Source organism: Simplicispira metamorpha (genome assembly GCF_004341365.1).
GTDB classification, from domain to species: Bacteria; Pseudomonadota; Gammaproteobacteria; order Burkholderiales; family Burkholderiaceae_C; genus Simplicispira; species Simplicispira metamorpha.
The window spans coordinates 56,919-112,834 of record NZ_SLXH01000002.1; the positions used below are offsets into that span (position 1 = coordinate 56,919).

Here is a 55,916-nt window from a genome sequence, read left to right on the forward strand (position 1 = left end):
CGATCAGGGCCTCCAGCGGGTCTACCGGGGCGGCGGGGTACAAGTCCAGCACCAGCCGGTGCCCGTAGGCAGCAATCGGCGGCAGCGTGAACACCTGTGGCAGCGCTGCCTGTTTCAGGTCCAGCACCAGGCGCACCACGCCGGGCGTGTTCTGGCCGACGCGGATGCCCGCGATGTTGGGGTCGTCCGAGCGCACCTTGGCCACCAGCTCGCGCAGGGCGGGGTTGAGGTCGATGCCCTCGATGTCCACTGCCAGGCGCGGCGGCGTGGTGACAAAAAACTGCTTGGCCGAGAGCTTGGTGTCGGACTCGATGGTCACGCGCGAATACTCGGGCGCAGGCCAGACGCGCACGGCCAGGATGTTGGCGCCGCGCGCCAGTTGGGCTGCGCCCAGCAGCAGCACCAGCGTGCCGCCTTGCAGCAGGGTGCGCCGCGCGGCGCAGGGCACGGTGTGTGCGGCGCCCGGTGGGGGAGCGGCATGGCTCATGCGTTCATTCCTTGTAAAAGGCCGCAGCCCAAGGGGGTGTGTGCGTGCAGCACGGCACGGCGCTGGTGGTCGTCAATTGCTTCAATAGTAATAGCTATGTCCGCAGGCGGGATAAGCCCTACAGCCTTTTCAGGCCATTCGGCCAGCTTCAGGCCCGGGGCGGCAAAGATGTCGCGAAAGCCCGCGTCCTCCCACTCGCGCGGGTCATCGAAGCGGTAAAAATCAAAGTGCCAGATGGCCAGGCCCGGTGCCTCGTGCGGCTCCACCACAGCGTAGGTCGGGCTTTTGATGCGGCCTTGAACGCCCAGCGCGCGCAGCAGGTGGCGCACCAGCGTGGTTTTGCCCGCACCCAGGTCGCCGTGCAGGGTGATGAAAGCGTTGGCCAGCAGCGGCTGCGCGGCCAGCTGGCGGGCCAACGCGGCGGTGTCGTCTTCGTTGTGCCAAGTGCAGTGGCGCAGCTCCATGGGCGAGGGGCTTTCTACAATCGGGCGATGGTGGTGTGCAGCAGTCAACTCGTTCCTCAAATTCAGCAGTGGGCGCGCGAACTGGGATTTTCCCAAATCGGCGTGGCCGGGGTGGATTTGTCCGACGCCGAGCCCGGATTGGTGCAGTGGCTGGCCCAGGGGTTCCATGGCGATATGGCTTATATGGCCGCGCACGGTTTGAAGCGCGCGCGGCCCGCCGAGCTGGTGCCCGGCACCGTCAGCGTGATTACGGCGCGCATGGATTATTTGCCCCGCGCCACCCCGGACGGCTGGCAGGCGCTGGAGTTTGCGCGCTTGCACGATCCGGCGCAAGGCGCTGTCTCGCTCTATGCCCGGGGGCGTGACTACCACAAGGTGCTGCGTACGCGGCTGCAAAAGCTGGCCGAGCGCATTGCGCAGGCCGTGGGGCCGCTGGGCCACCGGGCGTTCACCGACTCGGCGCCGGTGCTGGAGGCCGAGCTGGCCAGCCGCAGCGGCCAGGGCTGGCGTGGCAAGCACACGCTGGTGCTCAACCGCGATGCGGGCTCGATGTTTTTTCTGGGCGAAATCTATATCGACCTGGCCCTGCCCGCCAGCGCGCCGGTGAGCGCGCACTGCGGCCAGTGCCGCGCCTGCCTGGACGTGTGCCCCACGCAAGCCATCGTGGCGCCCTACCGGCTGGATGCACGCCGTTGCATCTCTTACCTGACCATCGAGCATGCCGGGCCGATTCCGCTGGACTTGCGCCCGCTGCTGGGCAACCGCATTTACGGCTGTGACGATTGCCAGCTGGCCTGCCCCTGGAACAAGTTTGCCCAGACCAGCACCTTGCCCGACTTTGACGCGCGTGCCGGTTTGTCGGGCCAGCAACTGGTGCATTTGTTTGCCTGGGACGAGGCCACCTTTTTGCGCCTGACCGAAGGCGGCCCCATCCGCCGCATTGGCCACGAGCGCTGGCTGCGCAACGTGGCCGTGGCGCTGGGCAACGCGCTGCGCGCTGCGGGTGAGGCGGGCGCTGCGGGTGCGGACGCTGGCGCGCTGCGGGCCGCATTGCAGTCGCGCGCGCAGCACGACAGCGCCCTGGTGCGCGAACATGTGGCCTGGGCGCTGGCGCAAGCCCATTGAAGGTCAAAAGCGGCTCTAACCCAACAGGAGTGCGCGCAAGCAGCTATCAAAATAATAGTTATTCCTGCGCCGCTGAAGGCGCTGCTGCCACCCTTCAGCGCGCCAGCTGGGTCTGGATTTCGCGGGCGATGCCCTCCAGCGGCACGAAGCGGCCCACGGCACCGCGCTTGTGCGCCTCTTTGGGCATGCCATAGACCACGCAGCTTTTTTCGTCCTGGGCCAGCGTCTGGGCACCGGCCTTGCGCATCTCCAAGAGGCCCACGGCACCGTCGTCGCCCATGCCGGTCATGATGACGCCCAGGGCGTTGGCACCGGCGCATTTGGCCACCGAGCGAAACAGCACATCCACCGAGGGCCGGTGGCGGTTGACCAGCGGGCCATCGACCACCTCGACAAAATACTGCGCGCCGTTGCGCCGCAGCAGCATGTGTTTGCCACCCGGCGCAATCAGCGCGCGGCCCTGGATGACGCGGTCGTTGTTTTGCGCCTCTTTCACCTCGATCTGGCACAGGCCGTTCAAGCGGCTGGCAAAGGCGGCCGTGAACTGCTCGGGCATGTGCTGCACGATGACGATGCCGGGCGAGACGCGCGGCAGCGCCGTCAGCACCACCTCCAGCGCCTGCGTGCCGCCGGTGGAGGTGCCCAGCGCCACCACGCGCTCGGTGGTCTGGATCATGGCGTGGCGCGTGGGCTCGGCGGGCGCCAGGATGACGTCGGCGCTGTGCTTGCTGGTGACCTGCAACCGGCGCACATTGGCCTTGGCGGCGGCCTTGACGGCCGAGGTCAGGTCTTCGCTGGCATCGCTCAAGAATTGCTTGAGGCCGATTTTGGGCTTGGTGATGATGGCCACCGCCCCGGCGGCCAGCGCCGCCAGCGAAGTCTCGGTGCCCCGGTCGGTGAGCGTGGAGCAGATCACCACCGGGGTGGGGCGCTCGGCCATGATTTTTTTCAGGAAGGTGATGCCGTCCATGCGCGGCATCTCGATGTCGAGCACGATCACGTCGGGCCACTGCGTGGCCATGCGCGACATGGCCAAAATTGGGTCGGCCACGGCGGCCATGACCTCGATCTCGGGGTCTTGTGCCAGCAGCGCCGACACCACCTGGCGCACCACGGCGGAGTCGTCCACCACCAGTACCTGTATGCGTTTCATGGGGATTTTGATCGGTTGGTCCGGGAGAAAGCGGCCCCGGGGGGCGCCGCCTGCGGGGGCACTCAGGCCGTCGGGCGCACCTGGTGCGACCATACATCGCCAGTGCTGATGTCAAAGATGATTTGCCGGTGGCCAATGCCAAACAGGCTCTCGGAGACGATGGGAATGCCATGCGCTTGCAGCAAGGCGCGGGCGGCCTCGCCATTTCTGCGCCCGATGTGCATGGTGCTGGAGCGCGAATGCTTGGGAAACATGTTGCCGCCGCCAAAAATCTTGCCCTGGCATTGGCTGGGCTGCACGCCCGCCTGGGCCAGTTCGGCCAGCATCAGGGTCAGGGCTTCGTCGCCGTAGCGCGCGTCCAGAGGGCGCACGGCGGTGTCGATCAGGCCGTGCGTGGGCAGCAAAAAATGCGACATGGCGCCGATGCGCTTGCCCGGGTGCCACAGCGTCATCGAGACGCACGAGCCCAGCATGGTGCGAATCTGGTAGTCCGCATCGCCGACAAAGTATTCACCGGGCTGCAAGAAAATGTCGATCAGGTCGGGCAGTCGCACCATGTCACGGGTTTTTACGGTAAATCGATGGCGCCAGCGCTTGCACTGCCTGGGTGATGTCGCTCAGGCTCTCGGAGTGGCCAATCAGAAAGTGCCCGCCCGGCTTGAGGGTGGCAATCACCCGTTCCACCACTTCGCGCTTGGTGGCGTCGCTGAAATAAATCATCACGTTGCGCAAGAAAACGATGTCGAACGTGCCCAGTTGCGGCAAGGCGGCGTTCAGGTTGAGTTGGCGAAAATGCACCCGGCTGCGCAGCGCGTGGTCTATCAGCAAGGTGCCCTGGTACTCCTGCGTGCCGCGCAGGCAAAAGCGCTTGAGGTAAGACGCCGGGATGTTGCGGGCGCGCTCTGCGCTGTAGTGCGCGCGCTGGGCCCCGCGCAACACGCGCGTGCTGATGTCCGAGCCCATCACTTCCCAGGGGGTGTCGCTGCCCAGGCAGTCGGCCAGCACCATGGCGATGCTGTAGGCCTCTTCGCCGCTGGAGCTGGCCGCGCTCCAGACGCGGAACATGGCCGTGCGCCCGTGTGCGGCCAGTGCCTGCTGGCGCAGAAAATCAAAATGCTTGGGCTCGCGGAAGAAATAGGTTTCGTTGGTGGTGAGCAAATCCACCGCCGTTTGCAGTTCTGTGGGGTGCTCGCCACTGTGCAGCAGCCGGAAGTATTCGCCATAGCTTTCCAGCTGATGCTGGTGCAGGCGCTTGGCCAGGCGCCCGCTGACCAAAGCCTTTTTGGACGATGGCAGCGTGATGCCCGCCGCATCAAAAATAAAGCGCTGAAAGAGGGCGAATTCCGGATCCGACAGGGGCTGGGTCATGTCTATGGCGGTTCGTGGCGGGGCGCCGCTGCTCAGGCCGCCGCCGCTCCGGGCAGCTGTGCCTGGCTGGCGACCTGACCGGCAGCGCCCAGCTCATCCACCGACAGCACCTGGCTGACGTTGAGCAGGATCACGAAATTGCCGTTGACCTTGCCCATGCCCTCGATGAAGTCGGTGCGGATTTTGGAGCCGAAGGCGGGCGCCGGTTCGATGTCGCTGCGCGGTATCTCCAGCACCGCGTTCACCGCATCGACCACCACCCCCATGTCCTGGCACTCATCGCCCACCTTCACCTCGACGATGACGATGCAGGTTTTTTTGGTCACTTCGCCGGATTTTTTGCCAAAGCGCACGGCCAGGTCCAGCACCGGCAAGACCGCGCCGCGCAGGTTGATCACGCCACGGATGCACTCGGGCATCATCGGCACTTCGGTCAGGCCGCTGTACTCGATGATTTCTTTGATGCACAGAATGCCAATGGCAAACGGCTCGCCGTTGAGCATGAACGTGAGGTACTGCGTCTGCTCTTGCAGACGGGCGGAGTGTTCCGCCAGCGCCACTGACTTGGCCGTGGCCGGGACGACTTGGTTCATGGCGGGTTCTTTCAGAATTTGGTGAACTTGGACTCGTCAATGTCCGTGTCACTGCCGTCCAGGGCTGCCGACGAACCCAGGCCCATTGATTCCATGAACGCCTTGGGTGTGCCACCACTGGAGGCTTTGCGCGCAGCGGGCTTGTAGGACTGCTGTGCGGCCTTGCGGGCGTTGCTGTTGGCCGATGGCTTGTGGCCGCTGGTTCCTGCCCCGTGGCCAGCGCCGTCAATCTTGAAGAACGCCATGGTCTGCTGCAGCTGCTCGACCTGGCTGCTCATTTCTTCGGCGGTGGCGGCCAGTTCTTCGGAACTGGAGGCATTTTGCTGTGTGGTCTGGCTCAGCTGGCTGATGGCCGAGTTGATCTGACCGGCGCCCGAGGACTGCTCTTCCGAGGCGGCGGTGATTTCCTGCACCAGGTCAGATGTCTTTTTGATGCTGGGCACGATCTCGTCGAGCAGCTTGCCAGCTTTTTCGGCCAGATCGACGCTCGAGCCTGCAACCTCGCCGATCTCCTGCGCCGCCACCTGGCTGCGTTCGGCCAGCTTGCGCACCTCGGCGGCCACCACGGCAAAGCCCTTGCCATGCTCGCCCGCGCGCGCTGCCTCGATGGCCGCGTTCAGGGCCAGCAGGTTGGTCTGGTAGGCAATGTCGTCAATGATGCCGATCTTCTTGGCAATCTGCTTCATTGCTGCCACCGTGGCCGCCACCGACTCGCCGCCCTCGGTGGCCTGCTTGGCCGCCTGGCTGGCCATGCCGTCGGTGATCTTGGCGTTTTCGGTGTTTTGCGAGATGGAGGACGTCATCTGCTCGATGGACGCGCTGGTCTCTTCCACGCTGGCTGCTTGCTCGCTGGAGGCCTGCGACAGCGATTGCGCTGTGGCGCTGACTTGCTCGGAGGCGCTGGAGAGGGCTTCGGCGGCCACCAGCACCTCGGTGATCACGCTGGCCATTTTGCTGACGGCGTTGTTGACCATGGTGCTGAGTTCGCGCAGATCGCCTTGGTAGTTGCCGTTGACGTCGAGCGTCAGGTCACCGCGTGCCACAGCGCCCATGACGGTGCGCACTTCGTTGACGGGAATGACGACCGATTCAAGGGTGGCGTTGATGCCTTGGATGACCTTGCGGAAGTCCCCGTGGTGCTTGGCTGCATCGGCGCGCACCGAGAGCTTGCCCTCCACCGTGGCTTGCGAGAGCAGGTTGGCATCGGCCACCAGGGCCGTGACGGCCTGGATCACATCGCGCAGGCTCTTGGCCAGTACATCGTTGTCCGAGCGCACCTTGACCGAGACCGACAAGTCACCCTTCGAGATGGACTGCGCCGCTGCCGATTGCTGGTTGGTCGCCTCAATGCAGGCATTGAGGTTGTTCTTCAGCGTGTTGAAGTCGCCGTTGTAGGAGTCGGTGATCTGCTTGGGGATATCGCCAATGGCAATCAGCTCGACGTACTTGGCGGCCACGTTGAGCGGGCCAATGACCGCGTCCAGCGTGTCGTTGACACCCTGCACGATTTTGCGGAAATCGCCCTGGTGCTTGGCGGCGTCGGCACGGGTGGCCAGCTTGCCCTCGACGGCAGCCTTGGACAGCATGCTGGCGTCTGCCACCAGTGCATTGACGGCGTCGATGCAGGTGTTGAGGTTGTTCTTCAGCGTGTTGAAATCGCCGTTGTAGGTGTCGGTGATTTTGGCGGGAATGGCGCCGCGCGAGATGTCGTCCACGTACTTGGCGGCCACGTTGAGCGGGCCAATGACCGCGTCCAGCGTGTCGTTGACGCCCTGCACGATCTTGCGGAAATCGCCCTGGTGCTTGGCAGCATCGGCGCGGGTGGCCAGCTTGCCTTCGACGGCAGCCTTGGACAGCACGCCCGCGTCCGAGATCATGGCTTGCACCGCCGATTGCATGGAGCGCAGCGACTGGGCCAGTTTGCCGATTTCGTCGTTCTGGTTCAGCGCCAGCGTATTGCCGAAATTACCGGCGGCCATTTCATTGGCGTGCTCCATGAGCTGGTGAGTGGGGGCTGTGATGCTGCGGGTGATCAGCCAGCCCAGTGCGGCACTCAGCGCCGCGGCCAACACCGTCAGTACCAGCAGCAGGCGTTCTGCGTCACTAGCCAGCTCTTCTGCTGCCTTGCCCCGTGCCTGGATCAAGGCAGTTTGGCCTTCTACCAGGGCCTGGACGGCACCGATGTAGCTGGCTTGGCTCTTGCGCAGGGTGCCAGACAACATGCTGGCTGCTTCTTCGCGTTGGCCTGCCTTGATCAGGTTGATGTACTGCCCCATGTCCTGCACGTAGTTCACACGGACATCCTTGACCTTTTGCAGGCTGGCTTTGCCGACATCGGTGGTGATCATTTGCTCCAGTTTGGCAATGCCTTCGGAGATGATGCGGCTTTGTTCTGGCAGACGATCCAGTTCTTTCTGGATTTCAGCCTCCTTGAAAATGTAGAGGTTGCGCAACACCCGCGCATTCACATTGATGGCATCCACAACGTCGTTGGCCACTACCGTTTTGGGGAAATCCTGCTGCACCAGCGACCGGATGTCGCCGTTGATCTGGTTGATCCGGGACATGCCAATGCCGGCCACAATGATCAGCAAGACCAGCGTGGCGCAGAAGCCGATGGCCAGCCGGACTCCAATCTTCATGTTCTTGAACATATTGATCTCTTTCTAAAAAATTGGTTGAACAGCGTCTTGCCAGGGTCACTGAAATGGTTCAGGCCAATGCCAGGGTTTCGCCCGTTTTGTTGCCTGCAAAGCCTTGGGCCGCCTGTTGTATCAAGGCGGGTACGTCCAGAATCAGGGCGACTTCGCCGCTGCCCAGAATGGTGGAGCCACTGATGCACTTGGCTTGGTTGAACAGCTTGCCCAAGGGTTTGATCACGGTCTGGAACTCGCCCAGCAGCGTGTCCACCACCAGCCCGGCTTTTTGCCCGGCGTGCTTGAGCACCACAATGTTTTCGCGCCGCTTGAGCGGCTGCGTGATGCCGAACAGCTCGCGCAGCCGGATGAAGGGCAGCACCTCGCCGCGCAGGTTGGTGTAGTTGTGACCGGGTTCGGCAGAAAAAGCCACGCATTCCTCGATCATGTCCAGCGGAATGGCAAACACCGAGGTATCGACTTCGACCAGAAAGCCATCAATGATGGCCAGCGTCAGCGGCAGGCGCACGGTGACGGTGGTGCCCTTGCCCTCGGTGCTGTTGATGCTGACGCTGCCGCGCAGCGCCGTAATGTTGCGCTTGACCACGTCCAGCCCCACGCCCCGGCCCGACAGGTTGGAGACTTTCTCTGCAGTGGAAAAACCCGGCTCGAAGATCAGCCCATACACCTCGCTGTCGCTCAGGTGGTGCCCTGGCTCGACCAGGCCGCGCTCGATGGCCTTGGCCAGGATGCGGTCGCGTTTGAGACCGCCGCCGTCGTCTTCCACCGTGATGACGATACTGCCCGAGTCATGGAAGGCATTGAGCTTGAGCAGGCCCTTGGCGGGCTTGCCCCGCTCGGCACGCACTGCGGCGGACTCGATGCCGTGGTCCAGCGAGTTGCGCACCAGGTGCATCAGCGGGTCGCCAATTTTTTCGACCACCGTTTTGTCCAGCTCGGTGTCCTCGCCGTTGATGACCAGGGCAATGTCCTTGCCCAGGTCGCGTGACATGTCGTGCACCACGCGCTGAAAGCGGCCAAAGGTGGCGCCAATCTTGACCATGCGCAGTTGCAGGGCACTGTCGCGCACTTCTTCCACCAGCCCGGAGAGTTTGGAAGTGTGCTCCTGCAAGTCGGCCATGTTGGCGCGCCGGGCGATCAGGTTGACGCCTGCGCCGACGATGATCAGCTCGCCCACCAGGTTGATGAGCTGGTCGAGCTTGTCGGCATCGATGCGCACCGAGCGGCTTTCCTGCGCGTGCAGCTCCTTGACCTGCGTTTGCTTTTTGATGGCGGCATCCACCACTTCGGGGTGGACGGCGCGCTGCTCGACCAGCACGGTGCCGATCAGGGGTGTCGGCGTGGTTTTTTCCTGAATGTTCAGGGCCTCGTCCAGCTCTTTCTGGGTCAGGGCGCCGCAGCGCACCATCATTTCGCCAATGCGCACCGAGACTTCGTGCTGCTCTTGCTGGATGTGTTGTATGTAGTCGCTGGTGCGGCTGTGGGGCGGCAGGATGCGCACTTCGCAGTCGTCGTGGACAAACTCGAAAGCGTTTTCGATGGCGGCCTTGGTGGCACTGCTTTCCAGCTCTATTTCGTAGCCGAGGTAACAGGCCTCGGGGTCCATGTCCTGGGGCTCGGGCAGTTTCTCGGACAGCACCAGCACCTCTTCAATGCGCCCGAGGGTGCCCAGGAAGCGGATGAACGACAGCGGATCCATGCCGTTGCGCAGCACTTCGGGGCCAAAACGCAGTGAAATGTGCCAGTGGTCTTGTGCCGCACCGCTGCCAGGCATGCGCTGGGTGGCGTCTGCGGGTGCCGCCGCTGCACTGGCCGATAGCCCCGAAGGCACTGCCGCTTGTCCCAGGTGTGCGCGCAGTTGCTCCAGCAGCGGCTCGCCTTGCGCGGTCAGCGCAGGGTTTTCGGCGGTGTCGCCAGCGGCAATGGCGTCAATCAGGGTGCCAATGTGGTCGCCGCATGACAGCAGCAAGGCGATGAGGCTGTCGCTGATGCCAATACGGCCATCGCGCACCCGGTCCAGCACGCTTTCGGTGACGTGGGTAAAGGCCACCACATGGTCGAGGCTGAACAGTCCGGAAGAGCCCTTGATGGTGTGCGCCGTGCGAAAGATGGCGTTGATCAGCTCTGTTTTTTCTTCTGCCTGCTCCAGGGCCAGCAGCGCGTTCTCCATGTCTTGCAGCAGCTCGCGGCTTTCGACAATGAAGGTTTGCAGGGCTTCGTCAAGGTTCATGGAACACCTTTGGGGACAGAGGGCGGTGCTCAGGCACGGGCGGCGCCCAAGGGCTGGGGAATCACCAGGTCGTCCCCAAAATAGGCGGCGAGGTGGAGCAAGTCAAACACCTCCAGCACCGCCGCGCTGTGGCCCACCAGCCGCAGCTGGCCTTGCTGCTTTTGCGCGGTGCGTTTGGCCAGCATCAGCAGTTGCACGCCAGCGGTGTCCAGTTCGGTCACGGCCGACAAATTGACCTCCAGCGTGGTGTGGGGCTGCAAGGGCTCCAGCAGCGCCCGCTTGAGCTCCTCGGCCCGGTAAATGGTTATTTCACCTTCGATGCGCAAGGGGGCATCGGACGCGGCAGGGGTGGTCATGGGCGTAACGGCAGATCAATCAAGGCAGGCACAGCTTTTGCACAGCGCCCAGCATTTGCTCGGGCTTGAAGGGCTTGACCACCCAGGCTTTGGCGCCTGCGGCCTGGCCTTCGCGCTTTTTGGATTCATCGGACTCGGTGGTCAGCATGATGATCGGCGTGAACCGGTAGCTGGGCATTTGCTTGACGTTCTTGACGAAGGTGATGCCGTCCATGACGGGCATGTTCACGTCACTGATGATCAGGTGTACCTTTTGGCCCGTGAGTTTGCCAATGGCGTCCTTGCCGTCCTGGGCTTCGATTACCTCGTAGCCAGCACGGCGCAAGGCAATGCCAACCACCATGCGGATAGAGGCTGAATCGTCCACCACCATGATTGTTTTAGCCATCTGCCGTCCTAAAAGAAAGTAATGCCATCGTCCGCTTCGGGCGCTGGGCGGGTGGGGGGTGGGGCGGTGCCTTGGTGGCTGGGCGCCTTGGCCACCGCGAGCGGTGTTTTTCTGTCGTGGGCCAAGTGCTGGTCTTTCATGACATACGACTTGCGCATTTCGGCCAGAAAACCCTCTGCATCCAATGGCTCCAGGTGGCCTGTGGCAAGGCACTCCTGCTCGTGCTTTTCAAAGTACGCCGGGATGTGGGTGATGTTGCTTTCCACCTGGGTCAGTATTTGGCTGACCCGGTCTTGGAACTGCAAGTTCAGCAAGACATCGCCAATATCGGCGTGAATGGCCATGCTTTCGTTTTTCAGCAAGTCGGTGGACGTTTGCAACCCGGAGGTGATGCTCCTGAAGTTGTCCATCACGCTGACGATGCGCTCTTGCGAGGTGCGCAGCGAGTCGTCTTCCTGGCGCACGGACGCCTGGGCGGCGCTGCAGGTGCTGGTGATGGCCTCGCTGATGACGGCCACCATCTGGGCGATGCGCCGACCGGTTTCACCGGACTGCTGCGACAGCATGCGAAATTCTTTGGCCACCACCGCAAAGCCCCGGCCATGCTCGCCCGAGCGTGCGGCCTCAATGGCGGCATTGAGCGCCAGCAGATTGGTTTGCGAGGCAATTTTGGCCACATCGGTGGCCATGTCTTCGAGTTGTTTGGTGAACTGGTTGAGCGACTCCACCTTGTCCAGCATGGCAGCCATGCTGGTCATGGCCGCTGTTTGCGAGGAGAGCACCTGGGTCAGCTCATCCTGGCTGCGCTGGAACACCGACACCAGGTCTTGCCCCTCGGTAGAGGCCGTGGCCTGGCCCGCCGTATCGACGGTATGTTCCAGGCGTTGCACTATCTCGCTGAAGCGTTCGGTCAATGCCGTGATGCCGCTTTCCATCTGTTGGCGCGAGTTGCCAATGTGGCCGACCCAGACGGGGGTGACTTTTTCGCCAAATTGCCTTTGCCCTGCCAGAAACTCTTCGAGGTGGGAGTGCAGGTTGCGGTTTTTTCGCAGGGTGGCACGCCAGCCCGAAAAGGCCCCCAATGCCACCAGCACGGTGGCCAGCGTGGCCGATGTGGCGGTGACGCCGCCAGCCACAAGCACAGCCACGCTGCCCAGGGCACCCACGCCTGTGGGTGACCAAAAGGTGACACTGTTCCAGTCGGAGCTGTTCAAAGCGTTGGCTCCTGTGCGGACGGGCCAGGCCCATGGGGGGAAAACAGGGGTGTATTCATGGGGGCATAAAAGCCATGCGCATGGCGTGAATATCAGGGGGAAAGCAGCTTCTGTAACGTTTGGAATCGTATCAGTTTCGCCATGGGTTTCCAGGCCCTGGGGACGGGCGGCACAAAGCGCATGTGGGGCTGGGTCTGGCCGCCCGGGCGCTTGGCACCGTGGCGGGTATTGCAGCGGTTAATGATTTGGAATAAAAAGTGCCTTGAAGGCAATGACGGTGGGCGCAATTAGCTATTAAAAAAATAGCAAAATCAGCGCAGCACACCCAGCGCCAATGTCAGGCTGGCCATGCCCAGCAGCGTTGACAGCGTGACCAGGCCCGCTACATACGGGCCGTTGTAGCCCATGCGTGCGGCCAGCACGTAGCAACTCGAGGCGGTGGGCAAGGCCGAGAATGCCAGCAGCACCGTGGTTTGCACGGCCTCCAGACCCAGCAGCCGTGCCATGGCCCAGGCCACCAGCGGTTGCAACAGATGGCGAATGCCCAGCACCGATGCCGACAGCAGCTTGCTGCGCGTGAGCAGCCCGAACTGCATGCCTGCACCCGCTGCCATCAGCCCCAGCGCCAGAGAGGCGGCACTGATGCGGCCAATGGTGGGCTCTGCCCAGGCCGGAATCCGAAAACCCAGCAAGTTGGCCACCAGCCCTGTGGCCGTGGCCAGAATCAGCGGGTTGCGCAGCAGCTCACGGGCAAAGCTGTGCTGGCCCTGGCGTGCCATGGGCCAGACAGCGGCCACGTTGAACAGCGGCACACAGACGCCAATCAGCACCGCAATCAGCAGCAGGCCCTGGCTGCCTGCCAGGCGCTCGGCCAGCGCCAGGCCAATGAAGGAGTTGAAGCGGAATGCCACCTGGGCGCTGGCCGCATGGTCGCGCGCGTCGATATGCCGACCCAGCCAGGGCAGGTGGGGCAGGGCATAGGCCAGCGCGATACCGCACACCCCCGACGCCAGCCCGGCCACCATCAGGCCGGAGGCCATGCCCAGGTCGATGGGGCTTTTGACGATGGACTGGAACAGCAGCACCGGGAAAAGCAGGTAATACACCAGGCTCTCGACGGGTTGCCAGACGGAGCGGTTGAGTGCTGTGTAGCGGCAGATCAGGTAGCCGCACAGAATCAGGGAGAAATCCGGAAAAAGAAGTTGGGCGTAATTCACGGGTGCAGGATGCAGAGCGGTGTTGGCGGGGCAGCACCAGTGGGTGGTTCATGTTTTTAGGGGGCAGTGGCCGCGTTCAGGGTTTGTCCTGAGCTTGCAGCACCCCAAAAGGATCGGTCTGGCGCAGGTCTGCACGTAGTATCGACGGCGGTTTCTTGTTACTTTTTCAGGAGTGTTTGCCCATGTACCGTCGAAGCTTGATTGGCCTGGCCGTGGCATTGTCTGCGGGAGCCGTATTGGCACAGAGCTATCCCAACAAGCCCGTGCGCCTGGTGGTGCCGTTTGCACCCGGGGGCACTACCGACATCATTGCGCGCGTGATGGCCGATCCGCTGTCGCGGGCGCTGGGCCAGCCGGTGGTGGTGGAGAACAAGTCTGGCGGTGGCGGCATCGTCGGTGCGGCTGAAACGGCCAAAGCCACGCCCGATGGCTACGCACTGGGCATTGCCACCGTCTCTACCACGGCGGCCAATCCAGCCATCAACACCAAAACTCCCTACAACCCGCTGACCGACTTCACGCCCATCATCAACATTGCCGCCACGCCCAACATCATTGCGGTACACCCCAGTTTTGCGGCCAAGGACTACGCCAGCTTTCTCAGCGCCGTGAAAAAGGCGCCGGGCCAGTATTCGTTTGCCTCGTCAGGCACGGGCGGCATTGCGCACCTGCAAATGGAGCTGTACAAAAACCTCAGCGGCACCTTCATCACCCACATTCCCTACCGGGGTTCGGGGCCTGCGCTCAACGATACGGTGGCCGGGCAAGTGCCCATCATTTTTGACAACCTGCCCTCTGCGCTGGCTTTCATCAAGGAAAACCGCCTGGTGCCCATCGTGGTGGCTGCACCAGAGCGCATTGCCGCACTGCCCCAGGTGCCCACCTTCAAAGAGGTGGGGCTGGAGCCCGTGAACCGCATGGCTTACTACGGCATTGTGGGCCCCAAGGGTTTGCCCAAAGAGGTGGTAGACAAGATCAACGCTGCGGTACGCAAGTCGCTGGAAGACCCCGCCGTGCGCAAGCGCATCGAAGACACCGGCGCTTTTGTTGTGGCCAATACGCCCGAGCAATTCGGTGCCCAGATCAAAGCCGAGTTCGAGACTTACAAGCGCGTGGTGGAGCAGCAAAAGCTGCGCCTGGATTGAGCCAGCCCACAGCCTGGCCACCAGAGTGCGAGCTTGATGTGCGTCAACGTGAGAGGGACATGCCTGCCTATAGTGGGTGCAGGCACAACCTCCTCGTTGGTGCTCTGGCTTCTGGCACTGCGGCCCTGACGGGGTATTCATCGTAAGAAAAGGCAGACCATGATTCGTGAAGTTGAAGGCGATATTTTGTTGACCCGCGCCCAGGTCATTGCCCACGGCATTGCGCCGCAGGATCACTTTGACAGCGGGTTGGCGCTGGCTTTGCGTGAGCGTTGGCCCTCGCTGGTGCGCGATTACCGCCATGCCACCCAGTCACGCGCTGCCAGCCCTGGCGACATCTGGGTGTGGGCGGGTGTGGATGCCGATGGAGCCACGCGCCGCATTGTCAACCTGCTGACGCAAAACATGCGTGGCGAAGGCCCGGCGGCCAAGCCCGATAAAGCCACCCTGGAAAACGTGGGACATACCCTGAAGGCGTTGGCGCAGTATGTGCAAAAAGAAGGCATCAACAGCCTGGCGTTGCCCCGTTTGGCCACGGGCGTTGGGGGACTGGAATGGGCTGGCGTGAAACCGCTGATCCATCAGTACCTGGGTGGATTAGGCACTGCGGTGCTGGTCTATGAGGTGTACCGCGCTGGCGTGCAGGCCGACGAGCAGTTGGGTTGATCGCACAGGAGCACTGCCCCTGGTTTTTTGAAAATAGGCCCGTCAAGGGCCTGTTTGCCGTTGGGCGCAGACTTGTGCAGCGGTGGGGTTCACGCTGCACACAAAAGGTTCAGACACTGCCGAGGTCTTCAGCCCAGGTCAGTGCCTGCAAATGGGCCCAGTTGACTTGGCGGTTGGACAGGTGCAGGTCTTCGGCATAGCGTGCAAAGGCTGCGTCATCGCCTGCTTCACAGGCTTTGGCTAAGGCCAGAAACGGGGCGAAGGGGCCGGTGTTGTGCAGCAGCGCATCGACCACGGGCTGCGGCAGTGCAACGGATTCCATGGCCTTTTCCATGGAGACACCCAGCATGGTGTCGAGCAGCGAGAAAACGCCCACGACAAAAGCGTTGTCGCATTCTTCGGGGGGCATCAGTTCGGCAGCCAGCAGCTCCATCAGCCTGCCGCGCACCACGGCGGTGGTGCCCACGACAGGGGGCGAACCACCGGCGCGCGAGGTGGTCAACAGCAAGGCGGCCCAGCGGAACAGCTTTTTCAGGCCCAGGATCATGACCGCATGGCGAAACGAGGTGATCTCGCACGACAGGCCGAACCCCGAAGAGTTGATAAAGCGCAGCAGGTTGAAAGACAGCGTAGGGTCTTTTTTGAGCAGGTCTTCGATCTCTGCCGTGCTGGCCTGTTTGCGCACCAGGTTGATGAGCTGCACGACCGTCGCTTGCGATGGCCGGATGGTGTGTGCTTGCACCAGCGCAGGTTTGGCAAACCAATACCCCTGAAAGAGTCTGACGCCCAGATCCGCCATGAGCTGGTGCTGTTCGGCAGATTCGACTTTTTCTGCGATCAGCTGTGCGTTGGTGTGTGCGCGCGAGAACTTCACCAGCGATTCGGCCGTTTCGGGAGCGAAGGTCATCATGTCCAGCTTGATGAACGCCGCCAGCGGTAGCCACGAAACGTACTGGCGGCGCAGGATTTGCTCGCTGAACGCCAGGCGAAAGCCCTGCTTGCGCAAGCCCTCCAGCGTCGGGATGCGCCCTTCAATATCTTGCAGCGTGGCCGATTCAGGCAGGGTGGGTACTTCCAGCACCACTTTTTCGGGGTGGATGAGTTCAAGGTGGCCGCCCGAGAGGCTCTCGTGCGTGCAGTTGATGAAGACCAGCTTTTCGCCTACCAGCGACTCGGTGCCTGCGTAAGACAGCGCGTTGAACAACAGTGCTGCATCGCTGGCGGCGCTGTGTGCGTCAGATGCCGTGGAGCGGTCGAACAGTTCGTACCCAAAGACGGCCTGGTGTGAGTCCACGATCGCCTGGCGGGCAATCATGGCCAGATTGTCGGCCTCTGCGGGCCGTGTAGCCAGGAGGGTATCGGGGACTGCTTGCTCGGGTGTACTGGACATGGGGGCTACGAAATGGTTTGCCGTTGATTCTAGGAGCGATGGCGTGATCGTGCCCGTTCGCAGTCATTCACCGAAATGGTCGGCCCAAGCCAGGGCTTGCAGGTGGGCGCCGTTGATTTGCTGGCTGGTCAGTTGCAGGGTGCTGGCTGCGCGGTCAAAGGCAGCATCGTCATTGGACTCGCACGCCCTTGCCAGGGTCAGCAGGTGCCCCAGAACGCCCTCGCCACGCAGCAATGCGGCTTCCGCGCTGGGAGGCACGCTCAACAGGCCCAGTGCGGTTTCCATGGGCATGCCCAGCATGGCGTCGAGCATGGAGAAAATGCCCACCACAAATGCCTGGTCAGCTTCTTCCTGGCCCATGGACTCCAGCGCCAGCAGCTCCATGAGGCGGCCACGCACCACCGCGGTTTGTCCTACGGACGATGGCGTGCCGCTGGTGCGCGACGTGGTCAGCAGCAAGGCTGCCCAGCGAAACAGCTTTTTCAGACCCATGAGCATGACGGCCTGGCGGAACGAGGTGATTTCGCGGGCCAGGCCAAAGCCCGAGGAATTGATCAGCCGCATCAGGTTGAAGGCCAGGCCCGCATCCTTTTTGAGCACTTCCTCAATGTCTTCAGTGCTGGCCTGGTTGCGCACCAGGGTGATCAGCTCCAGGATGCTGGTTTGTGCTGGCGTAATCAGTTTGGCCTGCACCAGCGCCGGGCGTGCAAACCAGTAGCCCTGAAAGAGCTGCACCCCGTGGCTGGAGACCATGTCGTACTGCTGCGCAGTTTCGACTTTCTCGGCAATCAGGTCAGCGCGCGAGTTCCGGTTGGCGTAGCTGATCAGAACCGCCAGTTGGTCGGGGGCCAGCAGCGATAGGTCCAGCTTGATGTAGTCGGCCAGCGGCAGCCAGGCGGCATAGGCCGATTGCAGCACCGTGTGGTTGAACGCCAGGTGAAAGCCCCGCGCGCGCAGCGCCGCCAGTGTGGGCATGCGGGTGGCCACTTCTTCAGCGGCGACATGGCCCAGGGGCGGAATCTCCAGCACGACCTTGTCGGGGTCTACCAGCTCCAGGTGTCCGCCCACCAGGCTTTCGTGGGTGCAGTTGACGAAGATGAGTTTTTTGCCCACCAGTTCATCGGTGCCCGCGTGCGAGAGGGCGGTAAATACCAGCGCCACGTCGGTGGCAGCGGTGTGGGTGGGGCCTGAGCGCGAGCGGTTGAACAACTCATAGCCGACAACGGCGTGCTGCGCATTCACGATGGCCTGACGGGCAATCATGGCCACATTGGTCTGCGGGGTGGCGGGAGACCCGGTAGCGGTGGTGCTCGACATGGGATGGGCTTTTCGGTAGAGGCTGCAATCTGCGTTGCTGGGCATTTTAGGAAGAATTGGGCGGGTATCAGCCCTGGAGCAGCCATTGCAATTCGGCTTCTGTGAACCCGGCCTGGCGGCGTGCGGTTTCATTGAACGGCGGTTTCAAGCGCGGTGCTTCGTAGCGTTGTACCAGAGTTGTGTAGTGGGACTCGGGATGCAGTCCCTCGCGCTCGCACAGCCAGCGGTACCAGTGGTTGCCGATGGCCACATGGCCTACCTCTTCGTGCAGGATGGTGTCCAGAATGCCAACGGCGGCCAGCGCGTCGGGGGTGCCCACCTGGCGCAGCTTGCGCTGGATCAGCGGCGTGGCGTCCAGTCCGCGCGCCTCCATGGTGCGCGGCACCAGCGCCATGCGCGCCACGATGTCGTGCTGCGTTTTCTCGCACATCGTCCACAGGCCCTGGTGCGCCGGAAAATCGCCGTAGTCGTGGCCCATGGTGCGCAGGTGCGCGCGCAGCAGGCCAAAGTGCTGGGCCTCTTCGGCGGCCACCTGCAGCCAGTCCAGGTAGTAATCGCGCGGCATGCCGCCAAAACGCCAGATGGCGTCCAGCGCCAGGTTGATGGCGTTGAACTCGATGTGGGCAATGGCGTGGATGAGCACCGCCCGCCCCGCGTGCGTGGCCGGCGAGCGCCGCGCGACCTCGGTGTGGCGCAGCAGCAGCGGGCGCGCCGGGTGCCCTGGCAGGGGCGGGCTGTCTGGGGGGGATGCGGGGGTATTTTCTGCTATTGAAAGAGTAGCTGCTTGCGCATACGTAGCAAGCGTTGCAGCCGCTTTTTCATCAGGGTCGGTCAGGTGCAAGACCTGCAAGGCACGGTGGCGAAGTTCCATCCCTACAATTGTAGGAAAGCCTGTGGCGTCCCGGCGCCGCATCCCATCCGCTCCTTGCCCACTTTCTTCTGCCAAACAGGACTTTCACATGGCCATTTATGCAATTGACGGCGTCGCCCCCCACATCGCAGCCACCGCTTGGGTGGCCGACAGCGCCCAGGTCATGGGCCAGGTGGAACTGGGCGAGGGCGCCAGCGTGTGGTTTGGCGCCGTGGTGCGCGGTGATACCGACCGCATCACCATCGGCGCGGGCTCCAACATCCAGGATGCCAGCGTGCTGCATGCCGATGCGGGCCAGCCCTTGCTGGTGGGCGAGCGCGTTACTGTGGGGCACCAGGTGGTGCTGCATGGCTGCACGATTGGCGATGAATCGCTGATCGGCATTGGTGCCGTGGTGCTCAACGGCGCCAAAATCGGCAAAAACTGCCTGGTCGGCGCGGGCGCCCTGGTCACTGAGGGCAAAGAGTTTCCCGACGGCTCCATGATCCTGGGCAGCCCGGCCAAAGCGGTGCGCCAGCTCACCCCCGCGCAAATCGAGGGCCTGCGCCAAAGCGCCCGGCATTACACCGACAATGCGCGTCGTTTTCGCGACGGCCTGCAAAAAATCGGCTGAGCGTGTTTTTTACCCTCTGAGGAATCCCCTGCGTGTCTGAACTCCACAAGTTTTTGTTTGACGGCCAGCCTGTGCGCGGCGCCATCGTGCGCCTGACCGATGCCTGGACTGAAATGCTGCGCCGCCGCCAGGCCAACACCACCACGGGCGCTTACCCCGTGCCGGTCAGCGAGCTGCTGGGCGAGATGGCAGCCGCTGGCGTGCTGATGCAGTCGGGCATCAAATTCAATGGTGCGCTGGTATTGCAGATTTTTGGCGATGGCCCGGTCAAGCTGGCCGTGGCCGAGGTGAAGTCCGACCTGTCGGTTCGTGCCACGGCCACGCTCAAGGGCGATGTGGCGCCGGGGGCTGCGCTGAGTGCGCTGGTCAATGTGGGCGGCGGTGGCCGCTGCGCCATCACCCTGGACCCCGAAGACAAGTTTCCGGGGCAGCAGCCCTACCAGGGCGTGGTGCCGCTGGTTGATGCCCAAGGGCGCAAGCTCGATCGCCTGAGCGATGTGCTGTCGCACTACATGTTGCAGTCCGAGCAGCTCGACGCCACGCTGGTGCTGGCCGCCAACGACCAGGTGGCCGCAGGCTTGCTGGTGCAGCGCATGCCGCTCAAGGGCCAGGCCAATATCGCTGCGGGCAGCGCCCACCGCGAGGACGAAGACCAGATCGGCCAGAACGAAGACTACAACCGCATCGCCCACCTGGCCGCCACCCTGACGCGCGATGAACTGCTGACGCTGGATGTGGACACCATCCTGCACCGCCTGTTCTGGGAAGAAAAACTGCTGCGTTTTGAGCCACAGCAAGGCGAGCAAGGCCCGCGTTTTGCCTGCTCGTGCAGCCGCGAGCGCGTCAGCCGGATGCTCCAAAGCCTGGGCCAGGACGAGGTCGAGAGCGTGTTGGCCGAGCAAGGCCAGATTGAAGTGGGCTGTGAATACTGCGGTCAGCAATACCACTTTGATGCTGTGGATGCGGCGCAGATTTTTGCCGGGCCTGCCGTCAGCCCGCCAGCCCCTGCCAGCGTGCAATAAGGCCGCAGCCCGCCCACAGCGGCGGGTGGTGCTTTAGCGCGGGGTGTACTGCACGAACACTTCACCCTGCTTGACCATGCCCAGCTCGCTGCGGGCTTTTTCCTCGACCATGTCCAGCCCCTCTTTCAGGTCGTGCACCTCAGAGGACAGGCGTGCGTTGGCCTCTTGGGCCTGGACATTGGCGGCCTCATGGGCCGCCAGTTTCTGGCGCATCTCACGCACATGGGGCACGCTGCCGCGCCCTTGCCAGAGCTGGCTTTGCAGCAGTGCCAGCAAAGCCAGCAACACCACGGGAACGAGGCGGTTGACCATGGTGTGTGCTCAGGTGGTTGCGCTGCGAAAAACCTGCCTGCTTAGCGCAGGTTGTAGAACGCGCGGCGGCCGGGGTAGTAAGCGACTTCGCCCAGGTCTTCTTCGATGCGCAGCAGCTGGTTGTACTTGGCCATGCGGTCGGAGCGGCTCAAGGATCCGGTCTTGATCTGGCCAGCGTTCGTGCCCACGGCGATGTCGGCAATGGTGCTGTCTTCGGTTTCGCCCGAGCGGTGGCTGATCACGGCGGTGTAGCCTGCGCGCTTGGCCATCTCGATGGCAGCGAACGTTTCCGTCAGTGTGCCGATCTGGTTGATCTTGATGAGGATGGAGTTGGAAATGCCCTTCTCGATACCTTCTTGCAAGATTTTGGTGTTGGTGACGAACAGGTCGTCGCCCACCAGCTGCACGTTTTTGCCCAGGCGCTCGGTGATGTGCTTCCAGCCGTCCCAGTCGCCTTCGTGCATGGCGTCTTCGATGCTGATGATGGGGTACTTGTCGCACCAGGTGGCCAGCATGTCCGTCCATTGCTGGGCGGTGAGCTTGAGGCCGCCTTCGCCTTCGAGCACGTAGTGGCCGTCTTTGTAGAACTCGCTGGCGGCGCAGTCCAGGCCCAGGGCGATTTGTTCGCCGGCGGTGTAGCCAGCAGCGTCAATGGCTTGCAGGATGAGCTGGATGGCCGCTTCGTGGTTCTCGACGCTGGGGGCAAAGCCGCCCTCGTCGCCCACGGCGGTGCTCATGCCCTTGTCGTGGATGATTTTCTTCAGGGCGTGGAACACTTCGGCACCCCAGCGCACGGCTTCGCGGAACGACGGTGCGCCCACGGGGATGATCATGAACTCTTGAATGTCCAGCGAGTTGTTGGCGTGCGCGCCGCCGTTGATGACGTTCATCATCGGCACGGGCATTTGCACCGCGCCCATGCCGCCAAAGTAGCGGTACAGCGGCAGGCCAGCTTCTTCGGCGGCAGCGCGGGCCACGGCCATGGACACAGCCAGGATGGCGTTGGCGCCCAGGCGGCCTTTGTTCTCGGTGCCGTCCAGGTCGAGCAGGATTTTGTCCAGGAAGGCTTGCTCGGAGGCGTCCAGGCCCAGCACGGCTTCAGAGATTTCGGTGTTGATGTGCTCCACGGCCTTGAGCACGCCCTTGCCCAGGTAGCGGCTCTTGTCGCCGTCGCGCAGCTCGATGGCTTCGCGCGAGCCGGTGGAGGCGCCCGAGGGCACGGCAGCACGGCCCATCACGCCCGATTCGAGCAGCACGTCGCATTCGACGGTGGGGTTGCCGCGGCTGTCCAACACTTCACGGCCTACGATGTCAACAATGGCACTCATGGTCTTCCTTTGAGGGGTTTTGAATCAAATCGGGCTGCAAGGCTTACGGGGTAAGCGCGAGCAGCTATGCTTTTTGTAGTAATTGCGGGTCAGGCCCAGGCGGCCAGGCGGTCTTCCAGAAAGCCGTGCTGTTTGGTCACGGTGTCCAGCGCCACCAGGGTTTCAAGCAGGGCTTTCATGTGCTGCAACGGCACCGAGTTGGGGCCGTCGCTCATCGCCTGGGCTGGATTCGGGTGGGTTTCCATGAACAGGCCGGCCACACCCACGGCCACGGCGGCGCGCGCCAGCACCGGCACCATCTCACGCTGGCCGCCGCTGCTGGTGCCTTGGCCGCCGGGCAGCTGCACGCTGTGCGTGGCGTCAAACACCACCGGGGCGGCGCTCTCGCGCAGGATGGCCAGGCTGCGCATGTCGGACACCAGGTTGTTGTAGCCAAAGCTGGCGCCGCGCTCGCAGGCCATGAAATTGTCTTCGGGCAGGCCCGCCTCGCGCGCGGCGGCGCGGGCCTTGTCGATGACGTTCTTCATGTCGTGGGGCGCCAGGAACTGGCCCTTTTTGATGTTCACCGGCTTGCCCGACTGCGCGACAGCACGGATGAAGTCGGTCTGGCGGCACAGGAAGGCGGGCGTTTGCAGCACGTCCACCACCTGGGCGGCTTCGCGGATGTCGTCTTCGGTGTGGACGTCGGTGAGCACCGGCACCTGCAATTCGCGTTTGACCTTGGCCAGAATTTCCAGCCCGCGCTCGCGCCCGGGACCGCGAAAACTGGCGCCCGAGCTGCGGTTGGCTTTGTCAAAGCTGCTTTTGAAGATGAACGGAATGCCCAGGCTGGCGGTGATTTCCTTCAGTTGCCCGGCCACGTCCATTTGCAGCTGCTCGGACTCGATCACGCAGGGGCCTGCGATCAGGAAGAAGCGCTGATCCAGCCCGACATCAAAGCCGCACAGTTTCATACGCTGGCCTCGGCGTGGGTCGCTTCTGCGGCAGCAGGGGTTGCGCTGGCGGCCTTTTGCGCCTGCTGGTGCGCAATCGCTGCCTTGATGAAGGCGTTGAACAGCGGGTGGCCTGCCCATGGCGTCGATTTGAACTCGGGGTGGAACTGCACGCCCACGTACCACGGGTGTACGTTTTGGGGCAGCTCGACGATTTCGGTCAGGTGCTCGCGCTGCGTCAGCGCCGAAATCACCAGCCCAGCCTGGCGCAATTGATCGAGGTAGTTGACGTTGGCTTCGTAGCGGTGGCGGTGGCGCTCGGTGACTACGTCGCCGTAGATGCTGTGCGCCAGCGTGCCTTTGGCCACGTCCGAGCTTTGCGCGCCCAGGCGCATGGTGCCGCCCAGGTCGGAGTTGGCATCGCGCGTCTGGATGCTGCCGTCGGCGTCTTTCCACTCGTTGATCAGGGCAATGACCGGGTGCGGGGTGGCTGGGTCGAACTCGGTGCTGTTGGCGCCGGTCAGGCCCGCCACGTGGCGGGCGTATTCGATGGTGGCCACCTGCATGCCCAGGCAGATGCCCAGGTAAGGCACCTGGTGCTCACGGGCATATTGGGCGGTGCAGATTTTGCCTTCCACACCGCGCTGGCCAAAGCCGCCAGGCACCAGGATGGCGTCGTACTGGCCCAGGCTGGCCACGCCCTCGGGGGTGATGGTTTCGGAGTCGATGTGGTCGATCTTGACGCGCACATGGCTTTGCATGCCCGCGTGGCGCAGCGCCTCGTTGACCGACTTGTAGCTGTCGGACAAATCCACGTATTTGCCCACCATGGCCACCCGCACCTGGCCCTGCGGGTGCTCGGTTTCATGCACCAGTGCATCCCAGCGCTTGAGGCTGGTGGGCGGGGTGTTCAGGCGCAGCTTGTCGCAGATCAGGCCGTCCAGGCCCTGCTCGTGCAGCATGCGCGGCACTTTGTAGATGGTGTCCACGTCCCACATGCTGATCACGCCCCACTCGGGCACGTTGGTGAACAGCGAGATTTTTTCGCGCTCTTCGGCGGGCACCTTGCGTTCGGCGCGGCACAGCAGTGCATCGGGCTGGATGCCGATCTTGCGCAGCTCCTGCACCGTGTGCTGGGTGGGTTTGGTCTTGAGCTCGCCCGCCGTGGCAATCCAGGGCAGGTAGGTCAGGTGGACGAAGGCGGCGTTGTTGGGGCCCAGCTTCAGGCTCAACTGGCGCACGGCCTCCAGAAACGGCAGCGATTCGATGTCGCCCACGGTGCCGCCGATTTCGCAGATGGCCACGTCCACCGCATCGGGGGTGCCGATGCCAGCGCCACGCTGGATGTATTCCTGGATTTCGTTGGTAACGTGCGGAATCACCTGCACCGTTTTGCCGAGGTAGTCGCCGCGGCGCTCTTTTTCAAGCACCGACTGGTAAATCTTGCCGGTGGTGAAGTTGTTGGACTTCTTCATGCGCGTTTCAATGAAACGCTCGTAGTGGCCCAGGTCAAGGTCGGTTTCGGCACCGTCGTCGGTGACAAAAACCTCGCCGTGCTGGAATGGCGACATGGTGCCCGGGTCCACGTTGATGTACGGGTCGAGCTTGATGAGGGTGACTTTGAGGCCCCGCGATTCGAGGATCGCGGCAAGGGAGGCTGAGGCGATTCCCTTGCCCAGGGAAGACACCACACCGCCGGTGACGAAGACAAATTTGGTCATGTCATGTGTTGGTGGTGGGAAATCGGGATTATAGGTGTCTGCTAAATTGCGTCCCATGAAAGAGCTTGCTGGCAAACACATCGTCCTGGGCCTCAGCGGAGGCGTAGCCTGTTACAAATCGGCGGATTTATCCCGCCTGCTGATCAAGGCGGGCGCCACCGTGCAGGTGGTCATGACCGAGGCGGCGGCGCAGTTCATCACCCCGGTGACCATGCAGGCGTTGTCGGGCAGGCCCGTCTACGGTTCGCAGTGGGATGCGCGCGAGGCCAATAACATGCCGCACATCAACCTCTCGCGCGAGGCCGACGCCATCCTCATCGCCCCGTGCAGCGCCGATTTCATCGCCCGCCTGGCCCAGGGCCGTGCCGATGAATTGCTTAGCCTGCTGTGCCTGGCCCGCCCGCAAGAGAGCGTGCCGCTGCTGCTGGCCCCGGCCATGAACCGCGAGATGTGGGCGCACCCGGCCACACAGCGCAACCTGGCACAGGTGGCCCAAGACGGCGCCGTGGTGCTGGGTGTGGGCCATGGCGACCAGGCCTGCGGCGAAACGGGTGACGGCCGCATGCTGGAGCCCGAGGAGTTGCTCGAAGAAGTGATTGCCTTCTTCACGCCCCAATGCCTGGCTGGGCACAAGCTGCTGATTACCGCAGGCCCCACATTCGAGGCCATCGACCCGGTGCGTGGTATCACCAACCACTCCAGCGGCAAGATGGGCTTTGCCATTGCCCGTGCCGCCCGCGAGGCGGGCGCTGAGGTCACGCTGGTGGCTGGGCCGGTGCATTTGCCTACGCCGCGCGGTGTACACCGCATCAACGTGAAATCAGCACAAAATATGCTTGAAGCCGTTATGCAGCGGGCGCAAGCAGCTACGCTATTTATAGCGACTGCCGCCGTAGCCGACTGGCGCCCTGCCGCCGCTGCCGAGCAAAAAATCAAAAAAGATGGCTCAGGCCAGATGCCAGTGCTGCATTTTGTGGAAAACCCGGACATCCTGGCTACCGTGGCGCAGTCGCAGCATGCGCTGGTGGGTGACCTGTTCTGCGTCGGTTTTGCCGCCGAAAGCCACGACTTGTTGCAGCACGCCACGGCCAAGCGTGCGCGCAAGGGCGTGCCGCTGCTGGTGGGCAACATCGGCCCGGCTACCTTCGGCCAGGACGACAACGCCCTGCTGCTGGTGGACGCCCACGGCCACCGCGAACTGCCGCGCGCTTCCAAGCGCGAACTGGCCCAGCAGCTGGTGGCTGATATTGCTGCACGGCTGGCGCAGCGCAGCGATTGAGCATCAATTTTCGGGAGATTGCCATGCGCGCACACCCTTCGTCGGATTGGGATACCCCCGCAGATGGCGACTTTGCGCGTTACGTGGAGCAGTTGACCGCACAGCAGGCGACTGCCTCGGCAGCCAACCAGGCGGCCAAACCCGCGCACACCATGGTTGATCTGGCGGCGACCCCGGCCCGCCGCACCGCTGCTGCGCAGGCGGATCGGCCTGGTGGTGAGGGGGCTGGTGCATCGGCCACTGCGGCCCGGCGCAGTGCCAGGGACGCTGAAGGGGGCCGCAATGCAGGCGCAGCAGTGCCGCAAGGGCCAGAGGGGCCGGTGGAGGCGACCCAGGCCGTGCGCGTGCTGCGCCGCATCGCAGTCGTGCTGGTCTGGCTGATGGCTTTGCAGGCGCTGGCGCTGTGGTGGGCGAGCTGGGGTTCGTGGGCCGCGCTGTTGGGCACAGCGATGCTGTGGGGCCTGCTGCGCCGGGCGCAAAGCGGTGTGGCGCGGTTACAGTCTGGCCCCTCCCGCGCTGGGGCTGAGCGCCTTGCGGCCTTGCAGCAGCGTCTGCGTGAACTGGCGCGCCAGCGCGGCAACGACAAGCACCTGTAGTTTTATGAAAATCGACGTCAAAATTCTCGACCCCCGCATGGCGCAGCAGTTGCCCGCCTACGCCACGCCTGGCAGTGCCGGGCTGGATTTGCGCGCCTGCCTGGATGCCCCCCTGACCCTGGAGCCCAATGCCTGGCAACTGGTGCCTACGGGCATTGCCATCTACCTGCGCGATCCCGGTTATGCCGCGCTCATCTTGCCGCGCTCGGGTCTGGGCCACAAACACGGGATTGTGCTGGGCAACCTGGTGGGCCTGATCGACAGCGATTACCAGGGCCAGCTCATGGTCAGCGCCTGGAACCGCAGCCCCCAGGCTTTTACGATAGAGCCCATGGAGCGGCTGGCGCAACTGGTCATCGTGCCGGTGGTGCAGGCACAGTTCCAGGTGGTGGATGAATTTCCCCCCACGGTGCGCGGCGAGGGGGGCTATGGCTCCACGGGCAAGGCCTGACATCGCAAGGGCAGGGGCGTTGCCACACCGGCATCCGCCTACAGGGCGGTGCGCCTGCGGCTGACCCCGTGCGCTGTTTTTGCCCGGCTGCACCGCCCGGTGCGTGCGTGTTCCAATGCCTGCCTGTGGTCAGCCACGGCTGGCTTTTCTGCAACGATTCAAGGAGTTCTCATGCGCAAAATGGTTCGCAGTGCTGTATTGGTGGGGTCGGTGGTTTTGCTGGGGGCACTGACAGCATGTGCGCCCCAGCGCCATGTGCCTACGGGCTATCCGGCCACCGCTACGCCATACCCTGCGTCTGCGTCTGCGGCTGTGGGCACCGAATATGGCCGCGTTCACCAGATTGAGGTGCTGCCGGGCCGCCAGCGCGCACAGACCAGCGGCGCCGGTGCGGTGATCGGTGCGGTGGTGGGTGGTGTGCTGGGTAATCAGGTGGGACGGGGCAGCGGCAGGGCCGCAGCCACCGCCGTGGGTGTGATTGGCGGTGCAGTGGCTGGCAACGCTATTGAGGGCAGCAGCGGTGGCACTGGTGCCGACCAGAGTTATCGCCTGACCATACAGTTTGACCGGGGCGGTTACCGCGCCTACGACGTGGGCTCGGTGGGCGATTTGCGCACTGGCGACCGCGTGCGCGTGTACAACGGCCAAATCTCGCGCTACTGAGCACACTGCCATACGCGCCGCCGCTACTTGGTGGTGGCGCGCGGTACGGTAGTTTTCAGTGCAGCAAGTCGTTGCCGGGGGCTTGGGGCTGGATGCGGAAGAAGCCCGTGCCTGCACTGCCCTGACCAATTTCCGCTTCAGTGGCTTCGCGCACGCCACAGACCTTCAGGTGCAGCCGGATGGCGATGCCTGCCAGCGGGTGGTTGCCATCCAGCACTACATGCTCGGGGTAAATTTCTGACACTGTGTAGAGCACGTCGCGCGGCGCATCGGGGTTGGAGCCTGTGGGCAGTGCGTTGCCCTCCAGCACCATGCCCTCTTCCAGTTCCAACGGGAACAGTGTCCGGGGCTCCAGAAAAATCAATTGGTCGTTGTAGTCACCAAAGGCTTCTTCGGGTTCTATGTGCAATGACAGCGTTGCACCCTCGGTGTGGCCCTGCAAGGCCTCCTCGATGCGGCCCAGCAGGTCAGTGCCGCCTACCAAAAATTCCACTGGCTCATCGAGTATGTCCAGTTCCTCGCCCAAAGTGTCGGTGAGCGTCCAGGTCAGTGCGACCACGCATTGTTCTGTGATTTCCATAGGAGAATTGTCGCAGTTTGACCAATGGCCCTTTGCCGGGCGGAGCCGTTTCATGGATACAAAGCAACCCCTCGCCCTGTTGGGCGGACTTACCCCGGCCCAGTTCATGCGCCACCATTGGCAGAAAAAACCCCTGCTGGTGCGCCAGGCCATCCCCGGTTTTACGGCGCCGTTGCCACGCGCCGATTTGTTTGCGCTGGCTGGCCAGGAGGGCGTGGAGTCGCGCTTGGTGCAGCAGACGGACGATGTCTGGAAGTTGCAGCACGGCCCCTTCGCGCGCCGGGCCTTGCCGCCGCTGCAACGGCCCGACTGGACGCTGTTGGTGCAGGGCGTGGATCTGCACAACGACAGCGTGCATGCGCTGATGCAGCAGTTCCGCTTTGTGCCCGATGCGCGCCTGGACGATGTGATGATCAGCTACGCCAGCGATGGTGGCGGCGTGGGCCCGCACTTTGACAGCTACGATGTGTTTTTGCTGCAAGCCCACGGTCAGCGGCGCTGGCGCATCGGCAGACAAAAAAACCTGTCATTGCGCGACGATGTGCCGATGAAAATTTTGTCGCACTTTGAGCCCGAAGAAGAATACGTGCTGGAGCCCGGCGACATGCTTTACCTGCCCCCACGCTGGGCGCACGATGGCATTGCCCAGGGCGAGTGCATGACCTACTCGGTAGGCTTTCGCGTGCCCGAGCGCACTGATCTGGCGCAAGAGCTGCTGGTGCGTCTGGCCGACGAAGACGACGGCGCCACGGCTGCACTGCTGTACCGCGATGCCAAGCAGCCCGCCGTGGCGCAGCCCGCAGAAATCCCCGCCACTTTGCAGGAATTTGCCCGCGATGCGTTGCAACGTGCTCTGGCGCAGCCCCGCGCCCTGGAGCGGGCTTTGGGCGAATACCTGACCGAACCCAAGTTCAACGTCTGGTTTGAGCCTGGCCCCGAGGGCGTGCTGCTGGAGCAGGCGGTGCTGGATCGGCGCACGCGCATGATGTACGACGCTGACCATGTCTTCATCAACGGTGAAAGCTACCGCGCTGCCGGACGCGACGCCACCCTGATGCGCCAGCTGGCCGACCAGCGCACACTGGGCCCGCGAGATCTGGCCCGGGCCAGCGATGGCGCACTGGAATTGCTGTCGTCGTGGTGCGACGCGGGCTGGATGCACGCACAAAAACCCAGCCCGGGGCGTTGACTATGGAGGCGCCACAGGATGTGCCTGCCCCCGCGCTGTTGCAGGGGCGTTTCAGTGGCCGTGAGGTGTTCCAGCAGGCCGTGCGCGACGCTTTTGCCACCGCTGCCCGCGATGGTTGGAGCGACATCATCCTCAGTGATGCCAATTTTCATGACTGGCCGTTGGGCGAGCGTGCCGTGATTGAGTCGCTACAGGCCTGGGCCCGCACCGGGCGGCGCATGACGCTGCTGGCGTGCAGCTACGACGACGTGGTGCGGCGGCACGCGCGCTTTGTGCGTTGGCGCGGCGTCTGGGACCATATCCTCACCTGCCGCCGTTGTCCGGGAGGCGATCTGCTGGATATTCCCAGCGCCATCTGGTCGCCCGGCTGGGTGCTGCAACGCCTTGATTCTGAGCGTTGTGTGGGCGTAGCGGGCAGCGAACCCGAGCGGCGCGTGCTGCTGCGTGAAACCTTGAATGAATGGCTGCGCAATAAAAGCGTGCCCGGCTTTGCCGCCACCACTTTGGGGTTGTAACCACGGTGGCTGCGCGGCACCTTGAGAGGCATAAGTGGTGCCTTGAAAGGTGTCAGTCAATTGCAACGGTTCACGTTCTCCGGCCCTTGTTGGTGTTATTCACTATTGACGAATACACAATATAATCACCGGCTGATTTAAGTAAGCCGCAAGCAATTGCACAATCTGCCAAAGCGTAGCCGGGCTGAAAGAGGCTTGACGTTGCGGCATCCCCCATTTTGACTGTCCAACTAGGAAAACTGAAATGAACAAGACCCTTGTCATCGCCTCCCTGATCGCTGCCGCTGCCCTGGCTGCCTGCGGCAAAAAAGAAGAACCCGCTCCTGCTCCCGCACCCGCTCCCGTGGAAGCGCCAGCTCCCGCACCAGCACCTGCTGCTGAAGCCGCACCTGCCGCTGCTGCTGCTGCTGACGCCGCTGCTGGCGCTGCAAGCGCCGCTGGTGATGCCGCTCAAGCTGCTGGCAATGCTGCAGCTGGTGCTGCCAACGCTGCTGGCGATGCCGCTGCTGCTGCTGGCGATGCCGCCAAAGCTGCTGCTGACGCCGCTGCTGCCGCTGCCGCAGGCGCCGCTTCTGCTGCCAAGTAATTAATGTCTTGAGTCTCGGGGTTTGCACCCCGGGACTGCAAAGCAAAAGCCCCGCACCTTTTGGATGCGGGGCTTTTTTACGTGCGTACTGCGCTTTACTTCAGGTCATCGGCCAGCACGCGCACGATGTTCTCGGCGTTGGCAGAGGTTTCCGGTGTTCCCGAAGCGTTGAGAACCGAGACAGTAGAGGCTTCGCCCTCGCTGCGCACAACGATGCGGTATTTGAGCGGTGGTGTTGCCGCTGGCGCACCACTGAACAGCTTGCTGAAAAATCCCGGTTCTTTTTTGTCTGTGCCTGGGGCCACGTAGCGGACAAAGTAAACACCCTGGCTGCGGTCGCGGTCTTCGACCGTGAAGCCGGTGCGATCCAGCGCCAGACCCACGCGGCGCCAGGCACGGTCAAAGCCTTCAGCCAACTGCACCACCGGCACATTGTTGACCGTGGCCACGCGCGCTGCTGCCGGGCGCTGTACCGATGCAGCCACCACGGCTTTGGCTTGCTCCTGGCTGGCACCCAGTTTGACCATCATGCGGCGCAGAAATTCGGTTTCCAGCTCCGGGTCTACGGGCCGGGCTTGCCAGACGGTGGCGTCTTTGGCGCTGCTGCTGTAGACCTCGGCCATACCCCGGTGGCTGACATAGATTTCCGTGCCACCGCTGGCGTTGCGCTCCAGGCGGGTGCGGAACTTGTCACGCTCGCCCGTGGAGTAGAGCGAATCGAGCACTTTGCCCAGCGTGGCGCGGATGATGTCTTGCGGGATCTTGGCGCGGTTTTCGGCCCAGTCGGTTTCCATGATGCCCAGGTTGGATTGGTCCAGCATCAGGGTAAAGCCGTTTTCCAGCCAGAACTCACGTACCGGCTCCCAGAGTTTGTCAGCGGGGCGGTTGACCACCAGCCAGCGCTGGTTGCCCGCGCGTTCGATGCGCACATCGCCCAGGCTGTCGATGGCTGCGCTGGGGCCTGAGGGCTGCACCGCCTGGCCCGCTTGCAGCGCATTGGCCGAAACCACTGCGCCGGGCGTGGCGTAGCGCGTCTCGCGCGAGAGCTGTTGCAGGTCGGGCGGCACTTCCAGCGTCGAGCCTTTGCTGGCGCTCTTGTAGTCGATCTTGTCGCCCTCCAGCGCAGAGCAGGCGGACAGGGCAAGGGTCAGGCCAAGCAGGCCCAGTCGTGCAGTAGGGGGCAGGTTCACGCAGAAATCCTTGGAAATACTGGCGGTGGTGGTGACGTGGGCGGGGTTTACAGCAGGCCGCTGGCGCGCAGCGCGCCTTCGACCACCGCTTCGTTGCTGGCGGCAAGGGGTGTCATGGGCAGGCGCAGGGTGCCGCCGCACAGGCCCATGCGGGCCATGGCCCACTTCACGGGAATGGGGTTGGCTTCGACAAACAGGTGCTTGTGTACGGGCATGAGCTGGAACTGGATTTCCATGGCACGGCGGGCATCACCGGCCAGGGCAGCAGCGCACAGCTCGCTCATCAGGCGCGGCGCCACGTTGGCGGTGACGCTGATGTTGCCGTGGCCACCGCACAGCATCAGGGCCACGGCGGTGGGGTCATCGCCCGAGTACACGGCAAAGTTTTTCGGCAGGTCACGGATCAGCCACTGCGCGCGCTCGATGTTGCCCGTGGCCTCCTTGATGCCGATGATGCCGGGCACCTGGGCCAGGCGCAGCACCGTGTCGTGCAGCATGTCTGCCACCGAGCGGCCAGGCACGTTGTAGAGCACGATGGGCAGGTCGCCCGTGGCCTCGGCAATGGCCTTGAAGTGCTGGTACTGGCCTTCTTGCGTGGGCTTGTTGTAGTAAGGCACGACCTGCAACTGGCTGTCGGCGCCGACCTTTTTGGCGAACTGGGCCAGCTCGATGGCTTCGCGCGTGGAGTTGGCACCGCAGCCGGCCATGATGGGCACGCGCTTGGCAGCCTGTTCGACGGCGACGCGGATGATTTCGCAGTGTTCTTCGACGTTCACCGTGGGCGACTCGCCCGTGGTGCCCACCACGCCGATGCAGTCGGTGCCCTCGGCGATGTGCCAGTCGATCAGTTTGCGAAGTTGGGGGTAGTCCACGCTACCGTCCTCGTGCATGGGGGTGACGAGGGCGACGATGCTGCCGGTGAGAAGGGCGCTTGAAGAGGTCATGTCCGTAGTGGTAAACGGTAAAAGGGCATTCTAACTAGAGCGGGGGCGCCAATGGGTGGCGCGGTGGTGCGCCCGTGTCGGCGTGCGCTGGCACGCGCACGGCGGCAATGCGCTGCACAAAGCGCTCCGGGGCGTGGAGGTAGCCGTTCTCGTAGGCCACCACGCGCAGCCCCGTGCAGGCGGCGATCAGTTCGCCAGGCTGGAGCAAGAAATCAGGCCGTGCGGGCCGCCCCACGCTGGCGTTGCCGTGGGCAAAGGTTTCGTAGAGGAGTACGCCGCCTTCGGCCACGCTGGCGAGCAGCGTGGGCAGCAGCGGTCGCCAGAGGTAGTTGGTGACCACTACGGCGCCAAACTGGCGCCCCGCCAGTGGCCAGGGCGCGCCCTCGATGTCGGCCAGGATGGCCTCGCCCACCTCGCTGGCCGATTGCACGGCCTGCACGTCGCGGTCAATGCCCGTGACCGGGTGGCCCAGCGCCCGGAACCAGCGCAGGTGCCGCCCCTGGCCACAGGCCACGTCCAGCACGACCGCGCCCGCAGGCACCAGGTGCGACCAGCGCTGCACCCAGTCCGAGGGTGGCGCTGTACAGGCGAGGGGTGGATTGTTTTTCACTATGATTTTGGTAGCTGGTTACGCCCTGTGGGCGTGCATTAAAGCCCTGTTTAATGCCTAAAAACAGGCCCACACCTGATCGGCCAGCATCACCATGAATTCTGGCTGTGTGTAGAGCGCAAACACCGCCAGCAGCGCCAGCACAGCCGCAGCGCCAGCCAAGCGCGCCAGCCAGCGTTTGCGTATGCGTTGGCGGCGGGTGGGCGACATGGGTGGAATAGCGATAGACATAAGAAATCAGATCAATCAGGAGGCAGGTTGTGCAGCGTGGCGCTGGATCGGGTGTTCTTTGATGGGCAGGTTGACCAGGGCGGCCAGCACGCCCAGCGCTATCGAAAGGTACCAGACGATGTCGTAGCTGCCGGTGCGGTCGTACAGGTAGCCGCCCAGCCACACCCCCATGAAGCTGCCCAACTGGTGGCTGAAGAACACAAACCCGCCCAGCATCGAGAGGTGTTGCACGCCAAAAATCTGCGCCACGGTGGCGTTGGTGGGCGGCACCGTGGACAGCCACAGCGCCCCGATCACTGCCGAGAACACGTACACCGACAACGGCGTCAGCGGTGCCCACAAAAACAGGCTGATGGCCACCGCCCGCGCGAAATAGATAAACGACAGGATATGGCGCTTGGGCAGGCGCTGGCCCAGCGTGCCCGCAATGTAGGTGCCAAACACATTGAACAACCCGATCAGCGCCAGCGCGTAGCTGGCCACCTGGGGCGACAGGCCGTGGTCACGCAGGTAGCTGGGCATGTGTACGCCGATGAACACCACTTGAAAACCGCAGACGAAGTAGCCCGCCGTCAGCAGCAAAAAGCTGGGGTAGCGGAACGCCTCGGCAATCGCCTGGGCGATGGTCTGCTCGCGCCGCACCGGCGCTGCGCCCTTGAAGCCGGGCTCACGCAGGCCCAGCGCCAGCGGCACGATCAGCAGCACCATCAGCGCCAGTGCCAGCAATGCCTCTTGCCAGCCCAGCGTGGCAATCAAAAAGCCCTCCACCGGCACCATCAGAAACTGGCCGAACGAGCCCGCTGCTGCCGCCACGCCCATGGCCCAAGAGCGTTTTTCCGGGGCAATCTGGCGGCCCAGCACGCCGTAGATCACGGCATAGGTGGTGCCCGCCTGGGCTGCGCCAATCAGCACGCCCGCCGTCAGGGCAAACAGCGTGGGCGTGGGCGACCAGGCCATGCCCGCCAGCCCCAGCCCGTACAGCACCGCGCACACCACCAGCACCCGGAACGCGCCAAAACGGTCGGCGGCCATGCCGGCAAAAACACCGATCACGCCCCATGACAGGTTTTGAATCGCCATGGCCAGCGCGAACGACTGGCGCGTCCAGCCCATCTCCTGGGTGATCGGTTGCAGCCACAGGCCAAAACCGTGGCGAATGCCCATGGACAACGTGACGATGGCGGCGCCGCAAGCCAGCACCTGGAACATAGAAAGTTTGCGCGGTTCGTTTTGCATGGGTCGAATGTAGCGATGGGCAGTGCATTGTGCTTGACGCCTGCCGGACAGGGCCGGGTGGCTGTGCCAGGGCTGGTTTTATATCCAGTCTTGCGGCAGTGCAGCACTACAATCCGCGCCCATGGCAGCCAAACCCACCCCCGCAACCGTCCCTGAATATTCAGAAAACTCCATCCGCGTGCTCAAGGGCCTGGAGCCCGTCAAACAGCGCCCGGGCATGTACACCCGCACCGACAACCCCTTGCACATCCTGCAAGAAGTGCTGGACAACGCCGCCGACGAAGCCCTGGCCGGGCACGGCAAAAAGATCAAGGTCACGCTGCACGCCGATGGCTCCGTCAGCATCGACGACGATGGCCGTGGCATTCCGTTTGGCCTGCACCCCGAAGAAAACGCCCCCGTGATCGAGCTGGTGTTCACCCGCCTGCACGCGGGGGGCAAGTTTGACAAGGGCAAAGGCGGTGCCTACAGCTTCTCGGGCGGCCTGCACGGCGTGGGCGTGAGCGTGACCAACGCGCTGTCGCAGCGCATGGAAGTGACCAGCCACCGCGAAGGCCAGGTCGCCCGCCTGGTGTTTGCCGGTGGCGATGTGGTCGAGCCCCTGAGCCTGCGCCCCCAGGCCGAGGGCGACCGCCGCCAGGGCACCAGCGTGCGCGCCTGGCCCGATGCCAGCTACTTTGAATCCAGCGCGCTCCCCATGGGCGAGCTGACCCACCTGCTGCGCAGCAAAGCCGTGCTGATGCCGGGCGTGTCGGTCACGCTCATCAACGAAAAAACCCGCGATACGCAAACCTGGCAATACAAAGGCGGCCTGCGCGACTACCTGATGCAGACGCTGGTCACCGACCCGGTGATCCCGCTGTTCGAGGGCGAGGGCTTTGCCGACAGCCAGAACGACAGCTTTGCCGAAGGCGAAGGCGCCGCCTGGTGCGTGGCCTTCACCGAAGAAGGCGCGCCGGTGCGCGAGAGCTACGTCAACCTCATTCCCACCAGCGCCGGTGGCACGCACGAATCGGGCCTGCGCGATGGCTTGTTCCAGGCCGTGAAAAGCTTTATCGAGCTGCACAGCCTGCTGCCCAAGGGCGTGAAACTCATGCCCGAAGACGTGTTTGCCCGTGCCAGCTACGTGCTCTCGGCCAAGGTGCTCGACCCCCAATTCCAGGGCCAGATCAAAGAGCGGCTGAATTCGCGCGATGCGGTGCGGCTGGTGAGCGGTTTTGTGCGCCCGGCACTCGAACTGTGGCTGAACCAGCACGTCGAATACGGCAAAAAACTGGCCGAGCTGGCCATCAAGGCGGCGCAAACGCGGCAAAAGGCCGGGCAAAAAGTCGAAAAACGCAAAGGCTCGGGCGTGGCCGTGCTGCCGGGCAAGCTCACCGATTGCGAGAGCCGTGACACGGCCTACAACGAAGTCTTTCTGGTAGAGGGCGACAGCGCCGGCGGCAGCGCCAAAATGGGCCGCGACAAGGAAAACCAGGCCGTGCTGCCCCTGCGCGGCAAGGTGCTCAACACCTGGGAAGTTGAGCGCGACCGGCTGTTTGCCAACAACGAGATCCACGACATCTCGGTGGCCATTGGCGTCGATCCGCACGGCCCCCATGACGCGCCCGATTTGAGCGGCCTGCGCTATGGCAAGGTCTGCATCCTGAGTGATGCGGACGTGGACGGCTCGCACATCCAGGTGCTGCTGCTGACGCTGTTTTTCCGGCACTTTCCCAAGCTCATCGAGGCGGGCCATGTGTATGTGGCCCGGCCACCGCTGTTTCGGGTGGATGTGCCCGCGCGCGGCAAAAAGCCCGCCAGTAAGCTGTACGCGCTGGACGAGGGCGAGCTGGCCGCCATCCTCGACAAATGCGCCAAAGAAGGCGTGGCGCGCGACAAATGCCAGATCAGCCGCTTCAAGGGCCTGGGCGAGATGAACGCCGAGCAGCTGTGGGAAACCACCCTCAACCCCGACACCCGCCGCCTCATGCCGGTGCAGCTGGGCGACCTGGACTTTGCCGCCACCGAGGGATTGATCACCCAGCTCATGGGCAAAGGCGAAGCCGCCGCCCGCCGCGCGCTGATGGAACTGCACGGCGACAGCGTGGAGCTGGATATTTAAGTGTTTTTGGCCTCCAGGCCTTGCCAGATAAGCGCAAGAAGCTATCAAAAACAGAGCAATTGATTTCCATGACCGACCATCTTTCAGACCCCGCCCACGCCGCCCCTGCGCCCACCCCTGCCAGCGCCGACCCCGACAGCCTGGGCGCCTACGCCCAGCGCGCTTACCTGGAATACGCCCTCAGCGTGGTCAAGGGCCGGGCGCTGCCCGACGTGTGCGATGGCATGAAGCCCGTGCAGCGGCGCATTCTGTACGCCATGGAGCGCATGGGCCTGGGCTACTCGGGCAACACCGCGCCCAAGCCAGTGAAAAGCGCGCGCGTGGTGGGCGATGTGCTGGGCCGCTTTCACCCGCACGGCGACCAGTCGGCCTACGATGCGCTGGTGCGCATGGCGCAGGACTTTGCCCAGCGCTACCCGCTCATCGACGGCCAGGGTAACTTTGGCTCGCGCGATGGCGACGGCGCCGCCGCCATGCGCTACACCGAGGCGCGGCTGGCCAAAATCACCAGCCTGCTCACGGGCGAAATCGACGAAGGCACGGTGGACTTCATCCCCAACTACGACGGCTCCACCACCGAGCCGCGCCAGCTGCCCGCGCGCCTGCCGTTCACGCTGCTCAACGGCGCCAGCGGCATTGCCGTGGGCCTGGCCACCGAAATCCCCAGCCACAACCTGCGCGAGGTGGCTGATGCCTGCGTGGCGCTGATCAAAAACCCGCAACTGCCTGCTGAAGAACTGCTGGCGCTGATTCCCGGCCCCGACTACCCCGGTGGCGGCCAGATCATCAGCAGTGCCTCTGACATTGCCGACGCCTACCGCACCGGCCGGGGCAGCCTGAAGGTGCGCGCGCGCTGGAAGATCGAAGAACTGGCGCGCGGCCAGTGGCAATTGGTCGTCACCGAACTGCCGCCCGGCGTGAGCACGCAAAAGGTGCTGGAAGAAATCGAAGAGCTGACCAACCCCAAGATCAAGGCGGGCAAAAAAGCCCTGAGCCAAGACCAGACCCAGCTCAAGGCCAGCGTGCTGGCGGTGCTCGATGGCGTGCGCGATGAGTCGAGCAAAGACGCCCCGGTGCGCCTGGTGTGCGAGCCCAAAACCGGCAAAACCCCGCAGCAAGAGCTGATTACGGCGCTGCTGGCGCACACCAGCCTGGAAACCTCGGCGCCCATCAACCTGACCATGGTGGGCATTGATGGCAAGCCGGTGCAAAAGTCGCTGCGGCAAATCCTGCTGGAGTGGGTGGAGTTTCGCCAGACCACGGTCACGCGGCGCAGCCAGCACCGACTGGACAAGGTGCTGGCGCGCATCCACATCCTGGAGGGGCGCCAGACGGTGCTGCTCAACATCGACGAGGTGATCGCCATCATCCGCGAGGCCGAGGAGCCCAAGGCCGCGCTGATGGCCCGCTTTGCCCTGAGCGAGCGCCAGGCGGAAGACATTTTGGAAATCCGCCTGCGCCAACTGGCGCGCCTCGAAGCCATCAAGATCGAGCAAGAGCTGAAAGAGCTGCGCGAGAGCCAGGGCAAGCTCGAAGAGATTCTGGGCAGCCCCGCTGCGCTGCGCCGCCTGATGGTCAAAGAGATAGAGGCAGACGCCAAACAGTTTGCCGACGCGCGCCGCACCCTGATCCAGGCCGAGAAGAAAGCCGTGGCCGAGGTCAAAGTGGTGGACGAGCCGGTGACCGTGGTGGTATCCGAAAAAGGCTGGGTGCGCGCGCGCAGCGGCCACGGCCACGAGGCAGGCAGCTTTGCCTTCAAGGCGGGCGATGGGCTGTATGGCACCTTTGAGTGCCGCAGCGTCGATACGCTGGTGGTGTTTGGCAGCAATGGCCGGGTGTATTCGGTGCCGGTGGCGCAGTTGCCCGGTGGCCGGGGCGATGGCCAGCCCGTCACCACGCTGATCGAGCTGGAAGCGGGCACCCAGATTGCCCACTACTTTGCCGGCCCGGCGCAGGCGCAGTTGCTGCTGGCCAGCAGCGGCGGCTACGGCTTTCTGGCGTGCGTGGACAACCTGGTGGCGCGCAACAAAAGCGGCAAAGCCTTCATCACCCTGGCCGAGGGCGAAACGGTGTGCGTGCCCTCGCACGCCGCCCACACCAGCGCCAGCGCACCGCTGCCAGCGGCCACACACGTGGCCTGCGCCACGGTGGGCGGGCGCCTGCTGACGTTTGACATCAGCGAGTTGAAACCCATGGAAAAAGGCGGGCGCGGCCTGATGCTGATGGCCCTGGAAGACAAAGACCAGCTGGCGGGCGCTGCCGCCTACACGCGCAGCGTGCGCATTGCCGGTGTGGGGCGCGGCGGCAAGGCACGCGAGGAAACGCTGGAGATTCGCAGCCTGAACAACGCCCAGGCGGTGCGCGCGCGCAAGGGGCGCGATGCCAACTTCGGTTTCAAGCCTGCCACCGTGGCGCGGGTGGTGTGATTCAGCGCTGCGTGCAAACCACAGACTCCCCGATTCCTGCGGTGTGTGGAGCAAAGTGTGTCTAGTATCGGTTGAACAAACCTGAGAAAACGCGCAACATGGTTCGCAAATCAATGCTGTTGTGAGGGGATTTGGATGTTGAATCAGTTGCGCATTGCGCACCAGCTATGGCTGGCTGTGGTTTTCACCATCACCATGTTGGTGGTGATCGTTGGTTTTTCGGGTTATCGCACGGCCACGCTCCAAGCAAGGGGCGATACGGTCACCCAGGAGTTGGCTACACGTTTGGACGCAGCCAACCGCTGGATGGGGTTGACGCAAACCAATGCTGCGCGCACCCAGGCCCTGATTACCAGCGCTGACCCGGTGGTGGAAGCTACCTTCAAGGACGTGATCGCCGCCACTTCGGCACAGATCAGCGAGGTGCAAAAGTCGATTGAGGCCATGGCCTTGACCGAGGCCGACAAGGCGCAAATGGCCAAGGTGGCTGCCGCCCGCAAGGCCATGATCGACCTGCGCGGCCAGGCGCGCAAGCTCAAGGCCGAGGGCCAGCACGAGCAGGCCCTGGCCTTGATCAGCCAGTCGTACAACCCGGCAACCAGCGCCTACCTGCAAACCCTGCGCGACTTTGTGCAGATGCAGCGCGATGCTGCCCAGGCCTGGCAGCAAGAACAGGTGCGGGCGCGGGCGCACACAGCGCAGATGGCTACGGCGGCCATTGTGGTGCTGGTGGTGCTGATTGTGCTGGCCGCTTTCTGGTTCATCCGGGACATGCAGCGCTCGCTGGCACAGGCCACGCAGTGGGCCGAGCGCATTGCCCAGGGCGACCTGAGCGCCACCGAGCGCGTCACCCGGGGCGACGAGTTCGGTGATTTGCTGCGATCGTTGCAAACCATGGCCAGTGCGCTGGGCCGTGTGGTGTCGCAGGTGCGCCAGAGCACCGACAGCATCGCCACCGCCAGCGCCGAGATCGCCAGCGGCAACCACGACCTGTCGGTGCGCACCGAGCAGACCTCCAGCAATTTGCAGCAAACCGCTTCGGCCATGGACCAGTTTGCCAGCACCATTGGGCAAAGCGCCAGCAGCGCCCAGCAGGCCAGCAGCCTGGCCGTGGGGGCCAGCGCGGTGGCCCAGCGCGGCGGCGAGGTGGTGGCGCAGGTGGTGTCCACCATGCACGACATCCACCACAGCAGCCAGAAAATTGCCGACATCATCGGCGTGATTGATGGCATCGCCTTTCAAACCAACATCCTGGCGCTCAATGCTGCCGTGGAAGCCGCCCGCGCGGGTGAGCAGGGTCGGGGCTTTGCCGTGGTGGCCAGTGAGGTGCGCAGCCTGGCTGGGCGCAGCGCTGCGGCCGCGCGCGAGATCAAGCAGCTCATCGGCACCTCGGTGGACAAGGTGCAGGCGGGTTCGCGTCTGGTGGAAGACGCGGGCGCCACCATGCAGGAGATCGTGCAGTCGGTGCAGCGCGTGACCGACATGATTGGCGAGATCACCGCCGCCGCCACTGAGCAAAGCGCGGGGGTGTCCCAGGTCAACCAGGCCGTGGGCAGCTTGGACCAGATGACGCAGCAAAACGCTGCCTTGGTCGAGCAAAGTGCCGCCGCTGCCCAAAGCCTGCGCGAACAGGCCCAGCAGCTGGCGCAGGTGGTGTCGGTGTTCCGGGTGGATTCCCAAGGCGCGGTGGCCACAGCGCGTTCTTGAGCGTGGTGCGTGGGCTGGCGCCCCCGCGCACTGCGGCCACTTTGGTGGCTCAGGCCAGTTCAGCGATCAGTTCGATTTCCACGCAGGCGCCCAGCGGAATCTGCGCCACGCCAAAAGCGCTGCGCGCATGCACGCCGCGTTCGCCAAAAACCTGGCCCAGCAGCTCGCTGGCGCCGTTGGTCACCAGGTGCTGCTCGGTGAAGTCGCCCGTGGAGTTGACCAGGCTCATCAGCTTGACGATGCGCTGGATTTTGTTCAGGTCGCCGGTGGCGCCGTGCAGCGTGCCCAGCAGGTCAATGGCCACGGCGCGGGCAGCCAGCTGGCCTTCTGCGGTGTTCATGTTGAGGCCCAGTTGTCCTACCCAGGGCTTGCCGTCTTTGCGCGCAATGTGGCCGCTGAGCATGAGCAGCTTGCCCGTTTGCACATAGGGCACATAGGCGGCGGCGGGCGTGGCCACGGGGGGCAGGGTGATGCCCAGTTCGTTGAGCTTGTCGTACACGTTCATGGGTGACCTTTCAAACAGTAGGTGAGTCCGCCTGTGCCTGCCATGGGGCGCCTGAGCGCGGCGGTGCAGGCCAGTGCGGTAGAGGGGCCGCAAGTGTTGCACACGCCCTTACCATGCCGACATGGATTTGCCGCCGTCTGCACCACCGCCAGCACCTGCGCTGTCGCCATCTGCGCGCGTTTCGCCGTTGTCTGGCGTGGTGCCGTTGGGCAGCGCGGGCGCGCAGACTGTGGGCGATGCTGGCGATGCAGGTAGCGCAGGGCTGCGCCCGGCGTGGCTGCTGCCGGCTGCGTTGGTGGGTGGTCTGGCCGGGGCTGCATGGCAGGTGCGCCAGCCGGTGTTGTGGCCGCCCTGGGCCTATGGCCTGCTGGGGCTGGTGGCGGGTGTGCTGGCGCTGGCACTGGTGCGTGCGCCGGGGTGGTGGCGGCGCGCCGGGTTGCGGACGGGGGCGGTGGCATTGGCGGCTGCGCTGGCCATGGCCGGGGTGACTGGTTTGCGTGCGGCGCATTTTGCGGCGCAGGCCCTGTCCCCCGCGCTGGAGGGGCGCGACATCCGCGTTACCGGCACCGTGGTGGCCATGCCCCAGCCCAGCGCCGTGGGCCTGCGCTTTCGGCTGGCGGTGGAGTCGGCGCAGCTGGCGCCACCGCAGGGCGCGCGGCGCGGTGCTGTGCAATCCCCCTCTGTGGACGCGCCCCAAGGCATTGCTGCGGGCGCCACGGCAGACACCACGGCAGATGCCGCCTTGGGCGGGCAGCCAGTGCGCCTGCCCACCCTGATCGATTTGGGCTGGTACCACAGCACGCTGTACGGTACAGGCGATGCGGCAGCGCGTCCGGCCCCCGCATTGCGCGCGGGCGAGCGCTGGGCCCTGACCGTGCGCCTGAAAGCACCGCACGGCGCCCGCAACCCGCACGGCTTTGACTACGAGCTGTGGCTGTGGGAGCAGGGCGTGCAGGCCGTGGGCTACGTGCGCACCGGCGCCCGCGATGTGCCTCCCGTGCGCCTGGAGGCCACCGCCCAATACCCCGTGGAGCAGGCCCGCCAGTCGGTGCGCGACGCCATCCTGGACGCCCTGGCCGCCCCCGGTGATGGCCCCGGCAGTGGCCAGGGCGCGCAGGTGGCGGGCGTGGTGGCCGCGTTGGTCACGGGCGACCAGCGCGCCATCGACCGCGCCGACTGGGACGTGTTCCGTGCCACCGGCGTGGCCCATTTGATGAGCATTTCGGGCCTGCACATCACGCTGTTTGCCTGGCTGGCGGCAGCGCTGGTGCAGTGGCTGTGGCGGCGCTCGGCGCGGCTGTCGCTGGCAGTGCCTGCGCCGTCTGCGGCGCTGGTGGGTGGCGCAGCGCTGGCGGCGGCCTATGCGCTGTTCAGCGGCTGGGGGGTGCCCGCCCAGCGCACCGTGACCATGCTGTGCGTGCTGGCGCTGCTGCGTCTGGCGGGCCTGCGCTGGCCCTGGCCCCAGGTGTGGCTGCTGGCCTGCGCTGCCGTGGTGCTGACCGACCCGTGGGCGCTGTGGCAGAGCGGTTTCTGGCTGAGCTTTGTCGCCGTGGGGATTTTGTTTGCTACTGATTCAGGAGCTGCCAGCGCACGTCCAGCGGGCGTTAGAGGTCGATTTATCTTGATGTTGCGTGAGCAGTGGGTGGTCACGCTGGCTTTGAGTCCGCTGGGGCTGCTGCTGTTTGGCCAGATGTCGCTGGTGGCACTGGGGGCCAATCTGCTGGCGATTCCGTGGGTCACGCTGGTGGTTACGCCGCTGGCGCTGCTGGGTGTGTTGTGGGCGCCACTGTGGCAACTGGCGGGCTGGGCGGTGCAGGCGCTGGTGGCGTTCTTGCAGCCGCTGGCCAGTGTGCCCTGGGCATCGCTGTGGTTGGCCCAGGCGCCGCTGTGGGCCGGGCTGGCGGGGGTGCTGGGCGGCGCGCTGTTGGCGCTGCGCCTGCCGTGGCCAGTGCGCGCGCTGGGCCTGCCGCTGCTGCTGCCCGTGCTGTGTTGGCAGCCGCTGCGGCCCGCGCCCGGCCAGTTTGAATTGCTGGCCGCCGACATCGGCCAGGGCAGCGCCGTGCTGGTGCGCACGGCCCGCCACAGCCTGCTCTACGACGCTGGCCCGCGCTACAGCCTCGACAGCGATGCCGGCGAGCGCGTGCTGGTGCCGCTGCTGCGCGCGCTGGGCGAGCGCCTGGATGTGCTCATGCTCAGCCACCGCGACAGCGACCACACTGGCGGCGCGCCCGCCGTGCTGGCCGCCCAGCCCCAGGCGCTGCTCACTGGCTCCATCGCCCCGGAGACGGCACCAGCGGCCTTGCCACCGGCCCAGCCCTGCGTGGCGGGCCAGCGCTGGCACTGGGATGGCGTGGAGTTTGCTGTGATCCACCCCGCGCAGCCTGCCACGGCCCACACCCCCGGCAGCGCCCGGCGCCCGCAGACCAACGCGCACAGCTGCGTGCTGCGCATCACTGCTGCCACGGGCGCGGCAGCCCTGCTGGCGGGCGACATCGAGCGCGCGCAAGAGCAGGCCCTGGTGGCAGCGGGCGCACCACTGGCCGCCGATGTGCTGCTGCTGCCCCACCACGGCAGCAAAACATCGTCCAGCGCAGAGTTTCTGGATGCCGTGGGCGCGCGCAGCGCCTGGGTGCAGGCGGCTTACCGCAACCGCTTTGGCCACCCCGCGCCCGAGGTGGTGCAGCGCGTACAGGCGCGCGGCATGGCGCTGGTGCAATCGGCACACTGCGGCGCGGCCACCTGGTCTTCGACGCAACCGGCGCAGGTGCAGTGCGAGCGCCAACAGCGCGCGCGTTATTGGCAGCACCTGCCGCCATAGGCCCGGGCCGCAGTGGGTGCTAGCGCTCCTGAGGGTATTGGGCGGAAATTCGTTTGCGGCGACAATGCGCGTCCTTTTGAATTTTTCCCCTGTTTCCGTTCGGTTTTCTCCATGTCCATTCAGGTACGCCCCGCGACGCTTCGCGATGCCAAAGCCATTGCCCAACTCCACACCCTGTCTGCCCAGACGGCCTACAAAGGCCTGATTCCTGACGAACAGCTCAAAGCCATGTCGGTAGAAAAACGCCAGGCCTACTGGCGTGAAGCCATTGAATACTGCGAGCCCCAGGTGCAGGTGGCGGTGGAAGACGAAAAGATCGTCGGCTTTGTCGGTTACGACCGCTCCCGCGATGAAAAATCGCGCCCCACCACGGGTGAAATCTGGGCCATTTACGCCGCCCCCAGCCACTGGAACCAGGGCGTTGGCCTGGCCCTGTGGGATGCTGCCCGTGAAGGACTGCAAGAAGAAGGCTGCACCAACGTCACCGCCTGGGTGCCGCTGCGCAACGAGCGTGCCATCCGTTTCCATGAACTCGCTGGCTTCAAGCGCGAAATGACCACCGCCAAAACCGCCGTGGTCGGCAGCGTGAAGATTGAAGAAGTCCGCCTCAAACGACCACTGAACTGAAAGACACCATGATTGAATGGAACGAACAGGGCGAGGTGCGCACAGCGCGCTGGCGTTCCGAAAGCGGCGCCAGTGCGCCGCGCCGCGTCGAGCTGGCCCACGACACCTTGTCCGCCGACTCTGCCTACCGCTTTGCCTGCGCTGGCACTGCCATGCTGTGGCGCAGCGATTTCCAGAACGCGCGTTTGCTCTTGCAAGCCTTGCAGCGGCGCATTGAAGCCAAGCCGCCCAAGGCGGCGGCCCGCGCGGCGCAAAAAATCGCCCAGTCCACGCCCGAAGAAGTGTTTCACCTGCACCGCCAGGCGCAGTCGCAGCGGGCGCGCACGCTGGCGGCCATCGTCATCCGGGTCGAGGGCGACTACCGCATCAAGCTGCGCCGCGCCCCCGACTGGACGGAAGCCCTGACCGAAGCCTGGGGCCCCGCCACGGGCGAGGCGCAGGTGGTGTCGCTGCGCGAGCTGCTGGGCGTGGTCGGCGCGCACGAGTGGCGCAAGAAGGGCGTAGAAATTGCCGCCCTGGGCGCAGAGCCGCACAACCGCATTCACCCGCACTACGGCGTGTTCTCGCCCGTGCGCGGCGAATACATCGATCTGGTCGCCCAGGCGCCGCTGCCCTCCAAGGCGCTGGCGTTTGACATCGGCACCGGTACCGGCGTGCTGGCGGCGGTGCTGGCGCGCCGGGGCGTGCAGCGCATTGTGGCCACCGAGAACGCACCGCGCGCGCTGGCCTGCGCCCAGGACAACCTCCAGCGCCTGGGCCTGCAAAAGCAGGTCGAACTGCAAGACGTGGACTTGTTCCCTGCCGGGCAGGCGCCGCTCATCGTCTGCAACCCGCCCTGGGTGCCGGCACGGCCCAGCTCGCCCATCGAGCGCGCGGTGTACGACGAAGGCAGTCGCATGCTGCGCGGCTTTTTGTCGGGGCTGGCGGCGCACTTGGCGCCCGGCGGCGAGGGCTGGCTGGTGTTGTCGGACTTGGCTGAGCACCTGGGCCTGCGCCCGCGCGAGCAACTGCTGGCGTGGATCGCCGAGGGCGGCCTGCGCGTGCTGGAGCGCCATGACGTGCGCCCCCAGCACGCCAAGGCCACCGAGGCCGCCGATGCGCTGGCGCAGGCGCGTGCAGCCGAAGTCACCTCGCTGTGGCGACTGGCTGCGGCCTGATGGTGATGGGCGACGCTGGGCGTGGGCCCAGCAGGCGCCTGTTATCTTTTTGATAGCTGCTCGCGCTTATTCAGCAAGCGTTTGAGCCTGTTTTGACTATTTATTACCCATAGCCCCGGTGGGCACCGTCCCATGACATTGCTGCTGGCCCCCATGGAGGGGCTTCTGGATTTTGTGCTGCGCGACGTGCTCACGCGGGTGGGTGGGGTGGATCGCTGCGTCTCCGAGTTCATCCGCGTCACGGGCACGTTGCTGCCCGACAAAGTGTTTTTGCGCTACCTGCCCGAGCTGCACCACGGCGGGCGCACGCTGGCGGGCGTGCCGGTGCGCGCCCAACTGCTGGGGTCAGACCCGGTGTGCATGGCCGAAAACGCCGCGCGCCTGTCGGCCTTGGGCCCTGAGGGCATCGATCTGAACTTTGGCTGCCCGGCCAAGGTGGTCAACCGCCACGGCGGCGGTGCAGCCCTGCTGCAAGAGCCTGAACGCATCGCCGCGCTGGTGGCGGCGGTGCGCCGTGCCGTGCCCGCGCAGCTGCCGGTGTCCGCCAAGATGCGCCTGGGCTACCACGACGCCAGCCTGATGCGCGAGTGTGCCCAGGCCATGCAGGACGGCGGCGCCTGCGAGATCGTCGTCCACGCGCGCACCAAGCTCGACGGCTACCGCCCACCCGCGTACTGGGAGCTGATTCCGGCCATCCGCGCTGTCGTGTCGGTGCCCGTGGTGGCCAATGGCGAAATCTGGACGGTGCAGGATGCGCAGCGCTGCCGCGCCGTCTCGGGCTGCGACGCGCTGATGCTGGGGCGCGGCATGGTGGCCGACCCCGGCCTGGCCTGGGCCATCCGCGCTGCCGATGCGCTGCCTGGCACCGCACAGGCCCCATCAGCGCCGGTGCAATGGCCCGAGCTGTTGCCCCATATCGCCCGCTTTTGGCAGTTGGTGTGCGAAGACTTGGAGCCGCGCCAGCGGGCCGGGCGCCTCAAGCAGTGGCTGAACCTGCTGCGCCGCCGCTTCGCGCAGGCCGAGGAGGCTTACCAAGCGGTGCGCACCCTGACTGACCAGCGCACCATCAGCGCCTGGGTGCAGGCACAGCAGCCAGGATAAAGGCGGCTGATTGCACCATTGTGGGGATTACCAACTGGCGTCCCGGTCGGGGGTGGCACTGATTTTGTGCACAGACAAATCGGCGCCATCGAACTCCTCTTCTTGCGACAGACGCAGGCCCAGCGTGGCCTTGAGCGCGCCATAAACCAGCACTCCCCCGAGCAAGGCCCAGCACACGCCCATCAGCGTGCCGATGAGCTGGCCCCAGAAGCTCACGCCGCCCAGCCCACCCAGTGCCGATTGGCCAAAAATACCGGCGGCAATGCCCCCCCAGGCACCGCACAGGCCATGCAGGGGCCAGACGCCCAGCACATCGTCAATCTTCCATTTGTTCTGCGTGAGGGTGAACATCTGCACGAAGATGCCGCCCGCAATGGCACCCACCACCAGCGCCCCCAGCGGGTGCAAGACATCGGAGCCCGCACACACCGCTACCAAGCCAGCCAGGGGGCCGTTGTGCACAAAGCCGGGGTCGTTCTTGCCCAGCACCAAGGCCGCCAAGGTGCCGCCGACCATGGCCATCAGGGAGTTGACGGCGACCAGGCCGGAAATCTTGTCCAGCGTTTGCGCGCTCATGACGTTGAAACCAAACCAGCCGACGATCAAAATCCACGCTCCCAAAGCCAGGAAGGGAATGTTCGAGGGTGGGTGCGCGGAAATGGCACCGTCCTTGCGGTAGCGGTTGGCGCGCGAACCCAGCAGCAGCACGGCAGGCAGGGCAATCCAGCCGCCCACGGCATGCACCACCACGGAGCCGGCAAAGTCGTGAAACTCCTCGCCGGTCAGGGCCTTGATGCCGTCTTGCACCCCAAAATGGTGATTCCAGGCAATGCCTTCAAAAAAGGGATAGACCAGGCCCACGATCACGGCGGTGGCAATGAGCTGGGGCCAGAACTTGGCCCGCTCGGCAATGCCCCCCGAAATGATGGCCGGAATGGCAGCGGCAAACGTCAGCAGAAAGAAAAAGCGCGTCAGTTCAAAACCATTCTTGTGCACCAGCACATCGGCGCTGACAAAAAAATGGGTGCCATAGGCCACGCCATAACCCACGGCAAAGTACACCACGGTAGAGACTGAAAAATCGACCAGGATTTTGACCAGGGCATTGACCTGGTTCTTTTTGCGCACCGTGCCCAGTTCCAGAAAAGCGAAACCGGCGTGCATGGCCAGCACCATGATGGCGCCGAGCAGGATGAATAGGGTGTTGGTGCCCTGTTGGAGTGATTCCATGAGTCTCTCGTGGCCTGTTCGCAGGCAATGAACACTGTTTTGGTGCAGAGCACCCGTTGGTGCACCAGAAAAAGCAAAAAATGCGCCAGCTTGGTGTGTCAACCGGATGACAGGCCCGGACGTTGAGCGTTGGCATTTGCTTTCGGTGTGGCTGTCTCTCAGTCCGCCTCTTTATGAACTCCCCCATTTCCCGCAACCCCTTGATCGACGCTATCAAGGGCTTGGCCTGTGCGGCCATCGTTTGGCACCATCTGGCTTTTTACGGGCCTATGTCCGACACGGCCCAGCCACTGTTTCCGCAGCTGATCTCCTGGCTCTACGACTATGGCCGCATGGCGGTGCAGGTGTTTCTGGTGTTGGGAGGCTATCTGGCCGCTGCCAGCCTGGCGCCCGAGGGCGTAGCGCGCTTTGGCAGCCCAGCGCACAAAATCGCCCAGCGTTTTGTGCGCCTGGTGGTGCCTTATGCCGTGGCACTCTTGGTGGCGGTGCTGGCAGCGGCGCTGGTGCGGCCTTGGCTGGAGCACCCCAGCGTGCCCGCCGAACCCCATTTGTCGCAGCTATTGGCCAACGCGCTGTTGCTGCAAGACGTGGTGGGCGAAGAAGCGCTATCGGCGGGCGTGTGGTACGTGGCCATTGATTTTCAGTTGTTTGCGCTGGCTGTCGGGGTGCTGGCATTGGCGCGTTGGCTGGCGGGCCATGGCGCTGGCGCGGTGCTGCTGGGGCGCGCACTGGTGCTGGCCGGGTGTGCGCTCTCACTGTGGTGGTGGAACCGCGTGCCCGGTCTGGACATGTGGGCGATTTACTTCTTTGGCGCCTACGGCCTGGGCATGCTGGCGCACTGGGCGGTGCGTGCGCCGCGTGCGCTGCCCTGGCTGGTGGCCATGGCGATGCTGGGGGGCGTGGCGCTGGCGCTGGAGTTTCGTGGCCGGATTCTGGTAGCGCTACTGACCGCTTTGGGGCTGGTCTGGGCGCTGCGCCGGCCTTGGCCGCAGGGTGGTGTCCAGGCTCTGGTGCGGCCATTGCAGCAGTTGGGGCAGATGTCGTATTCGGTGTTTTTGCTGCACTTTTCGGTCTGCCTGCTGGTCAATGCGCTGGTGGCGCAGTGCTGGCCGCAGTCGCCGTGGGCCAATGCACTGGGCATGTGCGCGGCTTTCGGGTTGTCGCTGTGGGCGGCCCGGCCCTTGTACCTGCATGTGGAGCGCCATGTGCCCGACGTGGCGCTGGCCTTGCGCTGGCAGGCCGCGCTGGTGGGCGGCGGCTGGCTGGTAGCACTGCTCAGGCCGGTGGTGTGAGGGGGGTGTCGCTGGCGTTGGTGCTGCTGGGTGCAGCGCTGTCTGCGGGCGCGGCGCTGTTGCTGGTGCGGGCATTGCGCTGGCGGCGGTGGTCAATGAACCAGGCCAGAAACGGCAGCAACAGCAGCGAGCCCGGTATCGCCCAGATGATGAGGTAGGGGCTGACCGCCGAGGCCGAGCGCATGACTTCGCGCAGGCGGGTGCGCTCATCCAGGCTCCACTGGCCCTGGCGGCGCTGGCGCAGGAGCCAGACCACTGAGCCCTTCATGGTGGCTATTTCACGGCGCAGGCGGTTTTGTTCGCGGTGGTTGCCAGCCAGAAAAGTGCTGAACCACTGGGGCCGATGGGCCATGCGCCGCTCCAGGGCCTTGGGGCGCTGGTGCAGAAAGGGCTTGCGGTGCATGGCGGGGTGAAGTCGCAGCAGCGCCGCAGCAGCGGCGTGGCTTCAGCGGTGCAGTTCGCCCGCGCGCTCGGGCTGGAACAGGATGTCTGTCACGCGCACCGTCATGGCCTTGCCACCGGGGCCGGGCCAGGCCAGCTCATCGCCCACCGACAAGCCCAGCAGCGCGCTGCCTACCGGGGCGAAGATGGACACCTTGTCGGCACTGCCGTCCAGATCGCGCGGGTACACCAGCGTCAGGCGCAGCTCTTTGCCGGTTTCGACGATGGAGAACTGCACGGTGGAGTTCATGGTGACCACGTTGGGCGGCATCTGCTCGGGCGGCAGCACGTCAGCGCGGTCCAGCTCGGCTTGCAATTCAGCCTTGCCTGCAAACGCGCTCGATGGAATCGCGGCCAACAGGGCTTCGATCCGATCCAGATCCAGGGAAGACAGAATGAGCTGGGGCTTTCTTGCCATGACGACCTCGAAAAATTGACAGGCTGGCAATGTAGCCTATCGCCGATCTCGCACGCGGGCGCATGGGCAAATGTGGCCCTGGCGCCGGGGCGGCTTCAGCTGCGGGCGTGTGCGGTGTTGGGTGCGGTGGTGGCTGCCATGGGCGCCTGCCGGGTGTTGCGACATGGCGCGTAGATGTCTTGTTCGGCTTGGTAGACGGTACTTTGCACGTCCATCAACCCGAGCACAGCGTGGAAATAGCCGTCGTGCGTGATGCGCCGCTGGGCCAGGTCTTTTTGCAGGCAGGCTGTGGCCACGCCGCTGCGCGATTGCATTGCCGGTGACAGCCAGGTAATCCAGGGCACCTGCTTTTGCACATCAGGGGCAATGGCATAGGGAAGGCCGTGCAGGTAGAGGTTGCCCTCGCCCAGCGATTCGCCGTGGTCTGATACATAAACCATAGCAGTCTGCGCTTTGTCTGCCTGCGTTTCCAGCCATTGGATGGTGGCATTCAGGAAATGGTCGGTGGCCACGATGCTGTTGTCGTAGGCGTTGACCACCTGGGCCTGATCGCACTCTTGCAGCGCGTTGGAGGTGCATTCGGGGCCAAAGCGTTTGAGCGATGCGTCCGAGCGCTTGTAGTAAGCGGGGCCGTGGCTGCCCATCTGGTGCAGCACCACCACGGTGCCGCGCGCACGCTGTTCGGCGGGCAGGGCAGCAATGCGCTCTTCCAGTACCTTGAGCATGATGGGGTCGCTGCACTCACCATCGGGGCACAAGACCGGGTCTTTCAAGGCCGTGGTGCTGGTTTGGGCCACGCGGTCGCACACCCCTTTGCAGCCCGACTGGTTGTCCACCCACAGCACGGCCAGACCGGCGTGCTGCAACACATCCAGCAGGGTCTCGGAGTTGGTTTTGCGCCCTTCGAAACCATCGCGCCCCAGGTGCGAGAACATGCATGGCAGCGAGGCGGCGGTGCTGGTGCCGCACGACCAGGCGTTGGTAGCGCTGACCAGATCGCTGCGTGCCGACAGCAGCGGTGTGGTGGGTCGGGCATAGCCATTGAGGCCAAAGTTGGCGCTGCGGGCAGTTTCGCCCAGCACCAACACCAGCAGGGGGGGCTTGGTTTGCCCGGCGTAGCTGGCACCCAGCTGGGCGTCGCGTCCCAGAGGCAGCATCGTGCTGGTGTCGATGCGCAAGGGCTTGGTGGCGATATGGCCCAGTGCATACACGCTGTTGAGCGGGTTGATCAGGTAGCGCAGCTGGGTGTGGTTGCGCATGGTGGAGGCAAAGTCCTGAAACACCAGCAGCAAGCTGGCTACCAGCACCACCACCGCTCCCAGCAACAGCAAGCCGTTGTGCGCCACATGGCGCAGTGCGCCCAGTGGCCGCACCGGGCGTTGCAGCAGCCACCACAGCGGCGGTGCGGCCAGCGCCAGCACCGTGGCGGCCAGGCGCCAGTTGAGCAAATCACCGGCTTCGCGCACATCGGTTTGCAGCACGTTGGTGAGCATGCTGGCGTCGATGACGATGCCGTAGCTGAGCATGAAGTAGGTGCCCAACGCTGCCATCAACACCACCAGAACCAGTGCTGGTTTGAGGCCCCGGCCCCAGGCCAGCAGGCTCAAGAGCGCCACGTTGCCTGCCGCCACGATGACGGCAAACGCCAGCCCGAAGCTGGCGCCGCGCAGGCCCGTGTGGTCAGGCAGCGCCGCCACTTCGCGCCAGAGCGGCACGTTGCAGGCCGTGGCCAGCCACACGCTGACCAGCACCACCAGCCAGGCGGGGTGCCAAGCCTGGGGCGCGTTGGCCGTGTCCAGGGAATGGGAAGGGGTGCGGCGGCTGTTCAAAAAAGGCAACCAGCGGGTCAGTGTGTGGGGCATGGACAGCGATTGTTGGGCCGCTGCCTTAAGTGCAGATTAATCTGCGCTACGCGCCAGACCCAGCTGTTGTGCGTGGTACGCCAGGTGGTCGGCCATGAAGCTCTGGATGAAGTAGTAGCCGTGGTCGTAGCCCGCGTGGCGGCGCAGGGTGAGCGGCTGGCCGATGGCGGCGCAGGCGGCCTCGAAGGCTTCGGGCTGCAGTTGCTGCTGGGCCAGAAAGTTGTCGCTCAGGCCCTGGTCGATCAGGATGCCGCCGGGGTAGGGCACGTGCGCTTGTGCGGCCATCAGCGCGCTGGCGTCGTGCGCCTGCCAGGCGCTGGCATCGTTGCCCAGGTAGCCGCTGAAGGCTTTGCGGCCCCAGGCGCACTGCGAGGGCGCGGCAATCGGCGCAAAGGCCGACAGGCTCTGGAAGCGCCCCGGGTGGCGCAGCGCCAGCGTGAGCGCGCCGTGGCCACCCATCGAATGGCCAAAAATGCCCAGGCGATCGCCGTCGATGGGCTGCGTGGCTGCCAGCAGCGGCAGCAGTTCGTGCAGCACATAGCTTTCCATGCGCCAGTGCGTGGCCCACGGCGCCTGCGTGGCATCGAGGTAAAAGCCTGCGCCCATGCCAAAGTCCCAAGCGTCGGCTTCGCCCGCCACGCCCGCGCCGCGCGGGCTGGTGTCGGGGGCGATCAGCGCCAGGCCCAGCGCGGCGGCCAGGCGCTGGGCACCGGCCTTGGTGGCGAAGGTGTCTTCGGTGCAGGTCAACCCCGCCAGGTAGAGCAGTGCGGGCACCTGCGCACCCGCCAGCGCTTGCGGCGGCAGGTACAGCGCAAACTGCATGGGCAGGCCGATTTCACGCGAGGCGTGGCGGTAAAAGCGCTGAACGCCGCCAAAACAGGCGTGTTCGCTGCGCAGTTCCAGAGCATCTGAAGTCATGGTGCTATTTTTTTGATAGCTGCTAGCGCACGTCTTCTGCGAGTTTGACATTATTTTGATGTGCAATCCCTTGCAGGGCGTGCGCTATGCGCTATGGTTTTTAATAAACCACCACCGAGCGGATCGACTTGCCCTCGTGCATCAGGTCGAACGCGGTGTTGATCTCGGTCAGTGGCATGGTGTGCGTGACAAAGGGCGCGAGCTGGATCTTGCCGCTCATGGCGTCTTCGACCATGCCCGGCAGCTCGGAGCGGCCCTTGACGCCGCCAAAGGCCGAGCCCAGCCACTTGCGCCCCGTCACCAGCTGGAACGGGCGGGTGGAAATCTCTTTGCCCGCCCCGGCCACGCCGATGATGACGCTCTGGCCCCAGCCCCGGTGCGCGCACTCCAGCGCCGCGCGCATCACATCGACGTTGCCAATGCACTCGAAGCTGTGGTCCACGCCCCAGCCGGTCATCTCGACGATGACTTGCTGGATGGGCTTATCAAACTCTTTGGGGTTGACGCAGTCGGTGGCGCCAAAGGTGCGAGCCAGATCGAATTTGCCCGGGTTGGTGTCGATGGCGATGATGCGCCCGGCCTTGGCCAGTTTGGCGCCCTGGATCACCGCCAGGCCAATGCCGCCCAGGCCGAACACGGCCACGGTGTCGCCCTCTTGCACCTTGGCGGTGTTCTTGACGGCGCCCAGGCCGGTGGTCACGCCGCAGCCCAGCAGGCACACCTGTTCGGGGTTGGCGTCGGGGTTGACTTTGGCCAGCGACACCTCCGCCACCACGGTGTATTCGCTGAAGGTGGAGCAGCCCATGTAGTGGTAGATGGGCTGGCCGTTGTAGGAAAAGCGTGTGGTGCCGTCGGGCATCAGGCCCTTGCCCTGGGTGGCGCGCACGGCCACGCACAGGTTGGTCTTGCCGCTTTTGCAGAACAGGCACTCGCCGCATTCGGCGGTGTAGAGCGGAATCACGTGGTCGCCCGGTTGGACGCTGGTCACGCCTTCGCCCACTTCGACGACGATGCCCGCGCCCTCGTGGCCGAGCACGGCGGGGAACACACCTTCGGGGTCTTCGCCCGAGAGCGTGAACGCATCGGTGTGGCAGACGCCGGTGTGGGTGATCTTGACCAGCACCTCGCCCTTTTGCGGCGGTGCCACGTCGATTTCGACGATTTGCAGGGGTTCTCCGGCCTTGAAGGCAACAGCAGCTTTGGATTTCATGGGGTGGATCTTTGAAGGGGTTGCAGAAGGAGCGAAGCCGCTACTGTAGGCCATGGGTGTGGTGTCCGCAGGGCCTGCGGGAATAGGCGGACAGGCATAAAAAAAGCCCGCCAGTGGGCGGGCTGGGTGAGAGGCTGGGCGCGCTGCGGGTGCAGCGCGCTGCCTGTCAGCGCTTGTCCAGGGCAGGAACGTCGCGGCGCACCGAGCCGGTGAACAATTGGCGTGGACGGCCAATCTTGTACTCGGGGTCGCTGATCATTTCGTTCAGCTGGGCGATCCAGCCGACGGTGCGGGCCAGCGCGAAGATGCCGGTGAACAGGTTGACCGGAATGCCCATGGCGCGCTGCACGATGCCCGAGTAGAAGTCCACGTTCGGGTAGAGCTTGCGCGAGACGAAGTAGTCGTCTTCGAGGGCGATTTTTTCGAGTGCCTTGGCCAGCTTGAACAGCGGATCGTTTTGCAGGCCCAGTTCTGCCAGCACTTCGTCGCAAGTCTCTTGCATGAGCTTGGCGCGTGGGTCGTAGTTTTTGTAGACGCGGTGGCCAAAGCCCATCAGCTTGACGCCGGAGTTCTTGTCCTTGACCTTTTCCATGAACTCGCCGACCTTGTCGATGCCGCCTTGGCGCTGGATGTCTTCCAGCATGTTCAGACAGGCTTCGTTGGCACCGCCGTGGGCAGGGCCCCACAGGCAGGCCACGCCAGCGGAGATGGCGGCAAACGGGTTGGTGCCCGAAGAGCCGCACAGGCGCACCGTGGAGGTCGAGGCGTTTTGCTCGTGGTCAGCGTGCAGGATGAAGATGCGGTCCAGGGCGCGTTCCAGCACCGGGTTGACCTTGTACTCTTCGCAGGGCGTACCGAACATCATGCGCAGGAAGTTGCCTGCGTAGCTCAGGTGGTTCTGCGGGTACATGTAGGGCTCGCCCTTGCCGTACTTGTAGGCCATGGCGACCAGCGTGGGCATCTTGGCAATCAGGCGGATGGCGGCGATGTCGCGGTGCTGGGGGTTATTGATGTCGGTGCTGTCGTGGTAGAAGGCCGACATGGCGCCCACCAGGCCTGTGAGCACGGCCATCGGGTGCGCATCACGGCGGAAGCCGCGCAGGAAAAACTGCATCTGCTCGTTGACCATGGTGTGGTCAAGCACCAGCTTGTGGAAGTCAGCGCGTTGGGGGGCGTTGGGCAGATCACCCTTGAGCAGCAGGTAGCAGGTGTCGAGGTAATCGCACTGCGTGGCCAACTGCTCAATGGGGTAGCCACGGTACAGCAGCTCGCCCTTGTCGCCGTCGATGTAGGTGATAGCCGATTGGCACGACGCGGTGGACAGGAAGCCAGGGTCGTAGGTAAACATGCCCGTCTGGCCGTACAGCTTGCGGATGTCGATGACGTCCGGGCCGATATTGCCTTGGTACACAGGCAGTTCCACGCTGGGGCTGCCGTTGGAGAACGACAGGGTGGCTTTGT

Annotated in this window: 53 protein-coding genes (2 of these 53 cut by a window edge); 20 read left to right on the plus strand and 33 right to left on the minus strand. The window is 64.4% G+C overall.

The window, feature by feature from the left end; genetic code table 11:
- Together EV674_RS01520 and tsaE are read right to left on the minus strand one after the other, a co-directional pair.
- Positions 1-487 carry the 5' portion of an N-acetylmuramoyl-L-alanine amidase gene (locus EV674_RS01520; protein ID WP_119011780.1) on the minus strand. The gene continues 1,013 nt to the left of window position 1, outside the view, so the window shows 487 of its 1,500 coding nt (coding positions 1-487); its start codon is at positions 485-487; its stop codon lies off the left edge, out of view.
- On the minus strand, positions 484-999 hold the full coding sequence (tsaE, locus tag EV674_RS01525) for a tRNA (adenosine(37)-N6)-threonylcarbamoyltransferase complex ATPase subunit type 1 TsaE (RefSeq protein ID WP_374761653.1): 516 nt from the start codon (positions 997-999) through the stop codon (positions 484-486). Before tsaE ends, EV674_RS01520 begins: the two co-directional genes overlap by 4 nt.
- On the opposite strand from tsaE, the gene queG reads away from it, so the two are divergent.
- Positions 979-2,076, plus strand: coding sequence for a tRNA epoxyqueuosine(34) reductase QueG (queG, locus tag EV674_RS01530; RefSeq protein WP_119011782.1), 1,098 nt, complete (start codon positions 979-981; stop codon positions 2,074-2,076). The genes tsaE and queG overlap by 21 nt on opposite strands.
- Positions 2,077-2,170: 94 nt before the next feature.
- Here the strand turns inward: queG and EV674_RS01535 are convergent, their stop codons facing one another.
- The 10 genes from EV674_RS01535 to EV674_RS01580 all read right to left on the minus strand — a co-directional run bounded on the left by EV674_RS01535 (position 2,171) and on the right by EV674_RS01580 (position 13,252).
- Positions 2,171-3,229: a protein-glutamate methylesterase/protein-glutamine glutaminase gene (locus tag EV674_RS01535; RefSeq protein ID WP_119011783.1), complete on the minus strand. Its 1,059-nt coding sequence runs from the start codon at positions 3,227-3,229 to the stop codon at positions 2,171-2,173.
- Positions 3,230-3,291: 62 nt separating this feature from the next.
- Positions 3,292-3,786, minus strand: coding sequence for a chemotaxis protein CheD (locus tag EV674_RS01540; RefSeq protein WP_193552653.1), 495 nt, complete (start codon positions 3,784-3,786; stop codon positions 3,292-3,294).
- A 1-nt stretch (position 3,787) separates the two neighbouring features.
- Positions 3,788-4,597: a CheR family methyltransferase gene (locus tag EV674_RS01545; RefSeq protein ID WP_119011784.1), complete on the minus strand. Its 810-nt coding sequence runs from the start codon at positions 4,595-4,597 to the stop codon at positions 3,788-3,790.
- Positions 4,598-4,629: 32 nt separating this feature from the next.
- The gene (locus tag EV674_RS01550) at positions 4,630-5,190 is read right to left on the minus strand and encodes a chemotaxis protein CheW (RefSeq protein ID WP_119011785.1); all 561 of its coding nucleotides are present in this window, start codon (positions 5,188-5,190) and stop codon (positions 4,630-4,632) included.
- An 11-nt stretch (positions 5,191-5,201) separates the two neighbouring features.
- Positions 5,202-7,844 carry a methyl-accepting chemotaxis protein gene (locus tag EV674_RS18060; RefSeq protein WP_206613223.1) on the minus strand — a complete coding sequence of 881 codons (2,643 nt, stop codon included), beginning with the start codon at positions 7,842-7,844 and terminating at the stop codon, positions 5,202-5,204.
- A 58-nt stretch (positions 7,845-7,902) separates the two neighbouring features.
- Positions 7,903-10,077, minus strand: a complete 2,175-nt coding sequence (locus tag EV674_RS01560) for a chemotaxis protein CheA (protein ID WP_119011786.1) — start codon at positions 10,075-10,077, stop codon at positions 7,903-7,905.
- A gap of 29 nt (positions 10,078-10,106) precedes the next feature.
- Positions 10,107-10,433: an STAS domain-containing protein gene (locus EV674_RS01565; protein ID WP_119011787.1), complete on the minus strand. Its 327-nt coding sequence runs from the start codon at positions 10,431-10,433 to the stop codon at positions 10,107-10,109.
- A gap of 19 nt (positions 10,434-10,452) precedes the next feature.
- Positions 10,453-10,821: a response regulator gene (locus EV674_RS01570; RefSeq protein ID WP_119011788.1), complete on the minus strand. Its 369-nt coding sequence runs from the start codon at positions 10,819-10,821 to the stop codon at positions 10,453-10,455.
- Between the two features lie 8 nt (positions 10,822-10,829).
- Positions 10,830-12,035: a methyl-accepting chemotaxis protein gene (locus EV674_RS01575; RefSeq protein WP_132750338.1), complete on the minus strand. Its 1,206-nt coding sequence runs from the start codon at positions 12,033-12,035 to the stop codon at positions 10,830-10,832.
- Between the two features lie 311 nt (positions 12,036-12,346).
- Complete coding sequence (locus EV674_RS01580; protein WP_119011790.1) at positions 12,347-13,252, minus strand: AEC family transporter; 906 nt, start codon at positions 13,250-13,252, stop codon at positions 12,347-12,349.
- A gap of 182 nt (positions 13,253-13,434) precedes the next feature.
- On the opposite strand from EV674_RS01580, the gene EV674_RS01585 reads away from it, so the two are divergent.
- A complete protein-coding gene (locus EV674_RS01585; protein ID WP_119011791.1) occupies positions 13,435-14,397 on the plus strand; it encodes a tripartite tricarboxylate transporter substrate binding protein BugE in 963 nt (320 codons plus the stop codon).
- A gap of 159 nt (positions 14,398-14,556) precedes the next feature.
- Entirely contained in the window at positions 14,557-15,063 is a 507-nt protein-coding gene (locus EV674_RS01590) for a macro domain-containing protein (protein WP_119011792.1), read from the plus strand.
- Positions 15,064-15,172: 109 nt separating this feature from the next.
- Here the strand turns inward: EV674_RS01590 and EV674_RS01595 are convergent, their stop codons facing one another.
- The 3 genes from EV674_RS01595 to EV674_RS01605 form a co-directional block, all read right to left on the minus strand.
- On the minus strand, positions 15,173-16,453 hold the full coding sequence (locus EV674_RS01595; protein WP_119011793.1) for an EAL and HDOD domain-containing protein: 1,281 nt from the start codon (positions 16,451-16,453) through the stop codon (positions 15,173-15,175).
- 63 nt (positions 16,454-16,516) lie between these two features.
- Entirely contained in the window at positions 16,517-17,770 is a 1,254-nt protein-coding gene (locus EV674_RS01600) for an EAL and HDOD domain-containing protein (protein ID WP_119011903.1), read from the minus strand.
- Positions 17,771-17,837: 67 nt separating this feature from the next.
- Positions 17,838-18,641: a ferritin-like domain-containing protein gene (locus EV674_RS01605; RefSeq protein WP_119011794.1), complete on the minus strand. Its 804-nt coding sequence runs from the start codon at positions 18,639-18,641 to the stop codon at positions 17,838-17,840.
- Positions 18,642-18,729: 88 nt separating this feature from the next.
- Here EV674_RS01605 and EV674_RS01610 point away from each other — a divergent pair, with 88 nt between their 5' ends.
- A complete protein-coding gene (locus EV674_RS01610) occupies positions 18,730-19,254 on the plus strand; it encodes a gamma carbonic anhydrase family protein (protein ID WP_119011795.1) in 525 nt (174 codons plus the stop codon).
- Between the two features lie 32 nt (positions 19,255-19,286).
- Positions 19,287-20,276, plus strand: a complete 990-nt coding sequence (gene hslO / locus EV674_RS01615; protein WP_119011796.1) for an Hsp33 family molecular chaperone HslO — start codon at positions 19,287-19,289, stop codon at positions 20,274-20,276.
- Positions 20,277-20,309: 33 nt separating this feature from the next.
- Here the strand turns inward: hslO and EV674_RS01620 are convergent, their stop codons facing one another.
- From EV674_RS01620 to EV674_RS01635, 4 genes are all read right to left on the minus strand, one after another.
- Positions 20,310-20,588 carry an FtsB family cell division protein gene (locus EV674_RS01620; RefSeq protein WP_119011797.1) on the minus strand — a complete coding sequence of 93 codons (279 nt, stop codon included), beginning with the start codon at positions 20,586-20,588 and terminating at the stop codon, positions 20,310-20,312.
- A 41-nt stretch (positions 20,589-20,629) separates the two neighbouring features.
- Positions 20,630-21,916: a phosphopyruvate hydratase gene (gene eno, locus EV674_RS01625; protein ID WP_119011798.1), complete on the minus strand. Its 1,287-nt coding sequence runs from the start codon at positions 21,914-21,916 to the stop codon at positions 20,630-20,632.
- 89 nt (positions 21,917-22,005) lie between these two features.
- Positions 22,006-22,869, minus strand: coding sequence for a 3-deoxy-8-phosphooctulonate synthase (gene kdsA / locus EV674_RS01630; protein WP_119011799.1), 864 nt, complete (start codon positions 22,867-22,869; stop codon positions 22,006-22,008).
- On the minus strand, positions 22,866-24,569 hold the full coding sequence (locus EV674_RS01635) for a CTP synthase (RefSeq protein ID WP_119011800.1): 1,704 nt from the start codon (positions 24,567-24,569) through the stop codon (positions 22,866-22,868). Before EV674_RS01635 ends, kdsA begins: the two co-directional genes overlap by 4 nt.
- A 55-nt stretch (positions 24,570-24,624) precedes the next feature.
- Between EV674_RS01635 and coaBC the strand changes: the two genes are divergently transcribed.
- From coaBC to EV674_RS01655, 4 genes are all read left to right on the plus strand, one after another.
- Positions 24,625-25,848, plus strand: a complete 1,224-nt coding sequence (gene coaBC, locus EV674_RS01640; RefSeq protein ID WP_119011801.1) for a bifunctional phosphopantothenoylcysteine decarboxylase/phosphopantothenate--cysteine ligase CoaBC — start codon at positions 24,625-24,627, stop codon at positions 25,846-25,848.
- 23 nt (positions 25,849-25,871) lie between these two features.
- Positions 25,872-26,444 carry a hypothetical protein gene (locus EV674_RS01645; protein ID WP_132750339.1) on the plus strand — a complete coding sequence of 191 codons (573 nt, stop codon included), beginning with the start codon at positions 25,872-25,874 and terminating at the stop codon, positions 26,442-26,444.
- 4 nt (positions 26,445-26,448) lie between these two features.
- Complete coding sequence (gene dut / locus EV674_RS01650) at positions 26,449-26,895, plus strand: dUTP diphosphatase (RefSeq protein WP_119011803.1); 447 nt, start codon at positions 26,449-26,451, stop codon at positions 26,893-26,895.
- 171 nt (positions 26,896-27,066) lie between these two features.
- Positions 27,067-27,558, plus strand: coding sequence for an outer membrane lipoprotein (locus tag EV674_RS01655; protein WP_119011804.1), 492 nt, complete (start codon positions 27,067-27,069; stop codon positions 27,556-27,558).
- 55 nt (positions 27,559-27,613) lie between these two features.
- Here EV674_RS01655 and EV674_RS01660 read toward each other — a convergent pair whose 3' ends face one another.
- The gene (locus EV674_RS01660; RefSeq protein WP_119011805.1) at positions 27,614-28,138 is read right to left on the minus strand and encodes an FKBP-type peptidyl-prolyl cis-trans isomerase; all 525 of its coding nucleotides are present in this window, start codon (positions 28,136-28,138) and stop codon (positions 27,614-27,616) included.
- Positions 28,139-28,190: 52 nt separating this feature from the next.
- On the opposite strand from EV674_RS01660, the gene EV674_RS01665 reads away from it, so the two are divergent.
- The 3 genes from EV674_RS01665 (at position 28,191) to EV674_RS01675 (ending at position 30,428) form a co-directional block, all read left to right on the plus strand.
- Positions 28,191-29,327 carry a cupin domain-containing protein gene (locus EV674_RS01665; protein ID WP_119011904.1) on the plus strand — a complete coding sequence of 379 codons (1,137 nt, stop codon included), beginning with the start codon at positions 28,191-28,193 and terminating at the stop codon, positions 29,325-29,327.
- Positions 29,328-29,329: 2 nt separating this feature from the next.
- Entirely contained in the window at positions 29,330-29,842 is a 513-nt protein-coding gene (locus tag EV674_RS01670) for a hypothetical protein (protein WP_193552654.1), read from the plus strand.
- A 244-nt stretch (positions 29,843-30,086) separates the two neighbouring features.
- Positions 30,087-30,428 carry a hypothetical protein gene (locus EV674_RS01675; RefSeq protein WP_119011806.1) on the plus strand — a complete coding sequence of 114 codons (342 nt, stop codon included), beginning with the start codon at positions 30,087-30,089 and terminating at the stop codon, positions 30,426-30,428.
- Between the two features lie 95 nt (positions 30,429-30,523).
- Here EV674_RS01675 and bamC read toward each other — a convergent pair whose 3' ends face one another.
- The 5 genes from bamC to EV674_RS01695 are packed head-to-tail and all read right to left on the minus strand — an operon-like array spanning position 30,524 to position 34,639.
- On the minus strand, positions 30,524-31,612 hold the full coding sequence (gene bamC / locus EV674_RS01680; protein WP_119011906.1) for an outer membrane protein assembly factor BamC: 1,089 nt from the start codon (positions 31,610-31,612) through the stop codon (positions 30,524-30,526).
- A 53-nt stretch (positions 31,613-31,665) separates the two neighbouring features.
- Positions 31,666-32,562: a 4-hydroxy-tetrahydrodipicolinate synthase gene (gene dapA / locus EV674_RS01685; protein ID WP_119011807.1), complete on the minus strand. Its 897-nt coding sequence runs from the start codon at positions 32,560-32,562 to the stop codon at positions 31,666-31,668.
- Positions 32,563-32,596: 34 nt separating this feature from the next.
- Positions 32,597-33,172, minus strand: coding sequence for a class I SAM-dependent methyltransferase (locus EV674_RS01690; protein ID WP_119011808.1), 576 nt, complete (start codon positions 33,170-33,172; stop codon positions 32,597-32,599).
- Positions 33,173-33,229: 57 nt separating this feature from the next.
- On the minus strand, positions 33,230-33,403 hold the full coding sequence (locus EV674_RS17320) for a hypothetical protein (protein ID WP_157983656.1): 174 nt from the start codon (positions 33,401-33,403) through the stop codon (positions 33,230-33,232).
- 15 nt (positions 33,404-33,418) lie between these two features.
- Positions 33,419-34,639 (minus strand): MFS transporter, encoded by a 1,221-nt coding sequence (locus tag EV674_RS01695; protein ID WP_119011809.1) that lies wholly within the window; start codon positions 34,637-34,639, stop codon positions 33,419-33,421.
- Positions 34,640-34,760: 121 nt separating this feature from the next.
- On the opposite strand from EV674_RS01695, the gene EV674_RS01700 reads away from it, so the two are divergent.
- The 3 genes from EV674_RS01700 to EV674_RS01710 all read left to right on the plus strand — a co-directional run bounded on the left by EV674_RS01700 (position 34,761) and on the right by EV674_RS01710 (position 40,876).
- Positions 34,761-36,743, plus strand: coding sequence for a DNA topoisomerase IV subunit B (locus EV674_RS01700; protein WP_119011810.1), 1,983 nt, complete (start codon positions 34,761-34,763; stop codon positions 36,741-36,743).
- A 68-nt stretch (positions 36,744-36,811) separates the two neighbouring features.
- Complete coding sequence (gene parC, locus EV674_RS01705; protein WP_119011811.1) at positions 36,812-39,169, plus strand: DNA topoisomerase IV subunit A; 2,358 nt, start codon at positions 36,812-36,814, stop codon at positions 39,167-39,169.
- Positions 39,170-39,304: 135 nt separating this feature from the next.
- Positions 39,305-40,876, plus strand: a complete 1,572-nt coding sequence (locus tag EV674_RS01710) for a methyl-accepting chemotaxis protein (protein WP_193552655.1) — start codon at positions 39,305-39,307, stop codon at positions 40,874-40,876.
- A gap of 49 nt (positions 40,877-40,925) precedes the next feature.
- Here EV674_RS01710 and EV674_RS01715 read toward each other — a convergent pair whose 3' ends face one another.
- Positions 40,926-41,381, minus strand: a complete 456-nt coding sequence (locus EV674_RS01715; RefSeq protein ID WP_119011812.1) for a RidA family protein — start codon at positions 41,379-41,381, stop codon at positions 40,926-40,928.
- A gap of 121 nt (positions 41,382-41,502) precedes the next feature.
- Here EV674_RS01715 and EV674_RS01720 point away from each other — a divergent pair, with 121 nt between their 5' ends.
- The 4 genes from EV674_RS01720 (at position 41,503) to EV674_RS01735 (ending at position 47,084) form a co-directional block, all read left to right on the plus strand.
- Positions 41,503-44,199, plus strand: a complete 2,697-nt coding sequence (locus EV674_RS01720) for a DNA internalization-related competence protein ComEC/Rec2 (protein WP_119011813.1) — start codon at positions 41,503-41,505, stop codon at positions 44,197-44,199.
- A gap of 111 nt (positions 44,200-44,310) precedes the next feature.
- Entirely contained in the window at positions 44,311-44,826 is a 516-nt protein-coding gene (locus EV674_RS01725; RefSeq protein ID WP_119011814.1) for a GNAT family N-acetyltransferase, read from the plus strand.
- Between the two features lie 8 nt (positions 44,827-44,834).
- The gene (locus tag EV674_RS01730) at positions 44,835-45,983 is read left to right on the plus strand and encodes a methyltransferase (protein WP_119011815.1); all 1,149 of its coding nucleotides are present in this window, start codon (positions 44,835-44,837) and stop codon (positions 45,981-45,983) included.
- A gap of 132 nt (positions 45,984-46,115) precedes the next feature.
- The gene (locus EV674_RS01735) at positions 46,116-47,084 is read left to right on the plus strand and encodes a tRNA dihydrouridine synthase (protein ID WP_119011816.1); all 969 of its coding nucleotides are present in this window, start codon (positions 46,116-46,118) and stop codon (positions 47,082-47,084) included.
- A 27-nt stretch (positions 47,085-47,111) separates the two neighbouring features.
- On the opposite strand, the gene EV674_RS01740 is transcribed toward EV674_RS01735, so the two are convergent.
- Positions 47,112-48,314: an ammonium transporter gene (locus EV674_RS01740; protein ID WP_119011817.1), complete on the minus strand. Its 1,203-nt coding sequence runs from the start codon at positions 48,312-48,314 to the stop codon at positions 47,112-47,114.
- A 173-nt stretch (positions 48,315-48,487) separates the two neighbouring features.
- Here EV674_RS01740 and EV674_RS01745 point away from each other — a divergent pair, with 173 nt between their 5' ends.
- Complete coding sequence (locus EV674_RS01745; protein ID WP_119011818.1) at positions 48,488-49,606, plus strand: acyltransferase family protein; 1,119 nt, start codon at positions 48,488-48,490, stop codon at positions 49,604-49,606.
- Here the strand turns inward: EV674_RS01745 and EV674_RS17660 are convergent.
- The 6 genes from EV674_RS17660 to EV674_RS01775 all read right to left on the minus strand — a co-directional run.
- Positions 49,590-50,009: a hypothetical protein gene (locus EV674_RS17660; protein ID WP_241524845.1), complete on the minus strand. Its 420-nt coding sequence runs from the start codon at positions 50,007-50,009 to the stop codon at positions 49,590-49,592. The genes EV674_RS01745 and EV674_RS17660 overlap by 17 nt on opposite strands.
- Before the next feature lie 42 nt (positions 50,010-50,051).
- Positions 50,052-50,465: a nucleoside diphosphate kinase regulator gene (gene rnk, locus EV674_RS01755; protein ID WP_119011819.1), complete on the minus strand. Its 414-nt coding sequence runs from the start codon at positions 50,463-50,465 to the stop codon at positions 50,052-50,054.
- Positions 50,466-50,560: 95 nt separating this feature from the next.
- Positions 50,561-52,327: a phosphoethanolamine transferase gene (locus EV674_RS01760; RefSeq protein WP_119011820.1), complete on the minus strand. Its 1,767-nt coding sequence runs from the start codon at positions 52,325-52,327 to the stop codon at positions 50,561-50,563.
- A gap of 36 nt (positions 52,328-52,363) precedes the next feature.
- A complete protein-coding gene (gene fghA / locus EV674_RS01765; RefSeq protein WP_119011821.1) occupies positions 52,364-53,245 on the minus strand; it encodes an S-formylglutathione hydrolase in 882 nt (293 codons plus the stop codon).
- Between the two features lie 100 nt (positions 53,246-53,345).
- Positions 53,346-54,455, minus strand: coding sequence for an S-(hydroxymethyl)glutathione dehydrogenase/class III alcohol dehydrogenase (locus EV674_RS01770; protein WP_119011822.1), 1,110 nt, complete (start codon positions 54,453-54,455; stop codon positions 53,346-53,348).
- Positions 54,456-54,621: 166 nt separating this feature from the next.
- Positions 54,622-55,916: the 3' portion of a citrate synthase gene (locus tag EV674_RS01775; protein WP_119011823.1), read on the minus strand. 16 nt of this gene lie beyond the right edge of the window; only the last 1,295 of its 1,311 coding nucleotides appear in the window; the start codon falls outside the window, past its right edge; its stop codon occupies positions 54,622-54,624.

What these genes read in the sequence shown, in the direction of transcription:
- queG (WP_119011782.1), top strand. Translation starts at nt 979, where the DNA reads ATGGTGGTGTGCAGCAGTCAACTCGTTCCTCAAATTCAGCAGTGGGCG.
- EV674_RS01535 (WP_119011783.1), bottom strand. Translation starts at nt 3,229, where the DNA reads ATGAAACGCATACAGGTACTGGTGGTGGACGACTCCGCCGTGGTGCGC.
- EV674_RS01540 (WP_193552653.1), bottom strand. Translation starts at nt 3,786, where the DNA reads ATGGTGCGACTGCCCGACCTGATCGACATTTTCTTGCAGCCCGGTGAA.
- EV674_RS01545 (WP_119011784.1), bottom strand. Translation starts at nt 4,597, where the DNA reads ATGACCCAGCCCCTGTCGGATCCGGAATTCGCCCTCTTTCAGCGCTTT.
- EV674_RS01550 (WP_119011785.1), bottom strand. Translation starts at nt 5,190, where the DNA reads ATGAACCAAGTCGTCCCGGCCACGGCCAAGTCAGTGGCGCTGGCGGAA.
- EV674_RS18060 (WP_206613223.1), bottom strand. Translation starts at nt 7,844, where the DNA reads ATGTTCAAGAACATGAAGATTGGAGTCCGGCTGGCCATCGGCTTCTGC.
- EV674_RS01560 (WP_119011786.1), bottom strand. Translation starts at nt 10,077, where the DNA reads ATGAACCTTGACGAAGCCCTGCAAACCTTCATTGTCGAAAGCCGCGAG.
- EV674_RS01565 (WP_119011787.1), bottom strand. Translation starts at nt 10,433, where the DNA reads ATGACCACCCCTGCCGCGTCCGATGCCCCCTTGCGCATCGAAGGTGAA.
- EV674_RS01570 (WP_119011788.1), bottom strand. Translation starts at nt 10,821, where the DNA reads ATGGCTAAAACAATCATGGTGGTGGACGATTCAGCCTCTATCCGCATG.
- EV674_RS01585 (WP_119011791.1), top strand. Translation starts at nt 13,435, where the DNA reads ATGTACCGTCGAAGCTTGATTGGCCTGGCCGTGGCATTGTCTGCGGGA.
- EV674_RS01590 (WP_119011792.1), top strand. Translation starts at nt 14,557, where the DNA reads ATGATTCGTGAAGTTGAAGGCGATATTTTGTTGACCCGCGCCCAGGTC.
- EV674_RS01595 (WP_119011793.1), bottom strand. Translation starts at nt 16,453, where the DNA reads ATGTCCAGTACACCCGAGCAAGCAGTCCCCGATACCCTCCTGGCTACA.
- EV674_RS01600 (WP_119011903.1), bottom strand. Translation starts at nt 17,770, where the DNA reads ATGTCGAGCACCACCGCTACCGGGTCTCCCGCCACCCCGCAGACCAAT.
- EV674_RS01605 (WP_119011794.1), bottom strand. Translation starts at nt 18,641, where the DNA reads ATGGAACTTCGCCACCGTGCCTTGCAGGTCTTGCACCTGACCGACCCT.
- EV674_RS01610 (WP_119011795.1), top strand. Translation starts at nt 18,730, where the DNA reads ATGGCCATTTATGCAATTGACGGCGTCGCCCCCCACATCGCAGCCACC.
- EV674_RS01620 (WP_119011797.1), bottom strand. Translation starts at nt 20,588, where the DNA reads ATGGTCAACCGCCTCGTTCCCGTGGTGTTGCTGGCTTTGCTGGCACTG.
- eno (WP_119011798.1), bottom strand. Translation starts at nt 21,916, where the DNA reads ATGAGTGCCATTGTTGACATCGTAGGCCGTGAAGTGTTGGACAGCCGC.
- kdsA (WP_119011799.1), bottom strand. Translation starts at nt 22,869, where the DNA reads ATGAAACTGTGCGGCTTTGATGTCGGGCTGGATCAGCGCTTCTTCCTG.
- EV674_RS01635 (WP_119011800.1), bottom strand. Translation starts at nt 24,569, where the DNA reads ATGACCAAATTTGTCTTCGTCACCGGCGGTGTGGTGTCTTCCCTGGGC.
- coaBC (WP_119011801.1), top strand. Translation starts at nt 24,625, where the DNA reads ATGAAAGAGCTTGCTGGCAAACACATCGTCCTGGGCCTCAGCGGAGGC.
- EV674_RS01645 (WP_132750339.1), top strand. Translation starts at nt 25,872, where the DNA reads ATGCGCGCACACCCTTCGTCGGATTGGGATACCCCCGCAGATGGCGAC.
- dut (WP_119011803.1), top strand. Translation starts at nt 26,449, where the DNA reads ATGAAAATCGACGTCAAAATTCTCGACCCCCGCATGGCGCAGCAGTTG.
- EV674_RS01655 (WP_119011804.1), top strand. Translation starts at nt 27,067, where the DNA reads ATGCGCAAAATGGTTCGCAGTGCTGTATTGGTGGGGTCGGTGGTTTTG.
- EV674_RS01660 (WP_119011805.1), bottom strand. Translation starts at nt 28,138, where the DNA reads ATGGAAATCACAGAACAATGCGTGGTCGCACTGACCTGGACGCTCACC.
- EV674_RS01665 (WP_119011904.1), top strand. Translation starts at nt 28,191, where the DNA reads ATGGATACAAAGCAACCCCTCGCCCTGTTGGGCGGACTTACCCCGGCC.
- EV674_RS01670 (WP_193552654.1), top strand. Translation starts at nt 29,330, where the DNA reads ATGGAGGCGCCACAGGATGTGCCTGCCCCCGCGCTGTTGCAGGGGCGT.
- EV674_RS01675 (WP_119011806.1), top strand. Translation starts at nt 30,087, where the DNA reads ATGAACAAGACCCTTGTCATCGCCTCCCTGATCGCTGCCGCTGCCCTG.
- dapA (WP_119011807.1), bottom strand. Translation starts at nt 32,562, where the DNA reads ATGACCTCTTCAAGCGCCCTTCTCACCGGCAGCATCGTCGCCCTCGTC.
- EV674_RS17320 (WP_157983656.1), bottom strand. Translation starts at nt 33,403, where the DNA reads ATGTCTATCGCTATTCCACCCATGTCGCCCACCCGCCGCCAACGCATA.
- EV674_RS01695 (WP_119011809.1), bottom strand. Translation starts at nt 34,639, where the DNA reads ATGCAAAACGAACCGCGCAAACTTTCTATGTTCCAGGTGCTGGCTTGC.
- EV674_RS01700 (WP_119011810.1), top strand. Translation starts at nt 34,761, where the DNA reads ATGGCAGCCAAACCCACCCCCGCAACCGTCCCTGAATATTCAGAAAAC.
- parC (WP_119011811.1), top strand. Translation starts at nt 36,812, where the DNA reads ATGACCGACCATCTTTCAGACCCCGCCCACGCCGCCCCTGCGCCCACC.
- EV674_RS01710 (WP_193552655.1), top strand. Translation starts at nt 39,305, where the DNA reads ATGTTGAATCAGTTGCGCATTGCGCACCAGCTATGGCTGGCTGTGGTT.
- EV674_RS01715 (WP_119011812.1), bottom strand. Translation starts at nt 41,381, where the DNA reads ATGAACGTGTACGACAAGCTCAACGAACTGGGCATCACCCTGCCCCCC.
- EV674_RS01720 (WP_119011813.1), top strand. Translation starts at nt 41,503, where the DNA reads ATGGATTTGCCGCCGTCTGCACCACCGCCAGCACCTGCGCTGTCGCCA.
- EV674_RS01725 (WP_119011814.1), top strand. Translation starts at nt 44,311, where the DNA reads ATGTCCATTCAGGTACGCCCCGCGACGCTTCGCGATGCCAAAGCCATT.
- EV674_RS01730 (WP_119011815.1), top strand. Translation starts at nt 44,835, where the DNA reads ATGATTGAATGGAACGAACAGGGCGAGGTGCGCACAGCGCGCTGGCGT.
- EV674_RS01735 (WP_119011816.1), top strand. Translation starts at nt 46,116, where the DNA reads ATGACATTGCTGCTGGCCCCCATGGAGGGGCTTCTGGATTTTGTGCTG.
- EV674_RS01740 (WP_119011817.1), bottom strand. Translation starts at nt 48,314, where the DNA reads ATGGAATCACTCCAACAGGGCACCAACACCCTATTCATCCTGCTCGGC.
- EV674_RS01745 (WP_119011818.1), top strand. Translation starts at nt 48,488, where the DNA reads ATGAACTCCCCCATTTCCCGCAACCCCTTGATCGACGCTATCAAGGGC.
- EV674_RS17660 (WP_241524845.1), bottom strand. Translation starts at nt 50,009, where the DNA reads ATGCACCGCAAGCCCTTTCTGCACCAGCGCCCCAAGGCCCTGGAGCGG.
- rnk (WP_119011819.1), bottom strand. Translation starts at nt 50,465, where the DNA reads ATGGCAAGAAAGCCCCAGCTCATTCTGTCTTCCCTGGATCTGGATCGG.
- EV674_RS01760 (WP_119011820.1), bottom strand. Translation starts at nt 52,327, where the DNA reads ATGCCCCACACACTGACCCGCTGGTTGCCTTTTTTGAACAGCCGCCGC.
- fghA (WP_119011821.1), bottom strand. Translation starts at nt 53,245, where the DNA reads ATGACTTCAGATGCTCTGGAACTGCGCAGCGAACACGCCTGTTTTGGC.
- EV674_RS01770 (WP_119011822.1), bottom strand. Translation starts at nt 54,455, where the DNA reads ATGAAATCCAAAGCTGCTGTTGCCTTCAAGGCCGGAGAACCCCTGCAA.